This is a genomic window from Leclercia sp. UBA5076, assembly GCF_002416465.1.
Classification (GTDB): domain Bacteria; phylum Pseudomonadota; class Gammaproteobacteria; order Enterobacterales; family Enterobacteriaceae; genus Enterobacter.
Map to the genome: position 1 here is coordinate 1 of NZ_DIAO01000021.1, position 54,553 is coordinate 54,553.

Genomic DNA, 54,553 nt, shown 5'->3' on the forward strand with positions numbered 1-54,553 from the left:
GCATCGCCTTCCAGACCAACATCCTGGCGCTGAACGCCGCGGTGGAAGCCGCCCGTGCCGGTGAGCAAGGGCGCGGGTTTGCGGTGGTCGCCAGCGAAGTCCGCACCCTGGCCAGCCGCAGCGCCAACGCTGCGAAAGAGATTGAAGGGCTAATCAGCGAGTCGGTTTCGCTCATCGATCAGGGCTCCGGGGAAGTGGTTGCCGCAGGTAACACCATGAGCGAAATCGTGGAAGCGGTTAAACGCGTCACCGATATCATGCTGGAGATTGCCGCCGCTTCCGACGAGCAGAGCCGGGGCATTGAGCAGGTCAGCCAGGCGATCTCGGAGATGGATAAAGTGACCCAGCAGAACGCCTCGCTGGTGGAAGAAGCCTCCGCCGCGGCGGCCTCGCTGGAAGATCAGGCTGCCCGTCTGACCGAAGCGGTAGGCGCCTTCCGCTTGCAGGGTATGGGCCAGGCCCGCAGCAGCAGTAAAGCGGCGCCTGTCGCGCCAGCCGCACCGCTGCGTCCGGCGGTTGCCGATGGGGATAACTGGGAAACCTTCTGATCCCCAGCCGCATCCTGCCGGGTGGCGCTGCGCTTACCCGGCCTACAAAACCGTAGGCCCGTGCAAGCGAAGCGCCGCCGGGCAAAAAAGGGTTCATGTTTCGACATGAACCCTTTTTTTATTCCCCGCTATGATGGATGTAAGGGCTAAAGAGGAACAGGACGATGAAACGATTTACGCAGGTGGTTTGCACAGCGTGGTTACTGGCCGGGTGTGCCTCCGGCGGCAGCGTGGGGGTGGGCGGCATCGGGATCGGCGGCGGCGGGGGGAGCAGCGGAGTGGGGGTCGGGTTATCTTTCCCGGTGGGCGGCAGCACATCGACCGTCGATAACGGGCAGGCGGACTGCGACGGCGACGTATACCGGGTGCAGCCGCGCTATCCTGAGCAGGCCGCGGCGCAGAACTACTCCGGCAGGGTGACGGTTTCGTTTAACGTCAAGCTCAATGGCCGCGCGACGGATTACCGGGCCGCAGGGGATAAACCTTTCTTTGATGAGACAAAACGCGCCGTCTTACGCAGCTGCTGGCCAGCAGGCGTCCATCAGAACCTGGTGGTCAGTTACCAGAACGGCAAGACGGCAACCTGGATCGAAAATTCTCTCTCCGCTAAGCCGTAGAAATAAAAAAGCCGGCCACAAAGGTAGCCGGCTCGACGGTTAAAGGCGATTACTGCTTATCAGGCAGCGCATAGGCGATGATGTAATCTCCACGATCCGGAGACTGACGCGCGCCACCCGCATTGATGATGATGTACTGCTTGCCGGTTTTCGGCGACACGTAGGTCATCGGCCCGGACTGGCTGCCCACCGGCAGGCGGTCTTTCCAGATCTCTTTCCCGTTGGCGGTATCGAACGCGCGCAGGTAGAAATCCTGCGTACCGGCGAAGAACAGCAGGCCAGACTGGGTGGAGAGCGACGCGCCCAGCGTCGGCATGCCAATCGGGATTGGCATGTGCATGCGGATGCCCAGCGGACCGGTATCTTCCACAGTACCTACCGGCACCTGCCACACCAGCTTGCCGGACTTCAGATCCACGGCAGACAGGGTGCCGAACGGCGGTTTCTGGCACGGAATACCCAGCGGCGACAGGAAGCGTTCGCGCATCGCACCGAACGGTGTCCCGTCCATCGGCACAATCCCCATCTCAATCCCGCTGGCATTTTTGGCTACGTTGGCGCGCGGCACCATGTAGTTCGCCAGCCCCAGGCGCATGTCGTTCACGAACATCAGGCTGTTGTTCGGGTCAACCGAGACGCTGCCCCAGTTCATGCCGCCGAGCGAGCCCGGGAACTGCAGGGAGCGATCGAGACCCGGCGGGGTAAAGACGCCCTGGTGGCGCATCTCTTTAAACTGGATGCGGCAGAGCAGCAGGTCAACCGGCGTAGCGCCCCACATATCCGATTCGGTCAGGGTCTGGTTGCCAATCATCGGCATGCCGACGGAGTATGGCTGGGTCGGGGAGTAACGCTCGCCTTCAACATTTCCGGCAGGCACCGGACGCTCTTCCACCTTCGCCACCGGCTGGCCGGTTTCGCGGTTGAGCATAAAGATCATGCCCTGCTTGCTGGTCTGCACCAGCACTGGCGTGGAGCCGCCTTTACCATCCGGCAGATCGTACAGCAGCGGCTGCGACGGCAGGTCGAAGTCCCAGAGATCGTGGTGGGTGGTCTGGAAATGCCAGCGTACCTGACCGGTTGTGGCATCCACTGCCACAATGGAGGAGCTGTATTTATCATCCAGTTCGGTACGCTGACCGGCCCAGAAGTCCGGGGTGGCGTTACCGGTCGGAAGGTAGATCAGGTTCAGCTTCGCGTCATAGGACATGGCTGACCAGACGTTCGGCGTCCCGCGGGTATAGGTCTGGCCTTCCGGTGGCAGGCCGGTGATGTTCGGGTTACCCGGATCCCAGGCCCAGGCCAGCTTGCCGCTGTGCACATCATAGGCACGCACCACGCCCGGCGGCTCATCGGTGGAGAAGTTATCCGCCACGCGGCCACCTACCACCACGACGTTGCCCGCCACCAGCGGGGTGGAGGTTTGCTGATAGTAGCCAGGCTTCACTTCACCCATACCGACGCTGAGATCGACCACGCCATGCTCGCCGAAGTCCTCACACAGCTTGCCGGTATCGGCGTTGATGGCGATAAGACGGGCATCGGTGGTCGGCAGGAACAGACGACGCGGACAGGCGGCAGGCTGGGTTTCAGCCTGTGACGTTGTCACATTTGCACTCTCTTCAAAATAGCCCAGACCACGGCAGCGCTGCCAGTTTGGCGCGGTGGCTTTGGAATCATAGCGCCACTTCTCTTTGCCGGAGTCGACATCCAGCGCCAGCACCTTGCTGTAGGGCGTACAGACGTAGAGCGTATCGCCAATCTGCAGCGGAGTGTTCTGATCTTCCGCCCCGGAGCCGTTGCTCTGGGGAATGTCGCCGGTGTGGGCAACCCAGGCTACTTTCAGATCGCTCACGTTCTGCTTGTTAATCTGATCCAGGGCGGCAAAGCGGTCGCCGTGGGTGGTGTTACCCCAGTGCGCCCAGTTTTTCTGCTGCTGCCCCGCGGCCACCGGTTTTACCGGTACGGGTTCGTTAGCGGCAACCAGGGTCTGCGGTTTAAACATCCAGCCAAGGCTCACCAGCATCAACACCGCCAGCACGGCGGCAACGCCGAACGCCGGGGTTTTATTGACCGGACGATCTGCGCCGCGCAGGAACGGCCAGACAAGGGCGGCCAGGAACGCCAGCACCGCAAAAGTGAACAGGCGTGAGAAGAGCGGCCAGAAATCCCAGCCTGCGTCGCTTACGGCCCAGATCAGCGAGGCGATAAACGCCACCGCGTAAAGGAGAATACCGCTGGTGCGCCCGCGTGCGATCAGGAATGCGGCGATCAGCATCACCACGCCCATGATCAGGAAGTACCAGCTTCCCCCTACGGTGGCGAGCTTAAAGCCCAGCCCACCGACGGCCAGCCCGATGATCGCCATCAGACCAACCAGTAGCCACTGCAGGAACCGGGGGAACCCACGTAGCGAATTACCTATAGCCATTTCTGTCTCCTGAAATAATCGCCTCTTCTCTGGCCAGGGTAGATTCAAACCTGAACCAAATGGGTAACAGAAGAGAAGATCCTTAATGAAAATGTCGGGCATGACGCCATTGTGGCGCCTGAGAGATCACCGCTGTGTTATTAAAATGAACCATTTGGTGAAATCGGCGGGTATGATAAATCTGTTAAATTGTTTAGTGCAATTGTTAATGAATGATTTCGCATTATTTGAGTAATGGAAACAAAAAGCCCGTCATCACGACGGGCTGGAGAGGGGTGAGATTAGACTGGCATCGATTTACGTATCGCGCTCAGCAGCGTCTGGGTGGCGGCGGAGAGCGGGGCGTCCACGCGGGTTAATACCCCAATCGGTTCGCCTGGACCGGGCGTTGTCACCGGCAACGCCACCAGCGTGCCCTGACGCAGATCCTCTTTCACTGCCCCGGACGGGACAAACCAGACATAGTCATAATCGACCGTCAGCTGACGCGACAGCGAGGCCGAGAGGGTTTCAATGCAGCCTGGTGGCAGTTTGCATCCCTGGGTTTGCAGCAAGGTTTCGGCATTCTGGCGCGGCACGGTGCCTTTCGGCGACACCACCACCGGCCACTCCATCACCCGGCTGAGGGTCACGGTATCGTTGAGGATGGGATGGCGCGGACGGACCACCAGCTTCAGGGACTCCAGGAAGAGCAGCTCATAGTTCAGGCCGCTCATCAGCTCCGGGTCCGACATTCTGCCGATCCCCAGATCCAGCTCGCCCGACTTCAGGCCCGCCAGCAGCATGGTGTTATTCATGGTGGCGACCTGCAAGGTGATGTTGCGCTGCTGCTTGTGGAACTGGCCGATGACCGCCGGCAAAATGCCCAGCGCCGCGGTGGGCAGGGCACCAATGCGCACGACATCGGGCACCACATCGTTACGCCGCGTCAGCGACTGGCCCGCGGTATTCAGGGCATCCAGGACTTTGACGGCATGAGTCAGGAACTGCTCGCCCATGAGCGTCAGTTGCGCGCCCAGGCGCCCGCGTTCGAACAGCCGCGTGCCGGTGAGCTGCTCCAGCTCGTTCAGCGTTTTTGAAAGCGCAGGCTGGCTCAGATTAAGGGTTTCAGCCGCGCGCCCAAGCGTACCCTGCTGAGCGACGGCCACAAAAGTATGAAGATGGCGCAGACGAATGCGCTGAGAAAACAAGCCATTTTTTTCCATAAGCGATGTTAAAAACAGAGCCTTCAGCGTGACAAGAAAAGTTATTTAATTTTGATAACTTGATAGCAAAATATCATTAACATTTCATCAGTTTTAGTAAAGCATCGAATAAAATCTGTCGCTTACATGCGCTATCAGGGGAGACCTGGTGAGAAGATGTAGGGGGAGAGAGCCATTTTGCATAACAAAATGGCAACATTAAAGGGGTTACGCTTCCCGCATTGCGAAAGCGTGGCGCTGGCAGATATGACAGCGATCCGCCTCAGGGGAGAAGGTGTAGAAGGTGTGATGGCAGCTACGACAGGTTTTTACCGCAAACGGATAGCGTTGTGGCGTTGCGGCCTGTAGCTGGTGCTCAATGCGGATCGCAGCGGAAAAACAGACCGCGGTACAACTGTTACAGCCCGTACAGCGGGCAGGGTCCCACGCCAGCGCCGTCTCAGTTATTTGAAGCGCATTTTCAGGGCAGGCTCTGGCGCAGGCGCCGCAGGCCATACACAGGGACAACGACAAGGAGAACTGATACTCGCTGAAGGACGATAATAACGCTCTGCGGGCGCGGCGACCGGCGCTGACCCGGCCTGACTGGACGTTCTCCTCGGGGATGTGCAGCCAGTGACGACGTAGCGGGTTAACGGCGCGGGGCGTCGGCGGAAAAATCTGCCACTCCGGCTCCCGGAGCTGCCGCAGGGTGAGGTTTAATTCGGCGACGACCCGGACCCACACCGGATGATCGGCGCTCTCCAGCGCCACGCCCCGGATGGCGTACTGGAAATGCCACATCAATAATTCATCGGCGGTTATGCAGGCTGAAAACGGCGCGACTAAGCGATCGGCCTGATAGTTCCTGAGCGTGGGAGTCAGATTTTCCGGGGCGTCGGTGGGACACGGAAAGAGGCAGTTACCGCAGCGCAGACAGCTTGCGTCATCGATCGTCTGCCCGGCGGCGGAAAGGGTAATAGCCGCCACCGGGCACGCGTCTGCGCAGGCGCGGCAGGGGTGGCGAGGGAAGGTGCGGCGCAAACAAGAAGCCCCCACGCCGGGGGGCGCAGGGGGCTTAGCGTTAAGGCGAAAAATAGCCATCAGTGAATGTTAAAGAAAACAAAGCGGAACGCGATCTCCGCCAGCACCAGCAGCACGCCACCGGCCAGAAGCCCGGTTCTGCGGTTGCGCCAGCCGCTTACGGCAAACAGTACCGCTCCGACGACAGAGGCGACCCAGCAGACCAGGCGCAGCCCTTCAAGCCGGGCAAATGCCTCCAGCGGCTGATGAGGCAGGGTCACCACGCTCTTCAGCGGCGCGTTGGCCAGATAATCCATGTATGCCGGCTGCGCCAGCAGGCGGATCGCGACAATGCCCACCACGCACACCACCGCCAGGCGTAACAGGGTATTGCGCGTCTGCATTACCGGCCCGGTGTTGAGGATCGGCAGCCAGGCCATCCCCACCGCGCCGAGGATGCCCACCGCACCATAGAACATCAGCCAGGTGTTGAAGTGCATCCAGGTGATGATAGAGCTGTTGGCGTAAATGGCGCTCATGCACCAGACGTCAATCAGCCCCAGCAGCGCCGCAACGGGCAACAGGACGCTGACCAGTCGCTTTTTCACCAGCAGGATCAGCGTACACAGCCCCAGCACAGCCAGATAGAAGCTGGCAAAGACGATTTCACGGCTTAACCACGAGCTGGCGACGTGGCGCAGCGCGTTAAAGGCGTTCAGCGGATAGCCCAGGTGCAGGGTGGAGGCGATTAACCCCAGGCCACCCATCACGCAGGCTGTCAGCAACACCGGCAGCAGCTGGCGCGTTGCCTGCGGGAGCGGTTTTGCCGCACCCGCGCTGAGCGTGAGGAACAGCGTGATGCCAACGGAACCCTGTACCAGAAGGGTAAATATCAGTAACGGCAACTCATGCATGCGGTTGCTCCTCTTTCTCAGCGCCCTGGTGTGGCTTGATCACCAGGTTAGGATGCGTGATGGATGAATCCGGCAGTCCCTGCACATCACAGACGCTGCCGTAGCGGGCGCGCAGTTCGTCAATCGGGCCGAACTTGATGGCACCCAGCGGACAGGTAGCGACGCAGATCGGCTGTTCTCCTTTGGCCTGCAGATCGACGCAAAAATCGCATTTGGACATCTGGCCCGTCTCTTCATTCATCTGCGGCGCGCCATAAGGACACGACCAGGCGCAGTAGCCGCAGCCCACACATTTGCGGGTATCAACCCGCACGATGCCGTCGCCGGGCCGCTTGTGCATGGCCGTTGTCGGGCAGTTTTTAGTGCAGATCGGATCTGCGCAGTGGTTGCAGGAGATCGACAGGGTATAGGCGAAGACGTTCTGCGCCATGCCGCCCTGTCCGGTTGGGATAAACCCGCCGCCTTTCACCTCGTAAACGCGGCGGAAGCGACGGCCCACCTCGAGATTATGTTTATCCTTGCAGGCCACCTGGCAGGCTTTACAGCCTGAGCAGCGGGACGAGTCGATAAAGAACCCCAGCTGTTTATCGCTGACGGGTGGAAAATCATTAAACTGCTGCGTCATACTTTGCGACCTCCACAAGCATGGTTTGATGAGCATTACCTTTAGCAAGCGGAGTGATACGCGCCGAGCTAAGAACGTTTGGACAACCGCCGAGATCGACGCCGTTAGCGTCCGGTAGCCACCAGGCGCCAGCCTGCATGGCGACGACCCCAGGCATGATCCGGACGGTCACTTCTGCCGGCACCTGGCAGATGCCGCGCTGGTTATGAATACGGACCGTGTCACCCTGGCGAATGCCGCGTTTTTCCGCATCCAGCGGGTTGATCCACAGCTTCTGAACCTGCACCTCCTGCAGCCACGGGTTGGCGTACTGGGTGGAGTTAGCGCGGTTTTTGCCCTTCCAGGTGATGAGCTGCAGCGGGAACTGTTTCGTCAGCTCATCTTCAGGGCCTTCCTGGGCTGGAACGTAGTGCGACAGGGCAGGGATGTCCGGGTTATGCATGTCATAGAGCCGCTTTGAGAAGATCTCAATTTTGCCCGATGGTGTCGGGAACGGGTTATTCTCCGGGTCGCGGATGTTCGCTTCGAAGGCGATAAGCGGTTTGCTTTTGAACAGATGCTGACGCTGTTGCTGTAACTCGCTAAAGGTAGGCAGATGTTCATCTGGCATGGAGAGGCGCGTCTGCTCCCAGATGTGCTCAATCCACTCTTTCTCGCTGCGGCCTTCGCTGAACTGCGCTTCGATACCCAGCTTCGCCGCCACTTCCCGCTGCCAGTCATAGTCAGAGCGACGTTCGAACTCAGGCTCAACGATCTTTTCGGACAGAATCAGATAGCTGCCGGTACCCCAGCTTTCGCCAATGTTCCAGCGCTCCATAAAGCTGGTTTCCGGCAGCAGGAGATCCGCATAGCGGGCGCTGGGCGTCAGGTAGAGATCGCTTGCGACAATAAACTCAATTTTGGATTCATCTTCCAGGACTTTCACCGCCTGATGAATATCCGGGTTCTGGTTGGCGAGATAGTTGCCCGCCAGCGAGAACAGGAGCCGGATATTGCTCTTCAGCTGCGTTGCCCCCGTCAGGCCATCTTCCGGCGTCACCTTGCTGGCATCATCGGCGGCCTGCACCCAGTTCATGATCGAGATTTTTTCTTTCACCGGGTTGTCCGGCATCTCCGGGCCGGTGGCAAACTTACGGTTGCCGATGCCGCCGTAGCCCGCTGCCCAGCCGCCTTTTACGCCGACGTTACCGGTGATGGTCGCCAGCAGCGTGGAGCCACGGGCGGTGCGCTCGCCGCAGATATGGCGCTGCGGCCCCCATCCCTGGATCAGCGCCGCGGGTTTGGTGGTGGCGTAGTCGCGGGCGAGCTGGCGAATGGTCTGGGCCGGGACGTGGGTGATTTTTTCTGCCCATTCCGGCGTTTTCACCACACCATCTTTTTTGCCCATCAGATAGGCTACCAGCGACTCGTTAGCGGGCACCCCTTCCGGCATGTTCTCCTCATCAAAGCCCAGGGTATAGCGATCGATAAAGGCTTTATCGTGCAGGTTTTCGCTGACGATGACGTACATCATCGCATCCATCAACGCGTTATCGGTTGACGGTAAAAGCGGAACCCACTCATCGGCCAGCGACGACACGGTATCGGAGTAGCGCGGGTCGACGACAATAAAGCGGGTGCCGTTCTGCTTCATCTGCTGAAAATAGTGGTTGGTATGGCCGAAAATGGTTTCCGTCGGGTTATGCCCCCAGAGGATCACCAGGCGGGTATCCTGCAACGTATCAAGGGAATTGCCGGTAGCGACCGTACCGTAGGTATAAGGTGTGGCGGCGGCGGTATTGCCCATACTGACGGAGTGGTAATATTCCAGATGCCCGCCGGTCAGGTTCAATAAACGGCGCATCATTTTATCGCCGGAAAAAGTGCCGCCGCTGACTGCGGTATTATTGTGCACGAAGCGGGATTCAGGACCATATTTCTTCGTAATGCGGGTAATATTATCCGCGATCAGGGTTGTCGCCTCATCCCAGGATATGCGTTCAAATTTACCTTCGCCACGCTTACCTACCCGTTTCATGGGATATTTCAGACGATCGGGATGATAAACAAATTTACGATAGCTACGACCGCGCACACAGGCTCGCATCACCGGCATATCGGGATCGAGTGCGGCATCCGGCCGGGTCGTAATTTGGGTCACTACGCCATCGGCAATATGCGCACGAATATCGCATTTACCGCCGCAGTCAAAGGTACTGCAGGTTTGCACCACCCGTGCGGCAGGCGTCGTACCCACCGCAGGGGCCTCTGCGCCAGGGGTAGAGGCGCTTGCACGCCCGGAGGTCAAAAAAGGCAAGGCGATGGCGGCGGAACCCGCCTTCAGGAAACTTCTGCGCGACACCCCGGACGGGAAGGCATCTTCATTGTTTTCAGGTACAGACATATTATTCCCTCATAAAAAATGTCATTATTTTCCCTGATGCTTTAAAAGAGGTGGTTGATATTTATCAAAGAGGGTCATTAACCAGATTTAACGGCGGAAAATTCACACTGTTGCGATAATAATTATCATTTATTCATAGTGCGGAAAATGAGCGAATAATTTTGCTATGGGGTTAATGACAGCGGGAATTTCAATAAATAATCAGAATAATAAAAGTTAAAATATGTACAGTGCTGCCACTATTAATAATGCAGGATATAAATGTTTGTTAGCGGATATTTTCGTTTCACTTCAGATCGGGGCTTTAATCCTTCTTTAACAGCGAAGCATGAAAAACAGGCAGCCAACCACTCAGATCACAATTCGTAAATTCTTCCAAACAGCAGCAACGGCCTTCTCTACACTCCAGGTAATATTCACTGGAGGCATGACATCATGGCGAACACCATCACGGCTGATGATATTCGGGAAAACTTTTCGCAGGCTATGTCGGCGATGTACCAGCAGGAAGTTCCGCAGTACGGCACTTTGCTGGAGCTGGTAGCGGATGTGAATCTGGCGGTACTGGAAAATAACCCGAAGCTGCACGAACAACTGGCCAACGCGGATGAACTCGCCCGTCTCAACCTCGAACGCCACGGGGCGATCCGTGTTGGTACGGCCCTGGAGCTGGCGACCCTGCGACGTATGTTCGCCATTATGGGGATGTTCCCGGTCAGCTATTACGATCTCTCCCAGGCCGGGGTGCCGGTCCACTCGACCGCCTTTCGCCCGGTAGACGATGCCGCGCTGTGCCGTAACCCGTTTCGTATCTTTACCTCGCTGCTGCGCCTGGAACTGATCGACAACGTGGCCCTGCGCGAAAAAGCGGCAGAGATCCTCGCCCGGCGTAACATCTTTACTCCCCGCTGCCTGGCGCTGATTGACCTGCACGAGGCGGAAGGAGCGTTCACCCCGGCGCAGGCCGACGAGTTTGTTCAGGAGGCGCTGGAAACCTTCCGCTGGCATCGTCACGCCACGGTCGATCATGAGACATACCTGGCGCTGCACAACGAACACCGGCTGATTGCCGACGTGGTCTGCTTCCCGGGCTGCCATATCAACCACCTGACGCCGCGCACGCTGGATATCGACCGGGTGCAGGCGTTAATGCCGGAATATGGCATCGAGCCGAAGATGCTCATCGAGGGGCCGCCGCGCAGGGAGACGCCGCTTCTGCTGCGTCAGACCAGCTTTAAGGCGCTGGAGGAGCCGGTACTGTTTGCCGGAGAAGAGCGCGGAACCCATACCGCGCGTTTTGGCGAAATTGAACAGCGCGGCGTGGCGTTAACCCCGAAAGGGCGCGAGCTCTATGACCGCCTGCTGGCGGAGGCCGGGACCGGCAAGGATAATCTGACCCACCAGCTGCATCTGCAGGAGGTTTTCCAGGCCTTTCCCGACAGCGATATCTTCCTGCGTCGCCAGGGACTGGCGTGGTTCCGCTACCGCCTGACCCCGGCAGGAGAGGCGCACCGCCACGCCTTTGGACCCGGTGACGATCCGCAGCCGCTCATCGAGCGCGGCTGGGTGGTCGCCCAGCCCATCACCTATGAAGATTTCCTGCCGGTGAGTGCCGCCGGGATCTTCCAGTCCAACCTTGGTAACGAAACCCAGGCCCGCACCCGCGGCAATGCCAGCCGTGATGCCTTTGAAGAGGCGCTGGGCTGCCCGGTGCTGGACGAGTTCACCCTCTATCAGGAGGCGGAAGAGCGCAGCAAGCGACGTTGCGGTTTGCTTTAAAAACGGTACTCTGCGGGGATGTGATAGCAACTGAAGGTCGATATGGAAAACGTCTCTTCCCCGATAGTGACCACGTGCCAGGGCGATATCTGCGGCATAACCGATGGCGATGTACAGGTCTGGCGCGCCATTCCCTATGCCGCGCCGCCGGTGGGCACATTACGCTGGCGTTCGCCGCAGCCGGTGGCAAGCTGGCAGGGCGTGCGCCAGGCCACCACCTTTTCGCCCTCAAGCTGGCAAAGCAGCGAGTACTGCCAGCAGTTGGGTGGGGGCGATCCGGGCCGTTTCTCGGAGGATTGCCTCTATCTGAACGTCTGGTCGCCGATGGAACGTGCCGCGCCGCTGCCGGTAATGGTCTGGCTGCACGGCGGCGGCTTTACCATTGGCGCAGGCGGGCTGCCACCCTACGATGGTAAAGCGCTGGCCCAGCGCGGGGTCGTGGTGGTGACGCTCAACTACCGGCTCGGCCACCTGGGCTTTTTTGCCCATCCGGCGCTGGCGGGAGAAGAGGAGCGGGTGGTACACAATTTTGCCCTGCTCGATCAGATAGCGGCCCTGGAGTGGGTGCGCGACAACATTGCTGCCTTTGGCGGTGATCCGGCGAACATCACCCTGTTTGGTGAATCTGCCGGGGCGCGGAGCGTGCTGTCATTGCTCGCCTCGCCGCTGGCAAAGGGGCTGTTTCATAAGGCGATAATCCAGAGCGGCTACACCCTGCCGGACACGCCCCGGGAGCAGGCGCTTAAAAAAGGCGAGGCGTTGGCGGCCCATTTTGGGCTGGAAAACGCCACCGCAGAGCAGTTGCGGGCGATCCCACCTGAGGCTTTCTGGCCGCTGACGGCACCGCACAACATAGCCCCCGCGCCGATCCATGGGGATTGTGTGTTGCCGGAGCCGATGCTGGAGGTCTTTTTTGCCGCCCGCCACCATCCGGTGCCGATCATGGTCGGTTCCAACAGCGATGAAGCGAGCGTGATGGCGGTGTTTGGCATCGATCTCGCCGGACAGATCCAGAAGCTGCGCCGGGAGCGGCGGCTGGGACTGGGGCTGATCAAGCTGCTCTATCCCGGCGTCAAAGACGATACCGAACTGGGGCGTCAGGTATGCCGCGATATGGCCTTCACCACCCTGGGGTTTGTCGTGATGCAGGCCCAGCAGCGGGTAGGGGAGCCGTGCTGGCGCTACTGGTTCGATTATGTAGCCGAAGCCGAACATGCCACTTACATCAACGGGGCCTGGCATGGCAACGAGGTGCCGTATGTGTTTGATACGCTTACCCTCGCCGAGCCTGCCCGACAGTATGTTAATGCCAACGACCTGGCCTTTGCCGCCCAGGTTGCCGACTACTGGGTCAACTTTGCCCGCCATGCCAGCCGGGAGTGCGACACGCTGAATGGCCCGACGCGCTGGCCTGCCTGTCACCGCAGGCGGGACGTTTTGCTACGTATCGGAGTGAATAAACATGCGGGATTTAAGCTTGAAAACCGATTTATGCGCGCCCGCATGGTGCTGTTTAAACGGGTGATGAAACACCACGTCAGCCTGGATTAAGCAGACACGCGCGAAAGGCGGCCAGCCCCGCCGCTTTGCCGCGCGACTCCCGCAGCACCAGCCGGTAGCTGGCGCCGGTTCTTACGCTGCTGGCATAGGGCCGCACCAGCCGCCCGGCGCGGATATCCTCCGCCACCAGCGTCTCGTCGGCAATGGCGACGCCCAGCCCCTGAATAGCGGCAGTGATCGCCAGATCCATGGTGTCGAAGTGTTGATTTTTGTGCATGGCAGGCGGCTGTACGGCCTGTTTCTCCAGCCACAGCGACCAGTCGGTTTTATCCCGCGTCGGGTGCAGGTAGGTAAGCGACTCCACCGCTGTGCCCTGGCGCAGGGGACTTAATACCGGTGTTAATGCCTCTTCAAACAGCAGATCGCCCGCGCTCAGATGGGTGCCAAAGACAATGGCGGCATCATAGGATTCGGTTTTGAAGTTGACGCTGTGTTCATTGGTGGTGGTCAGGGCAATCTGCAATTCAGGCTGCTCGCGCTCCACCTGCAACAGCCGCGGTACCAGCCAGCGCATGGCGCAGGTGGGCACCTTCAGGCGCACCACGGTTTGTTGCGCCCGGGCCTGGTCCGCCACCGTGAGAAAGTGTTCATACGACGCGCGCAAATCCGGCAGCAGGGCGCTGCCCTGAGAGGAGAGACGCAGCCCGCGGGCGTGGCGCTCAAACAGCGGAAAACCAAACCAGCTTTCCAGCGCGGCGATCTTACGGCTCACCGCCCCCTGGGTCAGGCAGAGCTCTTTTGCCGCATGGGTCAGATTCAGATGTCGGGCGGTAACAATAAACGCCTCAACGGCAGTGAGCGGGAATGCGCGATGCGACACAGAACCTCCAGGTATGATTTTTTATCATGGCTATTATGACAACAATTCGATTGTCGCCACAATAGCGTTCAGGTTGAATAGTTATGCACTATTCACCAGAGGAAATTCCGATGACGCTGCGTACTCCGATACAACCCCGATCCAAACTGCCGGACGTTGGCACCACGATTTTTACCGTTATCGGTCAGCTCTCCGCTGAACACAATGCCATCAACCTTTCTCAGGGGGCGCCGAATTTCGACTGCGATCCCGCGCTGGTGGCAGGTGTCCACCGCGCCATGCAGGCGGGCCACAACCAGTACGCGTCCATGACCGGGCTGGCGTCGCTGAAGGAACGCATCGCCGATAAGATCGCCTCCCTCTACGGTACGCAGTACGATCCTGCCAGCGAAGTGTTAGTTACCGCCAGCGCCAGCGAAGGGCTCTATTCGGCCATCAGCGGGCTGGTGCATGCTGGTGATGAGGTGATCTACTTTGAGCCGTCGTTCGACAGCTACGCGCCGATTGTCCGTCTGCAGGGCGCCACGCCGGTAGCCATCAAGCTGACGGTGCCGGATTTTGCCGTTAACTGGGATGAAGTGCGCGCCGCTATTACCTCGCGCACCCGGATGATTATTGTCAACACGCCGCATAACCCGAGCGGGCAGGTCTTCTCGGCGGAGGATCTGGCGCAGCTTGCGGCGATCACCCGCAACACCGATATCATTATTCTCTCTGACGAAGTGTACGAGCACGTGGTGTTTGACGACGTGCCGCATCACGGCATGGCTACCCATCCGGGGCTGGCGGAGCGCAGCGTGATCGTCTCGTCGTTTGGCAAAACCTACCACGTCACCGGCTGGCGCGTCGGCTACTGTGTCGCCCCGGCGCCGTTGATGGATGAGATCTGCAAAATCCATCAGTTTTTGATGTTCTCTGCCGATACCCCTATGCAGTATGCGTTTGCTGAACATATGGCCGATCCGCAAACCTGGCTGTCGCTGGCTGCGTTCTACCAGCGCAAACGCGATCTGCTGGTCAACCTGCTGGCCGACTCACCGTTCCGCCTGCTGCCGAGCGCAGGCTCCTTCTTCCTGCTGGCGGATTACCGCCACTTCAGCGATGAACGCGACAGCGAGATGGTGAAACGGCTGATTGTTGATTACGGTGTTGCCACGATCCCGCTCTCGGCGTTCTATACCGACGGGACAGATAACAAATTAATCCGTCTCTCTTTTGCCAAAGATGAGGCGACATTACGGGCAGGTGCGCAGGCCCTGTGTCGGGTAAAACCACGCTAAGGAGTTCAGATATGAAAGTAAAAGCCTTCGTTGTCGGCCTGGGGTTGCTGTGTTCGTTTTCCTCACTTGCCGCAACCGAATTACGTTACGGCGTAGAAGCTGAGTATCCGCCTTTTGAGAGCCGTAACGCCTCGGGTGAACTGGAAGGGTTTGATATTGAGCTGGGGAACGCAATTTGCGCGGCGGCGGCCCTGAAGTGCAGCTGGGTTGAAACCTCGTTTGACGCGCTGATCCCGGGGCTGGTGGCGAAGAAATTCGACGCCATCAACTCGGCGATGAACATCACCGACCAGCGTCGCCAGAGCATCGACTTCACCCAGCCGATCTACCGTATTCCATCTCAGCTGGTGGGCAAGACCGGTAGCGCGGTGGACGCCACCCCGGAAGGGCTGAAGGGCAAGACCGTGGGCGTGTTGCAGGGCTCCATTCAGGAAACCTACGCCAAGGAGCACTGGGAAAAACAGGGTGTCACCGTGGTGTCGTATAAAGATCAGAACATGGCCTGGGGCGATCTGCTGAATGGCCGTATTGACGCCTCGCTGGTGATGTCTGCCGCCGGACAGGCGGGCTTCCTGAGCAAGCCACAGGGGAAAGGCTTTGGCTTTATCGGTAAGCCGGTCGCCGATGACACCATCCTGGGCAGCGGGATCGGCTATGGCCTGCGTAAAGGCGATGAGGCCACCAAAAAGCAGCTTGATGCCGCCATTGATAAAGTCCGTGCTGACGGCACTATCGACAAGCTTGCGCAGAAGTACTTCCCGGGCATCGATGTCAGCGTGAAATAATCATCTTACGCTAAGCCTCCGACGATGATGTCCGTCGGGGGCTTTTTTAAACATAACTTTACCTCCGTTTCAGGCAATTCCCCTCGACAGAAAATTCTTTCGCGCTTTGTTCATATTCTCGCCTGCCAACAATTGGATTCTTAACCGTTTTTGTTTAGGCTGTGCCCTTTTAATGATGTTCTTTCTTGCCGTTGTTTCGCCTTAAGCGAAACCCACCACCCCACGACCATAAGGACGTTTTTCCAGGCATGAATCGCAGACGTTTTTTAAAAGGATCTCTGGCCGTCGCCGCAGTAAGCGGAACTTCCGGTTTCGCCGCACTCTTTTCCCAGGCGGCCAGTGCAGCTGAATCGGATATTGCGGACGGCACCAGCCGCCGTTTCGACTTTTCTGTGCTGCAATCCATGGCTCACGACCTGGCGCAAACACCGTGGGGTGGTGCGCCGCGTCCGCTGCCGGATACGCTGGCAACACTGACACCGCAGGCTTATAACAGCATCCAGTACGATCCAAAGCAGTCGCTGTGGAACAACATCGAAAACCGCCAGCTTGATGTGCAGTTCTTCCACGTCGGGATGGGCTTCCGCCGTCGGGTGCGCATGTTCTCCCTGGATAACCAGACCGCCCAGGCGCGTGAGATCCACTTCCGCCCGGAACTCTTCAACTACCACGACGCGGGGGTCGATACTAAGCAGCTGGAAGGGCAGAGCGACTTAGGCTTCGCCGGTTTCCGCGCCTTTAAATCGCCGGAGCTGGCGCGCCGCGATATCGTCTCTTTCCTCGGCGCGAGCTACTTCCGCGCGGTTGACGACACCTATCAGTATGGGCTCTCCGCCCGCGGCCTGGCGCTGAACACCTACGCCGACAGCACCGAGGAGTTCCCGGACTTCACCGCCTTCTGGTTTGAAACCGTTAAACCCGGGGCGACCACCTTCACGGTCTACACCCTGCTCGACAGCCCGAGCATCACCGGGGCCTATAAGTTTGTGATCCACTGCGAGAAGACCCAGGTGATCATGGATGTCGAAAACCATCTCTACGCCCGTAAAGAGATCCAGCAGTTGGGTATTGCCCCGATGACCAGCATGTTCGCCTGCGGCAACAACGAGCGCCGCGTCTGCGACACCATTCATCCGCAGATCCACGACTCCGATCGTCTGGCGATGTGGCGCGGCAACGGCGAATGGGTTTGCCGCCCGCTGAATAACCCGCAAAAGCTGCAATACAACGCCTATACCGACAAAAACCCGAAAGGTTTTGGTCTGCTCCAGCTTGACCGCGACTTCTCCCACTATCAGGACATCATGGGCTGGTACAACAAGCGCCCAAGCCTGTGGGTTGAGCCGCGTAACCAGTGGGGCAAAGGCACCGTCGGGCTGATGGAGATCCCGACCACCGGCGAAACCCTGGATAACGTGGTCTGCTTCTGGCAGCCGGAAAAACCGGTGAAGGCGGGGGATAAACTGAACTTCCAGTACCGTCTCTACTGGAGCGCCAGGCCGCCGGTCCGTTCCCCGCTGGCAAACGTGCTGGCCACCCGTACCGGCATGGGCGGCTTCCCGGAAGGCTGGGCCCCTGGCGAGCACTATCCGAAGGTGTGGGCGCGCCGTTTTGCGGTCGATTTTGTCGGCGGCGATCTGAAAGCGGCCGCGCCAAAAGGGATCGAGCCGGTAATCACCCTCTCCAGTGGCGAAGCGAAGCAGATTGAGATCCTCTATGTGGAGCCGTTCGATGGCTATCGCATCCTGTTCGACTGGTACCCGACCAGCGATTCGACCGATACGGTGGATATACGGATGTTCCTGCGCTGTCAGGGCGAAGCGATCAGCGAAACCTGGCTGTATCACTATTTCCCGCCCGCGCCGGATAAACGTCAGTATGTAGACGACCGCGTAATGCGTTAAGCCTTTGCCGGGTGGCGGCTGCGCCTTACCCGGCCTACGAACTGCACCAAACCGTAGGCCGGGCAAGCGCATGCGCCGCCCGGCGTTGCAGAGGAAGCACGATGACCACACCAACTGAAGAGATCATTCCCGTCAATGCGCATATCGAACTGCGTGCCGCCGACGAGCGTTACACCTCCGAGCTGCATAATCTGGTGATCAAAAACCGGGCGTGGTTACAGGACTACCTTAACTGGCCGCAATATGTCGGCACCGAAGAGGACACCCGCCAGAACATTCAGAGCAACCAGATGCTGCATCAACGGGGTTACGCCAAGATGTTCCTGATTTTTCACGATAATGCGCTGGTGGGGGTGCTGTCGTTTAACGCCATCGAGCCGCTGAATAAAACCGGCTATATCGGCTACTGGCTGGATGAAGCGCATCAGGGGCAGGGTATTTTGTCCCAGGCACTGGAGGCCTTTATCCGCCACTACGCCGGACGCGGAGAGATCCGCCGTTTCGTCATCAAGTGCCGCGTTGACAACGCCGCCAGCAATCAGGTGGCGCTGCGCAACGGCTTTGTGCTGGAAGGGTGTCTGAAAGAGGCGGAATTCCTCAACGGAGGCTATGACGACCAGAACATCTATGCCCGGATCTGCACCTCATAATGCACCAATCAGCGGCGTGCGGGTGATATGCTGCGCGCCGTTAATCACCTTCTCACCGCGCAGGTGGATCATCTCGCCTTCCGCCGCCTCAATCACCGCGTCATCGGTAATCTCAATATGATGCTCGATCAGCACTTCCCCGCGAATGCGTGCCCGACCCTGAATCACCACTTTGTCATCTATTAAAATCGGTCCGCCGCGTAGCCAGGCTTCGCCGCCAATCAGCACATGGTGTTTAATCACGCAGTTGCCCTCAACCAGGGCATTTTCCGCCACCTGGGAGCTGTAGCGCAGGGTAGGGATGGCATCCTCCTCCAGCCCCGCGAGCAGGCGCGCGTTGCCGTACACTTTGGCGCAGTCGCATACCCAGACGTTGTTCACTTCGTTGCCTTCGATCAGCGCGTTGTCAAAAATTTCAGCGCGATGCTCAACAAAGGCGTAGCTGACATTGGCGTTGCCGTAGATCTGCGCCTGATGTACCACCCGCGACTGGCTGACCGTGGCCTCGCCAAAAATACGCAGGATCTGCTCATTGTCCGGGGTTAACCCTTTAGCGGCGATCACCATGCTGTTGTGCAGGATGCGGGCATTACCAAACAGATGGCATTCACCACGCACCACCGAAGACTGAACGGTGACGTTGTCACTTAAGCGCGCGCCGTGGCCGATCTCGGCTCCGTCAACCCATGCGTTATCGCCGACAGACGCCTGATGACTAATTACGCATGGCCGGGTAAGGCGCGCGTTACCGCTCACCTGTGCCCCGGCAAAGACCACGCTGTTCTCGTCGTAGATCCAGCAGTCATCCTCCTGCGAGAGCGCCGATTGGTCATCGATCCAGCCCCCCCGGGTGCCGCTTTTCACATCGCTGAAATCACGCGCGGCGATAATCTGGCGTACTTTTACCGCTGTTTTGGTCTCGCCATCCTGCCAGTGGTGCAGACGGCTCTCTTCGCTGAGTTGATATTTATTCATCACTGTGTCCGCAGTTGTCCTCTTTACTAACCGTAGCAAACTTTGGCTTGATCGAAAGAGTGGCATCGGCAAATGAAACTCCTTAAACTAGCATTTCAAATATAATTTATAGCTTAAAAAAAATGTACAAGACTCAACCCGCTGAACGCGTTCTTAATTTGCCCGCTGGCTACTACGGTATGGTGCTGGGTACGATTGGTATGGGCTTCGCCTGGCGCTATGCCAGCACCATCTGGCCGGTGCCGCACTGGCCGGGGGAGATGCTGGTGTTGCTGGCGATGACGATCTGGCTGCTGTTAACCGTGGCGTTTATCACCCGCGCGGTGCGGTTTCCCGGCAGCGTCCTGGCGGAGATGCGTCATCCGGTAATGAGCAGCTTTGTGAGTCTGTTCCCGGCCACCACCATGCTGGTGGCGATTGGCTTTGTGCCCTGGTATCGCCCGCTGGCGCTGGCCTTGTTCAGCGTGGGCGTGGTGGTGCAGTTGAGCTATGCGGCGTGGCAGTCCGCCGGGCTGTGGCGCGGCAAACATCCGGAGGAGGCGACCACCCCGGGGCTCTACCTGCCGACGGTGGCTAACAACTTTATCAGCGCCATGGCCTGCGGCGCACTCGGGTTTCACGATGCCGGGCTGGTGTTTCTCGGCGCGGGGGTCTTCTCCTGGCTGAGCCTGGAACCAGTGATACTGCAACGGCTGCGCAGCGCGGGTGAACTGCCTGCGCCAATGCGCTCATCTCTCGGTATTCAGCTGGCCCCTGCGCTGGTGGCCTGTAGCGCGTGGCTCAGCGTCAACGGCGGCGAGGCGGATACCTTTGCCAAAATGCTGTTCGGCTATGGCCTGTTGCAATTACTCTTTACCCTGCGGCTGATGCCCTGGTATCTGTCGCAGCCCTTTAATGCTTCATTCTGGAGCTTTTCGTTCGGCGTCTCGGCGCTGGCCACCACCGGCTTGCATCTGGGGCAGAGTAGCCCGTCCGGTTTCTTTCACGCCATCGCCATTCCGCTCTTTATTTTTACCAATGCCATCATTGCGCTATTACTGGTGCGTACGTTTATCCTGTTGATGCAGGGGAAACTGTTGGTTCGTGCAGACAAAGCAACGCTTATGCAAGCTGAGGAAAAAGAATGACTGTGTTTGATGAGAACTACTTTACCGAAAAATATGGCCTGACCCGTACCCACTCCGAAGTGCTCTACAGCGCCGGGATTGTTAAGCCGGGCAAGACGCTGGATCTCGGCTGCGGCAACGGGCGAAACAGCCTCTACCTTGCGGCGAACGGCTTTGACGTCACCGCGTGGGATAAAAGTCCGATGGGCATCGAGAATATCGAGAGCATCAAGGCGAAAGAGGGGATCACTAACCTGCAGACGGCGGTCCAGGATATCAACATCCTGCGCTTTGACGGCGAATACGATTTTATTCTCTCTACCGTGGTGATGATGTTCCTGCAGGCGGAAACCATCCCCAATCTTATCGACAACATGCAGCGCTGCACGAAACCCGGCGGCTATAACCTGATTGTGGCCGCAATGGATACCGACGATTATCCGTGCAACGTCGGCTTCCCGTTCGCGTTTAAAACCGGCGAGTTAAGCGACTACTATGCGGGCTGGGAACTGCTGAAATATAACGAGGAGGTGGGCGAGCTGCACCGCACCGACGCCCAGGGGAACCGCATTAAGCTGCGTTTTGCCACGATGCTGGCGCGTAAGCCGACGTAACCGTTCTTGCCCGGCGGCGCAGGGCTTGCACGGGCCTGTAATACCGTAGGCCGGGTAAGGCGCAGCCGCCACCCGGCCTATCCGCGAATACAATAGTAAATAGGTTCGTTATCAGACCCCGGTCAGGTTTTTCCGGTCTTTTTTATTTGCATCAAGGAAACATCAGATCGTTTTATGTACCGTCGCACAAAAGTTGACGGATGATTTTTTAAGCTATAGCGTGGACTGGCATGTAAGTGCATAACATTACAGGATTTTCTTAAATGGAGTTTAACTCAAATGGCAATTCCGGCGTATTTATGGCTTAAAGACGACGGTGGTGCAGATATTAAAGGTTCTGTCGACGTCTACGGGCGTGAAGGCAGCATAGAAGTCATCGGCCTCAATCATGGCGTAATGCAACCCACCGACAAGCACAACGGCAAGGCAACCAGCCTGCGTGTACATTCTCCCTACTCATTCGATAAAGAGATCGACGCCTCCAGTCCCTATCTCTACAAGGCCGTTAGCACGGGCCAGAAGCTTAAATCCGCTGAGTTGAAGTTTTACCGCATTAATGACGCAGGACAAGAGGTGGAATACTTTTCAACTCTTATGGAGGGCGTAAAGGTTGTCAGCGTCTGCCCAATGATGCTGGATGTCAAAGATCCAGATTATGAGAAACATAATCACATTGAGCTGGTGGAGCTGTTGTATGAAAAAATAACGTGGCGCTATGCCGATGGTAACATTATGCATGCAGACAGCTGGAACGACCGTAAGACGGCATAAGGAGAAGGTAATGGGATGGAAGTATGAGCAGTCGACTGGCAAGATGTATAAAGATGGCAAGCTAATCGAGACCGGCTACTCCGGCGCACTCACCAATAAAAACAATCCTGACCGTCAGCATGTCAGGGGATTGGGACCTATACCAAGAGGGACCTATAAAATCTCAGGGCATTCAAATTCAAAAGGACCGGTAACTATCATTCTTGAGCAAGTCACCGGCGAGAGCTTTGGTCGCTCAGCGTTTCGTATACATGGCGAACGAATCGAAGGACCTGCAGGGTTCGCATCTGCAGGCTGTATTATTCTTTCGTTGTCGACACGTCGGCAGATAATCCGCGACAGCACCGATCTGGAGGTGGTGCGATGAAGTGGCTGGCCGTTTTACTGCTAGCGATTATCTCACTTCCGGCAATGGCTGAAGAAACAGATTGGCCTTCCGCTCTGCACGGCGTGGCTGCTGGCGAGGCGGAGTGGATTGAACAGATCCCGGTGCTGGCTGCAATGGCTGACGTTAAGCAGGCTCAACAACTTGAAGACGCGATGGCCTTAGCCTTGTCAACGAACACCACCGTTACGCTCCGGGTGCTGCAAACCATTGATGCTGGAAAATGGCCGCACATGATTGGTAGCGACATCATCTGTACCCCTCCGACCGAGAAATCAGCGGTAGAGATCGAGGCGTTCTACCAGCGTACGCGGCAGGCGTTACTGAAAACGAGCGATGGCGCTAAATGTCTCTGGATACTCGAAGCATCCTGGGAAGAGCTTAAAGCAGATAATAACCGTCAGGTTAAATAAAAAATTAACCCGGTCATGTCATGACCGGGTTCTCCAGTTTGCGCACGCTAAGTGAAAACCGAATAAAACGCCAACCCGCTTAACGTGCCGCCAGCAGACAGAGCCGCAGCGCCGTGTTGTACGACGCCTCGAATGATTTCAACGGTAAAAACTCAAATTTTGAGTGGAAGTTATGGGCGCCGGTGAAGAAGTTCGGGGTTAACAGCCCCTTCGCCGAGAGCGCTGCACCGTCGGTGCCGCCGCGCATTGGGGTCGGTTTTGGCGTGATGCCTAAACTTTCCATCGCCTCGAACATCAGGTCGATTGCCCGGCGATCGTCACCTACCGCATTGCTAATGTTGCTGTAGGTATCTTCGATATGCCAGCTTACCTGCGCGGTGGGGTGTTGAGCGGCAATCTTCTCCGCCACTTCGCCAATTTGCGCCTTACGGGCGGCAAAACTCTCACGGTCGAAATCACGAATGCTCGCCTTCAGCAGCGCCTCGTTCTGTCCGGCCTGAATGCCGTTAAACCAGATATAACCTTCCCGGCCCTCGGTATGCTCCGGGGTTTGCAGGCGATCGAAATGGTTGATGTAGTCGGTTGCCATCAGCAGCGGGTTCACCAGCACGCCCTTCGCCGACATGGGGTGCGCCGTCACGCCGGTAAAGCGAATCTCCGCTGCCGCCGCGTTGAAGTTCTCGTAAACAATCTCCCCCAGCTCGCAGCAGTCGATGGTCCAGGCGAAATCGACATCAAAACGGGCCAGATCCAGCGCTTTCGCCCCGCACAGGCCAATCTCTTCGTCCGGCACAAAGGCCACCACGATATCGCCATGCTTATGCTCAGCGGTAAGGTTCTCCAGCAGCGTCATCACCACCGTCACCGCCGATTTGTTGTCGGCGCCCAGTACGCTGGTGCCGTCGCTGAAAATGATCTCTTCATTGGGGTAAGCGAGGATTTCAGGATGTTCGCTGACCCGCAGCCAGATATCTTTTTCTGCATTCAGGCAGAGATCATCTCCGGTAAAGGTGAGGATCTGTGGATGAATATCCGGTGACAAACCGACGTCAACGGTATCGATATGGGTGATAAAACCGATTCGCGGCGCGCCGGGAACATTGCCCTTTTTTACCGCGGTGACGGTGGCAAATTCGTCGATCACGATCTCCGACAAACCCAGCGTTTGCAGCTCTGCGGCCAGCATCCGTGCCATCTCATGCTGGCCGGGTGTGGAGGGCAGGGTTTTCACCTTTGGGTCGCTCTGGCTGGTGACAGCCAGGTAGCGAAAGAAGCGTTGGGTTAATTGTCTGGCGAGCGCAGAAGCCATGGTGGATCCTTCTTTATTTGAGTTATCAGGTGTTTGCGAAATCACTTTAATGATATTTATGGTTTGGCACGACAAAAAATTCATTAGCCGTCAAATTAAAAGACAGGAAAACGCGATGAAAAGCAACCTCACAAAACTGGCGCTAACCGTCGCCGCGCTGACGGTCAGTTCCACCGTTGCCGCTAAAACGCTGGTCTATTGTTCCGAAGGATCGCCTGAGAACTTTAACCCGCAACTCTATACCTCCGGCACCAGCGTGGATGCCAGCGCGGTGCCGGTCTATAACCGGCTGGTGGATTTTACGCCGGGCACTACCGATCTGGTGCCAAGCCTGGCCGAAAGCTGGGAAGTGAGCGAAGACGGCAAGGTCTACACCTTCCATCTGCGCAAGGGGGTGAAGTTCCAGAGCAACAAGCTGTTCACTCCAACGCGAGACTTTAACGCCGATGATGTGATCTTCTCGTTTATGCGACAGAAAGATCCGAAGCATCCTTATCACAACGTCTCTAACGGTAACTATTCGAATTTCGAAAGCCTGGAGTTTGGCAAGCTGATTACCGCCATTGATAAAGTGGACGATCACACGGTGCGCTTCACCCTGGCGCATCCGGAAGCGCCGTTTGTCGCGGACTTAGCGTGGTACTTCGCCTCGATCCTCTCCGCTGAGTATGCGGATGCGATGATGAAAGCCGGCACGCCAGAGAAGGTGGATATGGAGCCGATTGGCACCGGGCCGTTTAAGCTGGCGAAATACCAGAAAGACTCGCGCATTCTGTTCACCGCCTTCCCGGAGTACTGGCAGGGTAAAGCAAAACTGGATCGTCTGGTGTTCACTATCGTCCCGGACGCTTCAGTGCGCTTCGCCAAGCTGGAGAAAAACGAATGTCAGGTGATGCCGTTCCCGAACCCCGCCGACCTGCCGCGGATGAAGGCCAACAAAGATCTTAACCTGATGAGTAAGGCCGGGCTGAATACCGGCTTCCTGTCGTTTAACACCCAGAAACCGCCGCTGGATAATGTCAAAGTGCGCCAGGCGCTGGCGATGGCGATTAACAAACCGGCTATTATCGAGGCCGTATTCCAGGGGACCGGAACGGCGGCTAAAAATCTGCTGCCGCCGGGCGTGTGGAGCGCGGACAGCGAGTTGAAGGACTACGATTACGATCCTGAAAAGGCCAAAGCCCTGCTGAAAGAGGCCGGCTTTGCCAACGGGATGACCATCGACCTGTGGGCGATGCCGGTGCAGCGTCCGTACAACCCCAATGCCAAACGGATGGCCGAGATGATTCAGGCCGACTGGGCAAAAGTTGGCGTGCAGACCAAAGTCGTCACCTACGAGTGGGGGGAATACCTTAAGCGGGTGAAGGGGGGCGAGCATCAGGCGGCCCTGATGGGCTGGACCACGGCCACGGGCGACCCGGATAACTTCTTTGGTCCGCTCTTTACCTGTACCTCGGCCAACGGCGGTTCTAATTCCGCGAAATGGTGCTATCCACCATTTGATAAAATTATTGCTGAAGCTAAATCTATTACCGATCACGATAAACGGGTGGCGTTATATAAACAGGCGCAACAAATGATGCACGATCAAATGCCTGCGGTAATGATTGCGCACTCCACTATTTTCGAACCCGTCCGTAAAGAGGTGACTGGCTATGAAATAGACCCGTTCGGTAAACATTTATTCTGGCAAGTGGATATAAAATAATCATTTAATGCTGCCCGTTATCGTTACGGGCACTCTTTTTTCAATTTGTGCTGTTTTCCTCATTTTTTGTCACTTTTTTTCCGGCCAACTTTTGCTATAACTTCACTTGCATATTTGCACTTCACAGGGATACACCCATTATGCGTACTACTACTTTATTTAAAGTTGCCGCGCTCTCCGGCCTGTTGCTTCTCGCTGGCTGTGCGTCAAAAGTGGCGGAGCCTGATCAATATTCAGGTTTTTTAAAAGACTACTCAGGGCTTAAAGAAACGACTTCCGCATCGGGCAAACCAACGCTGCGCTGGGTCGATCCGTCTTATGACGAATCGAAATATGACAGCATTATCTGGAACAATATTACCTACTATCCGGAGCCAAGACCGACCACCCAAATCGGTAAGCGCACTCTGGATGAATTGTTAGCTTATACCAACACCAAAATGAAGACCGCTATCGGCCAGCGCAAACCTGTTGTTGCGTCGCCTGGTAAGCACAGCCTGATTTTCCGCGGTGCCATCACGGGCGTCAGCTCGCAGAAAGAAGGTCTGCAGTTCTATGAAGTGGTTCCTGTTGCGCTGGTCGTGGCGGGTACGCAGATGGCAACCGGCCACCGAACCATGGATACCCATCTCTACTTTGAAGGCGAGCTGATTGACGCCCAGACCAACAAGCCGGTGATTAAAGTGGTGCGTAAAGGGGAAGGTAAAGAGCTGAGCAACGAAAGTACGCCAATGACCTTCGCAACCCTGAAGCAGGTTGTGGATGACATGGCGACCGATGCCACCATGTTTGATGTGCATAAAACCCAATAATATCAGGCCGGCCTGCCGCGTGCAGGCCGGTTTTGTTACGCCGTTCGTAGCCGTCGGAACCAGCTCTCCGGGCGGGCAAACATCACCAGATTCCCCGTTAAGATCAGCAGCAGCCCCGCAATCCCGTTGCTATGCCAGACATAGCCTTCATACACCGTAGAAAATGAGAGCGCCACCAGCGGAAACAGCAGGGTGCTGTAAGCCGCCTTGCCTGCGCCAATTCTTCCTGCCAGCGTGAAGTAGGCGCCAAAGGCAATCACCGAGCCAAAGAGCGCCAGATAGAGCAGCGCACCCATGTAGCTTACCGACCAGACCGGCGTAAAGTCATCCCCGCGGATCAGCGCAATCGCCCCCATCACCAGCGTACCGTACAGCATCGCCCAGGCGTTGGTGGTCATGGTCTCCAGACCGTTGCGCTGGTGGCGCAGGCTGATCATATTGCCCAGCGAAAAACCGTAGGTGCCCAGCGCCGAGAGGGCAATGCCAAACAGCAGACCGGCACTCCAGCCGCTGGCCAGCAGGTCGTTCCAGAAGAGTGTTATGATGCCGAGCAGCCCCAGCGCCGCCGCCAGATAAAAACGCGCGGGCGGACGCTGACCAAAAAAGAGAAAACTGTTCAGGGCGTTATAGAGCACCGCCATGGAGAAAATCACCGACTCCAGCCCGGTATTGATATACGCCGCCGCGGTGTAAAAACACCAGAAATTAAAGCAAAAGACGCAGCATCCTTGCAGGCCGCAAAACAGATGGTCGCGCAAGGCCAGCGGACGCAGGCGGCGCAGAATCAGCAGCACCGCCATGATGGTGGCGGTGGCGACGGCAAAGCGCCAGAAAATAGAGACCGGCGCGGGGACCGGCCCTTGTTGTAGATAGATGGCAATCCAGGTGGTTCCCCAGATAATGACGACCAGAGCGTACAAAAATGCGTTCATCCTATTTCTCTTTTCAGCAAAGTCTGGGGGTCAGTATGGCGGCAGGGAAACGGGTCTTCTTTCACAGACTTGCGGTGGACTTGCATAATCTTGCGCTTTTTTCCTGACCTGCGCGGAAGAGGACTGGCACTGAGGCGAAGAACTTTTTAGACTTGTTAACTCTTATTAACAACCGGGTGAGTGGTTATGGCTGAGACCTACGGTGCCTTTGAAAATCTGCGCAAACATAAAGCGGTATTGCACAATGCCGTGGCGCTGAATTCAGGGATCCAGCTGGCGGCCTGGTCGAATAAGCGCGACACCATCACCCAGTATTGCGATCACCATACGCTCAGTCTCTATATCGCCGACGGCTACGAGAGCTATCACAAAACCACCGCCGGCTGGAAAAATGGCGGCGGTCCGGACCGTTTCTGCCTGATGCCCAAAGAGAGCGAGTCCACCTGGGATATTCGCGACGATCTGTCGTTTGTGCATCTCTACTGTACCGATGACCACCTGCGTAGCGTCGGGGAGCAGGTGTGGGACAAAAGCCCCTACAGCTTTACCCTTGACGAAAATCTGTTTGGTGACGATGCCAGCATCACCGCCCTGTATCGCCATTTTATCCTTGGCTGCGACTGGCAGCAGTCTGCTAACCAGCTCACGCTGAGTACCGCCTCCACGCTGCTCCTGACCCATCTGGTGCAGCATTACAGTAACGTGCAGTGGGCGTTGCCAACGGTCACGGGCGGCCTGTCGCCGTTCGTCCTGCGTAATGTGCTGGCCTTTATCGAAGAGAATCTGGCCCAGCCGCTGACCCTGGCGGAACTGGCCGCCCAGGCAAGCTTAAGCGAGTTTCATTTTGCCCGCATGTTCCGTCAGTCGATGCAGATGGCGCCGCACCAGTATGTGATGCAGCGGCGGATGGAGAAGGCCAAAACCCTGGTGCGGACCACCCGCCAGCCGCTCACCGACATTGCCCTGGCCTGCGGATTCAGCTCCGCCAGCCATTTCAGCAACCGCTTTCGCGCCGCCACCGGGCTTACGCCGTCCCAGCTACGAGCGGCGAGTACGTAGCAGCAGGGCGTAGCAGACGCCGCCCGCCACCAGCCCCCAGAACGCCGAGCCTATCCCCGCAAGGGTTGCGCCGCTGGCGGTCAGCAGAAAGGTCACGATGGCGGCATCGCGCTCGGCCTCATTATGCAGCGCCTGATGCAGACTGCCGCTGATGGTGCCCAGCAGCGCCAGACCTGCCAGCGTCTGGATCCAGCTTAGCGGCAGAGCCGCCATCAGTCCGCTAATTGAGCCGCCAAAAATGCCGGCCAGCAGGTAAAAGACTCCCGCCGCAGCCGCAGCCAGCCAGCGTTTACCGGCATCCGGGTGCGCATCCGGGCTCTGACAGATGGCGGCGGTGATCGCCGCAATGCAAATGGAGTAGACGCCAAACGGCGACAGCAGCAGCGCCAGCCCGCCGGTGACAATGATGAGCGGCGAGACGGCCACCGGATAGCCGGAGGCTTTCATCGTGGCGAACCCCGGCGCATTCTGTGACGCCATGGTGACTAAAAAGAAGGGCAGGCCGATGCTGATAAGCGTGGTGAGATTGAAGGTGGGGGCGATAAATTGCGGCATCACCAGTGCGAAAGTGAGTCTGTCCGTGACAACGTCACCTTTCAGCGCCGCGACTAATCCACCCACCAGCAGGGTGGCGACGATGGCATAGCGTGGGGCAAAGGCTTTGGTCAGCAGCCAGGCCAGCAGCATACTGCCACATAACAGCAGATGCCCCTCCAGATTGCTGAAGGCCTGTAACCCGAAGCGCAGCAGCACCCCGGCAAGCATCGCCGCCGCCAGTGAATGGGGGATGATCTTCATCAGTCGGGCAAACAGGCCGCTGACGCCACAGATAACGATCAGGGCATTGGCAAAAATAAAGATGCCGATGGTTTCTGAAAGCGTGACTCCTTGCAGGCTGGTCGCCAGCAGGGCGGCACCCGGTGTCGACCAGGCGGTGAGCACAGGAGCTTTATACCACCACGACAGCCCCAGCGTGCTGATCCCCATCCCCAGACCCAGGGCGGTCATCCAGCCTGCAATCTGCGGGGCCGTTGCGCCTGCCGCTGCCGCAGCTTGCCAGATAATAGCGGCAGAGCTGGCGTAGCCCACCAGTACGGCAACGAAACCGGATAAGAGGGTGGGAAAGGTGAGCGAGGATGCGCGCATGAGAACTCCGTTGTGCGTTATAACAGCCGTGAATGTAGCACTGTGCGTTATAGCATACAAGTGGTACACTCGCGGCAAGAGGAGGGGCTATGGACATTACGCAACATCTTGCAATTACGCTGAAAACGCTGCGCCAGGCGCGCGGCTGGAGCCTGTCGAAGCTGGCTGAAGAGACCGGGGTGTCAAAAGCAATGCTCGGCCAGGTCGAGCGGAACGAATCCAGCCCGACGGTCTCGACGCTGTGGAAAATCGCTACCGGACTCAACGTGCCGTTCTCCACCTTTATCACCCCCGAAGCGGAAAACCCGCCGGTATTCGATCCCCAGCAGCAGGCGATGGTGGTGAAACCGCTCTTTCCCTGGGATGAGGCGCTGAAATACGATCATTTCTCGATTACCCTCGCGCCGGGCGCCCTCAGTGAATCCACCCCGCACGAGGCCGGGGTAATTGAGCATGTGGTAGTAATAAGCGGTGAGCTGGAGATGCAGATCGACGGCGTCTGGCAGACGCTTTTACCTGATACCGGCCTGCGTTTTGCCGGAGATAAACCGCACGCCTACCGCAACAGCAGCGGCCAGACGGTGCACTTTCACTCACTCATCCATTATCCCCGATAAAGACACGCAAAACTGTTTCACTGGCCCATACTTCTGACTACAATAGCCGCCATTTTGACCATAACGGATAACGACGAAGTATGCGCCTGCCATCCCATCATCTTGAACTTTTAAGCCCGGCTCGTGACGCCGCCATTGCCCGTGAAGCGATCCTTCACGGTGCCGATGCGGTCTATATCGGCGGCCCTGGTTTTGGCGCCCGCCATAATGCCAGCAACAGCCTGCGCGATATCGCCGACCTGGTGCCGTTCGCCCACCGTTTTGGGGCGAAAGTGTTCGTGACCCTGAACACCATTCTTCATGATGATGAACTGGAACCGGCGCAGCGTCTGATTACCGATCTGTATCAGACCGGCGTTGATGCGCTGATCGTCCAGGATATGGGTGTCCTTGAGATGGATATCCCGCCGATCGAGCTGCACGCCAGTACCCAGTGCGATATCCGCACCGTGGAAAAGGCGAAGTTCCTCTCGGATGCCGGTTTCACCCAGATCGTGCTGGCCCGTGAACTGAACCTCAACCAGATCCGCGATATCCACCAGGCGACCGACGCCACCATCGAGTTCTTTATCCACGGCGCGCTGTGCGTGGCCTACTCCGGGCAGTGCAACATCTCCCACGCCCAGACCGGGCGCAGCGCCAACCGCGGCGACTGCTCCCAGGCGTGTCGTCTCCCCTATACCCTGAAAGACGATCAGGGCCGGGTGGTGGCTTTTGAAAAACACCTTCTGTCGATGAAAGACAACGACCAGACCGCTAACCTGGGCGCGCTGATCGACGCGGGCGTGCGCTCCTTCAAGATTGAAGGGCGTTACAAGGACATGAGCTATGTGAAGAACATCACCGCCCATTACCGCCAGATGCTCGATGCCATTATTGAAGATCGCGGCGATCTGGCCCGCAGCTCCGCCGGACGTACCGAGCACTTCTTTATTCCGTCTACCGACAAGACCTTCCATCGCGGCAGTACCGACTACTTTGTGAATGCGCGCAAAGGAGATATCGGCGCGTTCGACTCGCCGAAGTTTATCGGCCTGCCGGTGGGTGAAGTGCTTAAAGTCTCCAAAGAGCATCTGGATGTGGAAGTGACCGAACCGCTGGCGAATGGCGATGGCCTGAACGTGATGATCAAACGTGAAGTGGTCGGCTTCCGCGCCAACACGGTGGAGAAAACCGGTGAAAATCGCTACCGCGTCTGGCCAAACGAAATGCCTGCCGACCTGCATAAAGTGCGTCCGCATACCCCCCTGAACCGTAACCTGGACCATAACTGGCAGCAGGCGCTGCTGAAAACCTCCAGCGAGCGCCGCGTTGCGGTGGACATCGAGCTGGGCGGCTGGGAAGAGCAGCTGATCCTGACCATGACCAGCGAAGACGGTACCAGCGTCACCCATACCCTGGACGGGCAGTTTGAGGTGGCGAACAACGCCGAAAAAGCGCTGAACAACCTGAAGGATGGCGTCGCTAAGCTGGGTCAGACTATCTATTACGCCCGGGATATTCAGGTCAACCTGCCTGGCGCGCTCTTTGTGCCGAACAGCCTGTTGAACCCGTTCCGTCGTGAAACGGCCGAGATGCTGGACGCCGCGCGCCTGGCCAACTACCCGCGTGGCAGCCGCAAAGCGGTCTCTGTACCGCCGCCGGTCTACCCGGAAACGCATCTCTCATTCCTGGCGAACGTCTACAACCACAAGGCGCGGGCATTCTATCAGCGCTATGGCGTGGAACTCATTGATGCTGCGTATGAAGCCCACGAAGAGAAGGGCGACGTACCGGTGATGATCACCAAGCACTGCCTGCGCTTCGCCTTCAACCTCTGTCCAAAACAGGCCAAAGGCAATATCAAGAGCTGGAAGGCGACGCCGATGCAGCTGGTGAATGGTGATGAGGTGTTAACCCTGAAATTTGACTGCCGTCCATGCGAGATGCACGTCATCGGCAAGATGAAAAATCACATCCTTAAAATGCCTCAGCCGGGCAGCGTGGTGGCTTCCGTCAGCCCTGACGATCTGCTCAAAACGCTGCCGAAGCGTAAAGGCGCGTAATTAACGAAAATGTGTATCCGGTTTGCGCGACTTCTGCCAGTGGTGATGTTCGCGCAAGCCGTCTGCCGACTCTTCTGCCACCACCCGTAACTCATCGCTATCCGCCTCGTGGCGCAGCTGCTGCTCGACGTTCTTCACCCAAAAAAATTCATGTCCTTTATGGTTGGCCATCAGTTGGCCGGAGAAAAGGGCGCAGGTGAGCATTATTGTTGATAACGTTTTTTTAAACATCTTGCCACCGGTTGATTACGTTTACGCAGTATGATGCCGATAGTTTCGTGAGGTTATTATTCGGGTTTTTAAAGGCGGGAAAGGATTTGTTGGGATTTGTAGGGATGGGGAAGGTGGGATATGCGGCGGTTGAGGGAGTTCCGTTCACCTTGCGTTCCTTGCTTCTCTGCAAACCACGTCACCCGTGAACGTGTTAAGGGGGCTATTGCCGCCCCCTTAACAATCCCGGCTCCCGGCAAGAAAATCGCCGCTTCGCGGTGCCCTCAGCTTATTCCCTCCGGCTATCGGGTCGGGGGCGATCCTACATCCCTGTAGGTCGCCCCCTCTCGGCGCATCCATGCGCCTCGCCCCGGCCTGCGGTCAACGCTTCGGCGATTTTCAGCCGGACCAGGGAGCCGCTGTAAATTGAGTGTTATGTAGCGGCCAAATTATCGCTTTAAGTTGGCTAGTGTGACTTAAACCCCGCCGCCGTCATCAGCATACGGAAGAAAAACCCCACCAGCGCCAGCGCCAGCACGCTGCCGCCCCAGATAATCACCATCCACATCAGACGTTTCCAGACAGGTTGATTCATCAATGATAGCCCTCCCCAGGCTGGACTTTTCCGCGAAATACGTAGTAACTCCAGAAAGTGTAGACAAGGATGATCGGGATAATAAACAACGCCCCCACCAGCATAAAGCCCTGGCTCTGGGCAGGCGCAGCGGCCTGCCAGAGGGTGACAGAGGGCGGAATGATATGCGGCCAGATGCTGATCCCAAGTCCGCTAAAACCGAGAAAGATTAACCCAAGAGTCAGCACGAACGGCAGATGGTGGCTATGCGGGTTATCCAGGCAGCGCCACTGCCACAGGCCCAGCAGCGCCACCAGCAGCGGAACCGGCAGCAGGAAGAACAGGTTCGGCAGGCTAAACCAGCGATCGGCAATGGCCGGGTGCGCCAGCGGTGTCCAGAGGCTGATCGCCGCAATGATGACCAACAACGCCAGCAGCAGGCGCTTCGATATCTTACGCATCCGACCCTGAAGCGGGTTTTCACTTTTCATCACCAGCCAGGTGGCGCCCAGCAGGGCGTAGGCCACTACCAACCCCAGGCCGCAAAAGAGGCTGAACGGGGTAAACCAGTCGAACGGCCCCCCGGCAAAAGCGCGGCCGCTGACCGGAAAGCCGTTGATTACCGCGCCCACGACCATCCCCTGGGTAAAGGTGGCGAGCAGTGAACCGCCAATAAACGCCTTATCCCAGAAAGGACGATGTGCGGGCGTCGCCTTAAAGCGGAACTCGAACGCCACCCCGCGGAAAATCAGCCCGATCAGCATTAAGGTGAGCGGAATGGTCAGGGCATCGATGATCACCGCATAAGCCAGCGGAAAGGCGCCAAACAGCGCGGCTCCGCCTAATACCAGCCAGGTTTCGTTCCCGTCCCACACCGGGGCGACGCTGTTGACCATCACGTCCCGGTCGTCCGCGTCCTGGATGGCGGGAAACAGAATACCGATACCGAGATCGAAGCCGTCCATCACGATGTACATCAGGGTGGCAAAGACAATAATCACAAACCAGATCAGGGAGAGGTCGATGCCCATTATGGTGTCTCCTTGTGAGTGAATTCAGCGCTCGCAGCCGAGAGCGGGCGCGCCGGGCGGCCATCGTTTTCGGTCGGGAAGCTCTCTACTTCCTGCGGCCCTTTTTTAATCAGGCGCACCATGTAGCTGTAGCCGACGCCAAAGACCGAGGTGTAGACCACGATAAAGGCCAGCAGGCTGACGCTCATGTGCAGATCGCCGTGGGCCGATACCGCATCTCTGGTGCGCTGGAGTCCGTAGACCACCCAGGGCTGACGGCCCACTTCGGTGGTCACCCACCCGGCGAGAATCGCAATTAAGCCCGACGGTCCCATCAGCAGGGCAAACCACAGGAAAGGCCGGGAGTAATAGAGCCGCTGCCTGTAGCGCAGCCACAATGCGATCGCGCCCAGGAGCAGCATTAGCAGGCCCAGCCCGACCATAATGCGGAACGACCAGAAGACGATGGTTGAGTTGGGCCGATCCGCTTTCGGGAACTCTTTCAACGCCGGAACCTGCTTATCCAGGCTGTGGGTGAGGATCAGGCTGCCGAGCGCCGGGATCTCAAGGCCATAGCGGGTGCGCTCCTGCTCCATATCCGGCCAGCCAAACAGCAGCAGCGGCGTCGGCTCGCCGGGCGGGTTCTCCCAGTGACCCTCAATAGCGGCAATTTTGGCCGGCTGATGCTTCAGGGTATTGAGGCCATGCATATCCCCGACCAGCGCCTGTAGGGGGGCGACGATCAGCGTCATCCAGAGCGCCATTGAGAACATGCGGCGAATGGCGGGGGTATTGTTCCCGCGCAGCAGATGCCAGGCCGCCGAGGCCGCGACAAACAGCGCGCTGCTGAGAAACGCGGCAATCGACATATGCAGCAGGCGATAGGGGAAAGAGGGGTTAAACACCACCGCCAACCAGTCCACCGGCACCACCTGGCCGTTGACGATCTCATAGCCCTGCGGAGTCTGCATCCAGCTGTTGGAGGCGAGGATCCAGAAGGTGGAGATAATCGTGCCCAGCGCCACCATGCAGGTGGCAAAGAAGTGCAGCCCCGGCCCGACTTTGTTCCAGCCGAAGAGCATCACCCCCAGGAAACCCGCTTCGAGGAAGAAGGCGGTGAGCACTTCATAGGTCAGCAGCGGACCGGTAATGCTGCCCGCAAACTGGGAAAAACCGCTCCAGTTGGTGCCAAACTGGTAGGCCATCACCAGCCCGGAGACGACGCCCATGCCAAAGTTAACGGCGAAAATCTTCGACCAGAAATGGTACAGCGAGCGCCAGACGGGGTTTTTGCTTTTCAGCCACAGCCCCTCCAGCACCGCCAGATAGCTGGCGAGGCCAATGGTGATCGCCGGGAAAATAATGTGGAAGGAGACAGTAAAAGCAAACTGGATCCTCGCAAGAACAAACGCATCTAAACCAAACATGCACAACCTCAAGGTCAATCGGTGTGACTGTTATGGTAAATCAGCGCGAAAATCAGTATCAGAGACAGAAAAGGGGAATTTTTGTATAACAGTTTCAGGAAAACAGGGCGTTATCCGGAAGTGTTAAAGTTAGTTGCCACCACGCCCGGCGGCGCTTCGCTTGCGCGGGCCTACGGGCAGGGACTTTGTAGGCCGGGTAAGGCGTTAGCCGCCACCCGGCACAACGTTTGTTTATTCGTCCCGCCACCCCATCGCCGGTGCTACATGCTTCAGAATCGACTCGATCACATGCACGTTATACTCCACGCCCAGCTGGTTCGGCACCGTCAGTAACAGCGTATCCGCCTCGGCAATTGCTTCGTCCTGCTTCAACTGGGCAATCAGCTTGTCCGGCTCGGCGGCATAGCTGCGCCCGAAGATGGCGCGGGTTTTCTCATCCAGATAGCCCACGCTGTCGCTTTCATTACGGCTGGAGCCGAAGTACATCCGGTCGCGATCGTCCATCAGGGCGAAAATGCTGCGGCTGACCGAGACGCGCGGGGTGCGGGTATGTCCCGCTTCGGCCCAGGCGGCACGGTAGGCGCGGATCTGTTTTGCCTGCTGAATATGGAACGGCTCGCCGGTTTCGTCATCTTTCAGGGTAGAGCTTTGCAGGTTCATCCCGAGCTTCGCGGCCCACACGGCGGTGGCGTTAGAGCCTGCGCCCCACCAGATCCGTTCCCGCAGACCTTCGGCGTGCGGCTCCAGGCGCAGCAGGCCCGGCGGGTTAGGGAACATCGGCTGTGGGTTGGGTTTAGCAAACCCTTCGCCGCGCAGCACATCCAGCAGCACTTCGGTGTGACGGCGCGCCATATCCGACTCGTTTTCGCCCTCCGCGGGCACATAGCCAAAGTAGCGCCAGCCATCGATCACCTGTTCCGGCGAGCCGCGGCTGATCCCCAGCTGTAAGCGTCCGCCAGAGATCAAATCGGCTGAGCCCGCATCTTCCGCCATATAGAGCGGGTTTTCATAACGCATATCGATTACGCCGGTGCCGATCTCAATCCGGCTGGTTTTTGCGCCAATGGCGGCCAGCAGCGGGAAAGGGGAGGCGAGCTGGCGGGCAAAATGGTGCACCCGGAAATAAGCGCCATCCGCGCCCAGCTCTTCGGCGGCGACCGCCAGATCAATAGACTGCAGCAGCGCGTCAGCGGCGCTGCGAGTGCCGGACTGCGGTGACGGCGTCCAGTGACCAAATGATAAAAAACCGATCTTTTTCATTCCGGGTTTTCCTGATTTCTGAGAAACAACATAACCCTTACTTTACGGATTACCCGATGAGAAGAAATGGCGTTTATTTAACAGATGAGGTCAAAAAATTTGAATGAATTCAGCGGCTCTGCTTGTTTTATGGAAGGATAGTGTAAATACCGCTTGCATCCTTCCATCATTAATGCGTTAATGCTCTTTCGGTTTGAAATCCAAAAATATCTGAAGCAGTTCCTAAAGCAATCTCATCACGTTGTGCCTCTCCACAGTCGCTCCTGGGTTTTATCTTTACGCTCTGATTAGTTTTGTCTCAGACCCTTATTGCCTTTAAGGCCCATTAGTTTTTACGTGTATACGTACAGGAGATTTACATGAGTTCTACTATCCATTTTCGTTGCCCATGCTGTCATGGTTCGCAGTTCCGTACTTCCATTTTCGACGTGTCTGAAAAAAATCCACACGGTGCGAAGTGCATTTTCTGCAAATCCTCCATGATCACCCTCGACCATTTAGCGGCCTCCCGTCATGCCCGCCAGGTCCCGTTTGAGCTGCGCAAGTAATTCAGTCAGGCGCCGTCACGCCTGCTGACATTCCTCTCTCACCTATAACAGTTTATTAATTCTGCCTTTTTTCTCCTGCTGATATACTATGTAACGCAGCAAGGAGAACCCGATGAAAAAATACCAGCGCCTGGCGCAGCAAATCATTTCGCAGATCGACCTGGGCGTCTGGCAGCCCGGCGATAAGCTGCCCTCCCTGCGTGAGCAGGTGACCAGCAGCGGGCTGAGCTTTATGACTGTCGGCCATGCGTACCAGATGCTGGAGAGCCAGGGGCATATTGTGGCGCGCCCGCAGTCGGGTTATTACGTCGCCGCCCGTCCCAGCGGAGAGCAGCCGATGCCGCCCGCGCAGGTGATGCGCGACGAGTCGGTGGATATCAATACCTATATCTTCGATGTGCTGCAGGCCAGCCGCGATCCCGCGGTGGTACCCTTTGCCTCGGCCTTTCCCGACCCGCGTCTCTTTCCCTTACAGCAGCTGAACCGTTCCCTGGCGAACGTCAGCAAAACCGCCACCGCCATGAGCGTGATCGAGAACCTGCCGCCGGGCAACGTCGATCTGCGCCACGCCATCGCCCGCCGCTATGCCCAACAGGGGATGAACATCTCCCCGGATGAAATTGTGATTACCGCGGGCGCGCTGGAAGCCCTGAACCTCAGCCTGCAGGCGGTCACCGAGCCGGGCGACTGGGTGATTGTGGAGAATCCCTGCTTCTATGGCGCGCTGCAGGCGCTGGAGAGGCTGAAGCTGAAGGCGCTGTCGGTGGCGACCGACGTGCGCGACGGTATCGATCTCAACGCCCTGGCGCAGGCGCTGAACGACTACCCGGTTAAAGCCTGCTGGCTGATGACCAACGCGCAGAACCCGCTGGGCTTTACCCTCAGCGCCGACAAAAAAGCGCAGCTTGTCGCATTACTCGCCCGGCACAACGTCACCCTGATTGAAGATGATGTTTACAGCGAGCTCTATTATGGCCGCGAAAAGCCGCTCCCGGCGAAAGCCTGGGATCGCAGCGACATGACCCTGCACTGCTCCTCCTTTTCCAAATGTCTGGTGGCCGGGTTCCGCATTGGCTGGGTCGCCGCCGGGAAACATGCCCGCCGCATCCAGCAGCTTCAACTGATGAGCACCTTGTCCACCAGTTCGCCCATGCAGCTGGCGCTGGTGGATTATCTCGCCACCAAACGTTACGACGCTCATCTCAGGCGCCTGCGCCGCACCCTGGCTGAGCGCAAGCAGCAGGCGTGGCAGGCGCTGCTGCGCCATCTGCCCAATGAGGTGAAAATTCACCACAGCGACAGCGGCTATTTTTTATGGCTGGAGCTGCCCGTGCCGCTGGACGCCGGTGAGCTCAGCGCCCGGGCGCTGAAGCACCACATCAGCATTGCGCCGGGCAAAATGTTCTCCACCTCCGATACCTGGACGTCATTTTTCCGCTTCAATACCTCGTGGGCCTGGGGAGAGCGGGAGGAGCAGGCGGTGATCCAGTTAGGGCAAATAATTAGCGGGATGTTAAAAACGCAAAAATAAGTTTTTCTCGCTATTGATCGTAGCCGCTAAATAATCATTTCTTATCCCCTTAATCACGCCGCAATTAATTTGCGGCGTTTTTTATTATCGCTCATAGGAAATATGCATAACCTCTTCGCCTGCTAACCCCTTGTCTATAATCCAGTTACCGGGGAATGCGCCCCCGGTCACAACCTGGCGAAATTTCTCAGGCCTGCCGGGTGCGCTGCAATGGCGCGGTCTACGTTTAATTAAGGAGATATTCTACCGGCACGGCTGCCTTCTGATTTGATTACGACAGGAGTAATACGTATGAGCAAAACATTTGCCCGTAGCAGCCTGTGCGCGCTCGGCATGACTATTTTGACTGCGCAAGCGGCAGAGCCGCCAAAAGAGATCGGCAATGGCGAAGGTCGTCTGGATATCATTGCCTGGCCGGGCTATATCGAACGGGGCGAGACCGATAAAAACTACGACTGGGTCACCCAGTTTGAAAAAGAGACCGGCTGTAAAGTTAACGTCAAAACCGCCGCGACATCCGATGAGATGGTGAGCCTGATGGCGAAGGGCGGATACGATCTGGTGACCGCCTCCGGCGACGCCTCTCTGCGCCTGATCATGGGCAAACGCGTTCAGCCCATCAACCCGGACCTGATCCCCAACTGGAAAACCCTCGACCCCAGGATCGTCAAAGGGGAGTGGTTCAACGTTAACGGCAAGGCCTACGGCACGCCCTATCAGTGGGGGCCAAACCTGCTGATGTACAACACCAAAACCTTCCCGACACCGCCTGACACCTGGGGCGTGGTGTTTAAAGAACAGACCCTGCCGGACGGCAAATCCAACAAAGGGCGCGTGCAGGCCTACGATGGGCCGATCTACATTGCCGATGCGGCGCTCTATGTCAAAGCCACCCAGCCAGATCTGGGCATCACCGATCCCTACCAGTTGACGGAAGCGCAGTACACGGCGGTGTTAAACGTGCTGAAAGATCAGCATGCACTCGTGCACCGCTACTGGCACGACACGACGGTGCAGATGAGTGACTTCAAAAACGAAGGGGTGGTGGCTTCCAGCGCCTGGCCCTATCAGGCCAACGCCCTCAAAGGCGAGAATCAGCCGATAGGCACCGTCTTCCCGAAAGAGGGGGTGACAGGGTGGGCGGATACCACCATGCTGCACGCCGATGCCAAACACCCGATGTGCGCCTATAAGTGGATGAACTGGTCCCTGACGCCAAAAGTGCAGGGCGATCTGGCGGGATGGTTCGGTTCCCTGCCAGTGGTGGCAGAAGGCTGTAAAGCCAGCACTCTGCTCGGCGATAAAGGCTGTGAAACCAACGGCTACACCTATTTCGACAAGATCCTGTTCTGGAAAACCCCTGTCGCCAACGGCGGCAAATTTGTCCCTTACAGCCGCTGGGTTCAGGACTATATCGCCATCATGGGCGGTCGTTAAGCGCAGGGAGCGGAATATGACCTACGCAGTAGAGTTTAACGATGTCTCCCGCCTGTATGGCGATGTGCGTGCGGTGGATGGAGTAACGATCCGGATCCGTGACGGGGAGTTTTTCTCCATGCTGGGGCCTTCGGGCTCCGGCAAAACCACCTGCCTGCGCCTGATTGCCGGTTTCGAGCAGCTGAGCGGCGGCGCTATATCTATCTTTGGCAAAGACGCCAGCGAACTCCCTCCGTGGGAGCGCGACGTCAATACCGTCTTTCAGGACTATGCCCTGTTTCCCCATATGTCGATCCTCGAGAACGTGGCCTACGGGCTGATGGTGAAGGGGATCAACAAGTCTACCCGCCAGGCCCAGGCCCGCGAGGCGCTGGAGAAGGTCGGGCTCAGTTTTGCCGAAGCACGCAAGCCTTCCCAGCTCTCCGGCGGCCAGCGTCAGCGGGTGGCGATTGCCCGGGCGCTGGTCAATCAACCCCGTGTTCTGCTGCTGGACGAACCCCTCGGCGCGCTGGATCTCAAGCTGCGGGAGCAGATGCAGTTTGAGCTGAAAAAACTGCAGCAGGAGCTGGGCATCACCTTTATTTTCGTCACTCACGATCAGGGGGAAGCGCTTTCGATGTCTGACCGGGTGGCGGTCTTTAACAACGGGCGAATCGAGCAGGTGGATACCCCGCGGGAGCTCTATCTGCGTCCGCGCACCCCGTTCGTCGCCAGCTTCGTTGGCACCTCGAACGTCTTTACCGACGCCACCGCCCGGCGTGTCTGCGGCATGACCGGTAGCTACTCCCTGCGTCCGGAGCATATTCGTCTGGACGGGCAGGGTGAAATTCAGGTGCTGGGCCAGGTGCAGGCGGTGCAGTTTCAGGGGGCGGCGACCCGTTACGAGCTGCGGCTTGTCGAGGGGGAGAAACTGCTGGTGAGCCAGGCCAACCTGACCGGCTCCGCGCTGGCCCCGGGGGTTGAGGCCGGGCAGCAGGTGACCGCGTCGTGGGCGCGCGACGCTATGGTGCCGCTGCATGAGGAGAGGTGAAATGGAGATGAGCGTTTCGCCGCCACCGGCTTCGCACGGCCTGCCGGGACGACTGTCGGCGCTGTTCTGGCGCAGGTCGTCGTTGGGGCTGTTTTTACTCCTGCTCGGGCCGCTGATGTGGTTTGGCATTGTCTATCTCGGGTCGCTGTTCACCCTGCTGTGGCAGGGATTCTACACCTTCGATGACTTCACCATGGCGGTCACGCCGGATTTGACCTTCGCCAACATCCGCGCGCTGTTTAATCCCGCCAACTACGACATCATCCTGCGTACCCTGACGATGGCGATTGCCGTCACCATCGGCAGCGCGATTCTGGCCTTCCCGATGGCCTGGTATATGGCGCGCTACACCCACGGAAAGTGGAAAGCCTTCTTCTATATCGCGGTGATGCTGCCGATGTGGGCCAGCTATATCGTCAAGGCCTACGCCTGGACGCTGCTGCTGGCCAAGGATGGCGTGGCGCAGTGGTTTCTCAGGCATATGGGGCTGGAGCCGCTGCTCACCTCGCTATTGACGGTGCCGGGCGTGGGAGGCAGCACGCTCTCCACCTCCGGGTTGGGGCGCTTTCTGGTATTCGTCTATATCTGGCTGCCGTTTATGATCCTGCCGGTGCAGGCGGCGCTGGAGCGTCTGCCGCCGTCGCTGCTGCAAGCCTCAGCCGATCTCGGCGCCCGGCCGCGGCAGACCTTCCGCTATGTCGTGCTGCCCCTGGCGATCCCGGGCATCGCGGCCGGGTCGATCTTCACCTTCTCCCTGACGCTGGGCGACTTCATCGTGCCGCAGCTGGTGGGGCCGCCGGGCTACTTTATCGGCCAGATGGTCTACTCCCAGCAGGGGGCGATTGGCAATATGCCCATGGCGGCGGCCTTCACCCTGGTGCCGATTGTTCTCATTACCCTCTATCTGGCGTTCGTGAAACGTCTGGGAGCGTTTGATGCACTCTGAACGCGCACCGCTGTTTCTGAAAATCGCCACCTGGGGCGGGGTGATCTTCCTCCACTTTCCGCTGCTGATTATTGCCATCTATGCTTTTAATACCGAGGACGCGGCGTTCAGTTTTCCGCCACAGGGGCTGACGCTGAAGTGGTTCAGTGCCGCGGCGACGCGCAGCGACATTATTGAAGCAGTGACGTTGTCACTGAAAATCGCGGCTTTGTCGACGGCTATTGCGCTGGTGCTGGGCACTCTGGCGGCCGCGGCGCTATGGCGGCGGGAGTTCTTTGGCAAGAACGCGGTATCGCTAATGCTGATCCTGCCCATCGCCCTGCCGGGGATCATCACCGGTCTGGCGCTGCTGACGGCGTTCAAGACCATTAATCTGGAGCCCGGTTTCTTCACCATCATCCTCGGTCACGCCACGTTTTGCGTGGTGGTGGTGTTCAATAATGTGATTGCCCGTTTCCGGCGCACCTCCTGGAGCCTGGTTGAAGCCTCGATGGATTTAGGCGCTAATGGCTGGCAAACCTTCCGCTACGTGGTGCTGCCCAATCTGGGGTCGGCGCTGCTGGCGGGGGGTATGCTGGCGTTCGCCCTGTCGTTCGATGAGATTATCGTGACGACCTTTACCGCCGGACATGAGCGCACGTTACCGCTGTGGCTGTTAAACCAGCTTGGGCGTCCGCGCGATGTACCGGTAACAAACGTGGTGGCACTGCTGGTTATGCTGGTGACCGCCATTCCCATTCTGGGGGCCTGGTGGCTGACCCGCGACGGCGAAAACGTAGCCGGAAGCGGGAAATAACCTTGACTGAAACAGGACAAAGCTATGCAAACTCAACTGCTGATTAATGGTGAACTGGTCAACGGCGAAGGGGAAAAGCAGCCGGTCTATAACCCTGCCACCGGCGAGGTGCTGCTGGAGATCGCCGAGGCCTCTCCCGCCCAGGTGGACGCAGCCGTGCAGGCCGCGGACCGCGCGTTTGCCAGCTGGGGGCGGACCACGCCAAAAAGTCGCGCCGAGTGTCTGCTGAAGCTGGCGGATACCATCGACGCTCAGGCCGACACCTTAGCCCGGCTGGAGTCGCAGAACTGCGGCAAACCGCTGCACTGCGTGATGGGGGATGAGATTCCGGCGATTGCCGACGTGTTCCGCTTCTTTGCCGGGGCGGCGCGTACTCTGCATGGTTCGGCGGCAGGAGAATATCTGGAAGGGCACACCTCCATGATCCGCCGCGACCCGGTTGGCGTTGTCGCGTCCATTGCACCGTGGAACTATCCCCTGATGATGGCGGCGTGGAAGCTGGCGCCCGCGCTGGCGGCCGGTAACTGCGTGGTGCTGAAACCGTCTGAAATCACGCCGCTCACCGCCCTGAAGCTGGCGGAGCTGGCAAAAGATATCTTCCCGGCCGGGGTCATTAACGTGCTGTTTGGCCGGGGTAAAACCGTGGGCGACCCGCTGACCGGGCACGAAAAGGTGCGCATGGTGTCGCTCACCGGCTCTATCGCCACCGGCGAACATATCATCGGTCATACCGCCTCGACGATTAAGCGCACCCATATGGAGCTGGGCGGCAAAGCGCCGGTGATTATCTTTGACGATGCCGATCTTGACGCGGTGGTGGAGGGGGTACGTACCTTCGGCTTCTACAACGCCGGGCAGGACTGTACCGCCGCCTGTCGTATCTACGCCCAAAAAGGGATATACGCCGCGCTGGTGGAAAAACTGGGGGCCGCGGTCGCCAGCCTGAAGATCGGCGATCCGAATGACGAGAGCACCGAACTGGGTCCGTTAAGCTCCCAGGCGCATCTCGACCGGGTGTGCAAAGCGGTGGATGAGGCGAAAGCCCTGGGACATGTACAGGTGATCACCGGCGGCAGCAAGCACGACGGTAAAGGTTACTGGTTTCAGCCCACCGTGCTGGCAGGGGCGAAGCAGGAAGATGCTATTGTTCAGCGGGAGGTGTTTGGCCCGGTGGTGAGCGTGACGCTATTCGACGACGAAGAGGAGGTGCTGAACTGGGCCAACGATTCGCAGTATGGGCTGGCCTCTTCCGTGTGGACCCAGGATGTGGGCCGCGCGCACCGCGTCAGCGCCCGCCTCCAGTACGGCTGCACCTGGGTGAATACCCACTTTATGCTGGTGAGCGAAATGCCCCACGGCGGGATGAAAATGTCGGGCTACGGCAAGGACATGTCGGTGTATGGTCTGGAAGATTACACCGTGGTTCGTCATATCATGTTTAAGCACTGAGTGTAATGTAAGTGGCTGAAATACAGGTCTATTGTATTCCGGCCACTTTCATGTGGGGCATCTGTGGGGCAGAGAAGTCAAAATTATCGTTAAGCAAAGCGATCTGATCGCCATTTTTATCCGACATCCACTTCCCGTATACAGTGAAGACCATTTGCGCATTTGTATGTCCCATCTGGTTAGCGATAAAGCTCGGGTTTGCCCCCGCGCTTAATGCCCAGCATGCAAAAGTGTGTCGAGACTCATATGCTTTTCTGTGTCTGATGCCAGCGCGTTTCAGAAGATGATTCCATGACGCCGCTATAGAGCCGGGGATATAGCAAATGCTCTTTGTTGGATACCGGCCAGAAACTGACGGGTTGAAAACGAAAGTGCATGAGTCCTTTCTGGTCTTTCCATACTCGCGCAGGTTAACGACAACTTCCTGCTGAGACTGCATACGAGTAAATTGCATCTGGCTCTTCAATGCCTCAATAGCTGGCTTGGTCAGATTGATTGTCCTGATGCCGCTTTCGGTTTTTGGTGGAGTGAAGTGATCTGAAATTGCCAGATTTCGGGTTACCCTCACTGTCCAGTTGACCGTGTCTACATCCTCCCATGCTAAAGCACAAATTTCTCCATGCCTCATCCCGGTGCTTACCGCCAGAATCCACAGATTCCTTATTTGCTCATGGCTAGCCGCCTCCAGCATGCGGACAAACTCTTCCTTTGTTAAAGGATCAGGTTCTGACTTTGTTTTTCTTAGCGGCTTGATGTCTGATATTATCGGCCCACTTGTGTATCCATTCCTCTCGGCAAACTTCAGCATTTCCTGCATTACAGCCATATAACCGTTTACCGTTCTTACCGTCCGTCCTTTCTTATGAGATCGCTCAAGCGTTTTACCTATTAACTGCCATCCCGTCAGTAACTCATGGCGCAGACGCATCATATCCTCATGAGTCAGAGAAGACACGGGCATGGTGTCGTCAATAATGCGAAGACACATTTTGATGTATGACGAGTATCTCATGTGTGTGTTCTTAGCTAATTCGGTCTCCTTCAAGGCCAGCCATTTCTGAGCCATTTCCGCGACTGTCGTCCTCAACTTGTGGTCGTGAGTAATGGTTGCTCTTGATGAGTTCGGGAATTGAGACGAGTAGTCGAACGTGCCAGTTCGGATCGCATAGCAGATGGATGTTCTTAGCTCTCCTGCAATCTTTCTGTTTTTAGGTGTATCAGGAACGCCGAGATTCTCGCGGACCCTCTCACCCTGGTACATAAACCACAGGCGCAAATTGCCCCCGTGGTTCTCTACCCCGGTTGGATATTTAGACATACCTTTTCCTCTTTGTTAAAGGTATCGATATTTAAGCAGATTTTTGACGTGGGATCGCTGGTCGCTGTCTCTCCACCCAGTTGTCGACCTCATGTCGGTTGTAGAGGATAGGGGAGTTATCCTTTGGCTGGCAGTCGCCGGAGTAATGCCGGTACTCACGGCCTTCAAGCCAGGATTTCTCACGCGCAGATTTTATCGCGTGCTTTGTAAGGCCAGTCAGAGCTATCAGCAGATCTTCAGAAACCCATTTATTCGGAACCAGATGAATAATGTCGCTCATGGTTTTCTCCAGGCAAAAAGAAACCGCCTCGGTGGGCGGCCATAGGTGGTTAGTGCTTTCATCGAGATGATTCAAAGGCGGTTGAGATTTCAAACACTTTGAGCTTTTTTTGCTTTTTACCAGTAATGATTTTTGCGGTCATACAATCAATACAGGCGACGATTCTTGTTCCGTCTGACATCGCTATGCGGCGGCACTCCAGCCTTGTTTTCTTGCATCGCTCGCATTGACTAAGCCCTTTGATTATTCTCCGACTGACAGCAACCGGTTTATGCGGCTTATCATGTCTTTCTGCCATGGGGTCCTCCTTTGCAGAAAGTATATCGCGGGTTAAATCTCAGGTTAGAACATAACTGGCTGTCGCTGCGCTGTCTGTCATATATACTGAGTCGTGTTGAAAAAGGAGAGGTACATGGCTACTTATAAGCAGATCCAGGAATACGTGAAGGCCAACAATGGTGTAAGCGTTAAGACATGCCACATCGCTCATGTTAAGCACATGCACGGGTTCAGGATGAAGCAAGCGCCGAACCGTATCTCTCCTGACTCAAGGGTGTATGAATGCCCCAATAATTACGTTCCGCTAATCGAACAAGCGATGAAGCATTTCGGGATGATCGATTAACCTCCTCATGCCGCACGCATAGCGCGCAGGTGCTTAATGTGCTCGCTCGTCTCCAGCTCGGCGCGGATCTGCTCCGCCTCTCGATGGTCGAGCGGTTCGAAATCGTTAATAAATCTGTCGATTGACGCGGTGTTAATCCGGCCCTGTCGCCAGTAGCGGACAACTTCTGATGTGGTGGAATGAATAATTACTGGCCAGTTATGCTGATCAGCAAATATCTGGCCGCGCTGGATTAGCTTGAACATTGGCTGGCTCCATCCGCAACACTTTGCGGATTTTGTTTTCGTCCACACTCAGCTCATTGGCGAAACTTTTTACCAGTTCATCACCGTTAAATTCCCGGCATGAGTAGCCCATGAACCATTCGCGTAGCCCGGTAAACGCCGGGCCCTCTTCTGGATCATCAACTGATGCGGCGGCAGCACTTGATACCTCTGCGCAATCGAGGCATTGCTTGAAGCTCTGACCGCTTCCATCCCACACTCCGTGGGAATAGATGTAGGCCTCACCAGGTTTAATGATGACGGCGCACTCACAGCACTTATGCTCTTTGCGGGCTTTACGCTGCTCTTGTCCAAATACTGCTGGCATATCACACATCACATCCCCCTCTGCTTGTTCCGCAATTCCTGCTCACCCTGGCAATCAACGCACATTGTGCATCCCGGATACGCTTTCCGGCGAGCCTCCGGCAGCGGTTCATCGCAATCACTACAGTGCGTTGCCGATACTGCATCACGGTCAATCCGGTGAGCACTTAACGCAGCATTACGCTGCAACTCTTCGACGGCTGATGCGTCGTCTGCAAAATCTGCCATGTTATGCGTCCCAACTTATGCCAGCGGACACAAGCTGCCGGCAGTGCCTGATGATTTGAGCGCGGGTTACGTTACCGATCCGCCATGGTGAGCAGAAAGGAGTGATATCTATTTCCGCGTCCCAGCCAACCTTATTCCGAGCGTCCATCTCGCCTTCAAAGTCGTGAGTCTGAGTAATCAAGTTGTCATGGAGAACGAAAAAGGCATCGTAGCTATCGCGTTCACCAGTCCAGTAATCCGGCGAGTCCCATAAATGCCATTCGTCGTGGTAGACGGTGCCGTGACGCCCTTTAAAGTCATCATATTCCAGGCTGAAATCGCCCCGGTTGATGCTTCGTGGTCTTAGCTTAATAAGCAGGTCCATTGCCGATTTGCTGAACTTCTTTTCAATGCGAGCTTTGCGATTAGTAAATTTGTAGCGAGCCATGTTCAGTGCTCCCTGAACTGTTCATTGATGCGGCTGACGGCAAACGCCAGCAATAAAAATGGCCGCATTAGCGACCCGGTGATTTGTGCTGTCATGCGGCTCGATCCTCTTCCTGGTAGATGACCTGCAACTCCAGTTTCTCAGCTAGTGCCTTTTCCGCTCTGGCTCCGGGCGAAGATTCCCATCCCTTAAGCAGGTAGATAACATCAGCGCAACGCAGCATTGCCAGGCAGATGTCCATGTATTCGGCCTGTGAAAGCCCGTCAGGCAGGATTGCTGGGTTAAGTGCCACATGCCCACGGCCGGTAAGCTTTGCCGCGGTGAACAAGAAGGCCGGGCGGTTAAATTCGACCAGGCCGCTCATTGGACCGGCGATGTAAATTTTCATGACTCCACTCCATATCGACCCTGCATGCGGCCAATTTTGCTGATGAATCCAAGCTTATCGATGCCGATGGCGGCTATCTTCTGATAGTGCTTGTCGAGGATGGCTGGAACCACGGCGTTCCATTTTGGTTTTGGTCTGACCTTCATTGCCTGGCGGATTTCAGCCACGCATTTTTTGCACTGTGACCGGATAGCGTTTTCATCTTCTGGCTTCATGCCGCCTCCGTTTTCATCACGTCGATCGCGCAGCCTGGCAGCAACTGAACAGCCGATGTTGGGCATTGATTGCCCCAATGATCCCACCCCGGCGCACCGCAGCGACTGAACAACTCAATGCGCGGCACGTCTCCGTAGAGCAACTCCAACCGGTGGCGAACTTCCCATGGCTTTTCGCTGTGCGCACCGAGTGGGCTGTAGACCACCTGCTTGATACCGGCACTCATCCTCTCAAGTCCTGCACCGCGGGTGGCGATCAGCAGATCCTCAGTGTTCGCCCGAGTGTGGTTTCCGCCGTTCATGCGCGTTTCTGCGTTCAGCAGATCGAGGAAGTCGTAGAAGTCGGTAACTTCACCCTCAGCCAGCGCCTTATTGATGCGGACCTCTGCCAGCTGGTTCAGCTTGACCCACGTAAAGCCCTTCATGGTTCGAACCGTAAAGCCCCACGCCTCAGCCAGTTCAATGGCCTCCTGGTTGTGGGTGCCGGTGTACCACATCGCCAGCACGGCGTTTTCAGCGGCCAAATCCCACACCGCCAGCCGCTTAATGTCGATCAGCTTCATGGTGCCGTAGTGGTTTTCCGCAGCACCGTTGCTGATGGTGTTGCCGTAGGACCAGGGTGGATCGGCGTAGATAAGCGAGTATTTCCCGGTCATGCCGCCTCCTGCCTGTTGATGTACTCCTCAGCGAGTCGCTGCGCCTTGAGTGGGTTGCGGATAACATCACCCCATGGCATCAGCCAGCCGTTAGGCCCGACAATGAATTCTAGGCGAAGTCCGTGAACTACTATGTCGTCGTGAGCGTGTTTCATTGCGTCACCCTCATTTCAGGTTTAAGTCTGTATTCCATCCCCCCCAGGCACTTCCCGCCGAACTCCTGACCCCACGGCGTCGCATCACACACCTCCTTCACCATCTCCAGCTCAGCAGCAGTGATGTACTCGCTTTTCTCTTCCAGCGAGCCGCCCCAGCCTGCGTAGAACGCTTCGTGCGTGACCAGGTTAATCCCGGCGTTGAAACATCCGTCGCCCGGGTTAACGCCGCTCCAGTAGGTGGCAATGAAGTTGCGCTCATCAACGCTGAGCAGCCGGACGAGCGTCTCTTTCGAGTAGTGGCGTCTGCCAGATATGTGGTGCATAGCGAATTGCGGGTGTGGATAACCCGCCTCCGTGAGGTGAAATAAGTGGAAATTCAGGGGTAATCAGGTGTTAAAAGGGGATATCGTCGTCGAAATCCATAGGTGGCTCATCTGATTGAGCAGGAGCGGAGCGTTGTTGCTGACGCGATTGTGCGCCGCCGGAAGAGTTGCCTGATTGCTGCTGACTACTGCCCGCCGATGCGCCTGCCTGCCGCCCACCGAGCATTTGCATTACGCCGCCAACGTTGACCAGCACCTCGGTGGTATACTTCTCCGTTCCTGATTGATCCGTCCATTTACGGGTGCGCAACTGGCCTTCGATATAAACCTGAGAGCCCTTGCGGAGATATTCGCCAGCCACCTCTGCCAGCTTGCCGAACAGCACTACCCGGTGCCATTCGGTCTGCTCTTTCTGCTCGCCTGTCGCCTTGTCGCGCCACGATTCAGAAGTTGCCAGGGTGATGTTTGCTACTGCGCCACCACTCGGGAGATAGCGAACCTCAGGATCCTGCCCGAGGTTGCCAACGAGGATTACTTTGTTAACGCCTTTACTTGCCATTTATGCCGCCTGTGTAAGTTTTGAACGTCTGATGCCAGTGACGTCTTTGCATTTTTCCTGGTGCTCTACATAGCCACTAAGATCCGCCCAAGTCTTTCTGTATTGCTCAGTTAACTTCTTGATGTCCGTTTCGTTATTGGCGTAGGAAGAGAACGCGGCGAGTATCTTGTCCGCATCCACGCTTTGAGGTGGCTCTGGCTCGTTTGTTTGCTCTGCTGGCTGTGGCTCGCTCTGCTCATGCACCGACCCGGCAGGTAATGCCCAAGCTGGCAGGACAGGGGGTTTCCAGTAAAACACGCCAACTTCTTTTGATTTGGCATAGTGGAATCCATTTGCCCGCTCCGCTGAGACAATGGCGAATCCTTCTTCAAGGTTGTAGAGATAACGCCCGATTCCCCATTGCACAGCAGCGCGCTTCATCGCACCAGATCGCCCACCTTTAACTGCTTCCACCTGCGTGTTTTCTGCTGCATCCCATTTGGTGATCCACTCTCCATCCACCTTGATGGAAATTCCGCACTCAACCCCGCCGTTATTCGGAATGTCGCGATATTCGTTACGCCAGCCAGCCTTGCCGCACACTTCATCGAGGCGCTTCATGATTGCCCGGTTGGTGACGTAGGCCAGCACCTTGGCCCAAATCTTGTTACCGCTCTTACCGGCTTGCTGAATGCGCCACTCGATATCAACAGTGGCGAATGGCTCGTCTAAAAGATTCAGGTTCATGTGAAATCTCCTGCAAATTCTGCCCAGCTGATCACCGGGTTCTGGCGTTCTGCAGCCAGGTTAACCGGCTCGTTATCGTCATCTGGCGTATCTGGTATCACGTCACGCATCAGCCTTACGAAAGCATCGTCATCCCAGCACTCCATAGCACTCATGCTGCACGCTCCTCAATCTGGATGCAGACGCGCGTAAGTGAGGCGCTACGCAGTGCGTATGCAGCTTCACGCTTCCATCCCAGCAAGCGGGATTCTCTCGCCTGTACAATCAACGCGTGATGATTTGCCAGCATTGCGGGGCGAGTTCTCGGTACCCGCGGATGTTGATAGGCTTGTTTCATGGGTTACTCCTGAATTCAGTTCGTGCATCACTCGGCATCGATTGGCTGCCAGATGTGAAATGGGGTGGGGGTTAGCGGCTAAGCCACTCGTTACAGTGAGTCATCGCCATTTGGCACTGCTCGGCACTGAACCAGCCGAAATGGCATTCTTCCGTAGGGATGCCCATCTTATCGGCCAGCCATTTGTACGCTTCGGTGCGAGACATTCCGCCAGAACGCCAAATCCGCTCAAACGGCAGCTTGCAACTCTTCCGGGCATCGCGAGTTCGTTTATCCGCAAGCGTGCCGAGGGGGATGGCGGTAAATGGATGTAGGCCAACATACGCGCCGCAGCCTTCACAGAGGTAGACATAAGGCCAGTCGCTATAATCGCGCCCGTAAACCTCTTCATGGGTTCCGATCCGCACTAACCCGCTACAGCGATGACATTGGGTAGGCGCTGGCAGGGGATTTTTAACTCGGGCCGTCGCCTTTCTGCTTGGGTTTTCAGGAGTCTTGATATCCATGCTCACCTCCTCGCTGAGTCGAATTACCGCGATACCACGGCATGCCAGCGGCTTTCTTCATCTCTTCGTTGGCTTCCATCCACTTGGTGCCGTTGCGCTGCTCACGGGCGTCACGGGCTTTCTGCTGGGCCATACGGAGTAACTGGTGATTGATGGTCATGATTGTTTCTCCACCTGCTCAAGAAGTCCGGCAACATGCATCTGCCAGCGGTTAAGCGTTACCTGTTCGCGTGGATTCGTTACCGAAGTTAACCGCCACTGGTTATCGTTTAGAGCGCATCGCTTTACTGTGTACTGCTTGCCGTTGTGGGTGACTGTCATGACGGCTCACCTTGTTTCAGGCTTTCCAGATATTCACGAGGGTCGTCGTAATACTCGCTGTACCAGTCAACCCAGCGGTCGGCGAGCTCCATATCAGCCATTTCTTCATCTGTCAGGCTTTCATCCCAAATCTGCAAGCCATTTGCGTTGCAGTAATCAGGCTTGATGTTGTTTTCGTACTGAAAAATGTCGTAATCAGCCAGGGCATCCATCAGGCGGACGCCTTCTTCCACGCTCTGTACTTCAACGGTGAATGCCTTCATTGGTACTTGTGGGATGTGCCAAACTCGTAATTTGCTCATAATCATCTCCGCGCTTAAGCCGCGCCGCTGAACGTGAAAAACCCTGCGCATTTGCGCCAGAAAAAAGTGTGGCGGTGGATGGCCGCCGTCTCATAACTTAGAAACCTCTGTGAAGTTTCTGAGGTATGAAAAAAGCCGCTGGTTAGGCGGCTTCAGTTACTTCCAAATTTTGCAATGATGCTCCAGCTACCCATGCCCAATAAAACCAGTGGTCACGGGCATCTCCTTCATCCTCAGCCTCTATCACCCGGTCAAATGGTTCGTCATTCCACTTTCCCGTGCAGCGAAACTTATTGCCGCCCTCCATACCCTCACCCCTTTGTTTATTCACCGCAGGCCACTCGATCCGCTCGATTCGCTCTGTGCGTAATGCTTGCGCCGTGCATCGCGTATCTTCTCCAGCTCGCAGTTCTTCGCTGACTGGTGATACTTGCTGATGTGGCAGAAAGGTGTGCGTGGGTCGAAGTCACGACCGCATACCGGGCACTTGATGCTGTTCTTCATGGGCCACCTCAGCGAGCCGTGACTTGCTTGGAATTGCGGTACCCAGCTGCGAATATGGCGACTTCTGGTAAGCAGCTGGCCCCGCCGGTGTTAGTTTCGCGCAGACTGCCGAGCGAAGTGGCCCGCAGTACGCGATTACTGCAACCCTCTGACAGGCGTGAAAATGCACGCTCAATCTTCTGGCAATACTCTTTACGCTCGCGGTGCTCAGCTGCGCGTTTAGCCTTGTAACGCTGTCTTGAGTTCATATCTGTGTCCTCAGTAAGTGCTTGGGTGGTGTGCTGGGCTATTGCTTTTCTGCGCTCAAAGCAGCTTGGCGAGTCTTGCTTGCATCCGTCTTGGTTAAGCGCACTAACAGCGCTACTCAGGTGGTTTAGCTTGCATCTCGTATGGCTCACCCAGCCACACCCCGAAGCACTTTCTTCGGCCTCCCCGCAACAGGGAGGAATCATGTTTTTAAATAAGCAGCCAGACTTCCCGTCCGGCGCGGCTCAACTTCCTGTGCCGCATCGATGTTTCGTTTCGATGGGGTAAATTTAGCGTGATGCTAAATTTAAGGCAATAGCAAAATGCTAAATTTATCCTGCATTTTGTTTAGCGTTTTGATTAATAAAGGAATTAATTTTTAGCAAGGAGTGTTTTGTTGAATCGCAGACAAAGAAAAGCCCGCACGGTGGCGGGCTCAGGAAATTTGAGAGGGAAGTTACGGTATGTTGAGAATCTTGGCGTCTACTACTACGCCGATAATTCGGCAGTTTCCGTTAACTTCTTGCATCGGGTATTGAGGGTTAAGGGGTTTAAGAAAGCGTCGGCCAGCATCTATAACTAACTTCTTAAATGTGGCCTCGTTATCCCCATCCAGCTTGGCGACAACCAGCTTCCCATTTCGTGGTTCAACCTCCGGATCCACAAGAATTGCAGCACCTTCCGGTATGCTCAGGCCCACAGGGGATGTCATAGAATCCCCCTTAACATCCAGCCAGAATGAATCCTCTGAGCACACCACAGTGGTGTCGTACCAGCGATCTATCGATCTGCGATGATAAGGTTCTACAGCTTCCATCCATTGCCCCGCGCTTACCCAGCTGATTACAGGATAACTTCCTTTAGTCTCGTTCAGTCCTCGAAATGAAACATTAGGCCTATCGTCTTCGGTGTGCAACACATCGAGCCAGCCGAATGACAGACCTAAGGCAGCTTCAATTTTTCGAGCCAGTTTATCCCCAATGTTTCGATTAGGATTTGGTCCCAGCAGCTGACTTAAAGCCGCAGGACTAGTGTCAATGAGTTCAGCGAACTGCGCCTTAGTCATTCCACTCTCTTTCTGCCGCTTCTCATACAGCGCTTCCAGGTTGGCTTTTCTGATTTCTTTATTTTCCATCCCCGGATTCTCACATTCTTTAGCAATGTGATAAATGTGCAAATTGCTAAATGATGCTTGCTTAGTATTTAGCATAACGCTAAACTCCATTTGAAACGT

Annotated in this window: 62 protein-coding genes; 26 read left to right on the forward strand and 36 right to left on the reverse strand. The window is 56.9% G+C overall.

Annotated elements, in window-relative coordinates; genetic code table 11:
- Positions 1-548 (forward strand): methyl-accepting chemotaxis protein (locus B3X29_RS21085; protein WP_290567388.1); only part of this gene is annotated, 548 nt, incomplete at its 5' end.
- Positions 549-712: 164 nt separating this feature from the next.
- Positions 713-1,165: an energy transducer TonB gene (locus tag B3X29_RS21090; protein WP_159339373.1), complete on the forward strand. Its 453-nt coding sequence runs from the start codon at positions 713-715 to the stop codon at positions 1,163-1,165.
- Between the two features lie 49 nt (positions 1,166-1,214).
- On the opposite strand, the gene B3X29_RS21095 is transcribed toward B3X29_RS21090, so the two are convergent.
- The 6 genes from B3X29_RS21095 to B3X29_RS21120 form a co-directional block, all read right to left on the reverse strand.
- Complete coding sequence (locus B3X29_RS21095) at positions 1,215-3,593, reverse strand: glucose/quinate/shikimate family membrane-bound PQQ-dependent dehydrogenase (RefSeq protein ID WP_159339372.1); 2,379 nt, start codon at positions 3,591-3,593, stop codon at positions 1,215-1,217.
- A gap of 281 nt (positions 3,594-3,874) precedes the next feature.
- A complete protein-coding gene (locus B3X29_RS21100; protein WP_103179742.1) occupies positions 3,875-4,798 on the reverse strand; it encodes a LysR substrate-binding domain-containing protein in 924 nt (307 codons plus the stop codon).
- A 207-nt stretch (positions 4,799-5,005) separates the two neighbouring features.
- Positions 5,006-5,881 (reverse strand): 4Fe-4S binding protein, encoded by an 876-nt coding sequence (locus tag B3X29_RS21105; protein ID WP_328797669.1) that lies wholly within the window; start codon positions 5,879-5,881, stop codon positions 5,006-5,008.
- The gene (locus tag B3X29_RS21110) at positions 5,881-6,714 is read right to left on the reverse strand and encodes a dimethyl sulfoxide reductase anchor subunit family protein (RefSeq protein ID WP_103179740.1); all 834 of its coding nucleotides are present in this window, start codon (positions 6,712-6,714) and stop codon (positions 5,881-5,883) included. Before B3X29_RS21110 ends, B3X29_RS21105 begins: the two co-directional genes overlap by 1 nt.
- Positions 6,707-7,339 carry a DMSO/selenate family reductase complex B subunit gene (locus B3X29_RS21115; RefSeq protein ID WP_103179739.1) on the reverse strand — a complete coding sequence of 211 codons (633 nt, stop codon included), beginning with the start codon at positions 7,337-7,339 and terminating at the stop codon, positions 6,707-6,709. The genes B3X29_RS21110 and B3X29_RS21115 overlap by 8 nt, the downstream gene beginning before the upstream one ends.
- The gene (locus tag B3X29_RS21120; protein WP_159339370.1) at positions 7,323-9,722 is read right to left on the reverse strand and encodes a DMSO/selenate family reductase complex A subunit; all 2,400 of its coding nucleotides are present in this window, start codon (positions 9,720-9,722) and stop codon (positions 7,323-7,325) included. Before B3X29_RS21120 ends, B3X29_RS21115 begins: the two co-directional genes overlap by 17 nt.
- A gap of 435 nt (positions 9,723-10,157) precedes the next feature.
- On the opposite strand from B3X29_RS21120, the gene hglS reads away from it, so the two are divergent.
- Together hglS and B3X29_RS21130 are read left to right on the forward strand one after the other, a co-directional pair.
- Positions 10,158-11,501, forward strand: coding sequence for a 2-oxoadipate dioxygenase/decarboxylase HglS (gene hglS, locus B3X29_RS21125; protein ID WP_159339369.1), 1,344 nt, complete (start codon positions 10,158-10,160; stop codon positions 11,499-11,501).
- Positions 11,502-11,543: 42 nt separating this feature from the next.
- Entirely contained in the window at positions 11,544-13,052 is a 1,509-nt protein-coding gene (locus B3X29_RS21130) for a carboxylesterase/lipase family protein (protein ID WP_103179736.1), read from the forward strand.
- Here B3X29_RS21130 and B3X29_RS21135 read toward each other — a convergent pair.
- Positions 13,039-13,881, reverse strand: coding sequence for a LysR family transcriptional regulator (locus B3X29_RS21135; protein ID WP_156654574.1), 843 nt, complete (start codon positions 13,879-13,881; stop codon positions 13,039-13,041). The two genes, B3X29_RS21130 and B3X29_RS21135, sit on opposite strands and share 14 nt — an antisense overlap.
- A gap of 110 nt (positions 13,882-13,991) precedes the next feature.
- Between B3X29_RS21135 and B3X29_RS21140 the strand changes: the two genes are divergently transcribed.
- The 4 genes from B3X29_RS21140 to rimL all read left to right on the forward strand — a co-directional run bounded on the left by B3X29_RS21140 (position 13,992) and on the right by rimL (position 18,500).
- A complete protein-coding gene (locus B3X29_RS21140) occupies positions 13,992-15,161 on the forward strand; it encodes a pyridoxal phosphate-dependent aminotransferase (protein WP_156654573.1) in 1,170 nt (389 codons plus the stop codon).
- Between the two features lie 11 nt (positions 15,162-15,172).
- A complete protein-coding gene (locus B3X29_RS21145; protein ID WP_103179733.1) occupies positions 15,173-15,946 on the forward strand; it encodes an ABC transporter substrate-binding protein in 774 nt (257 codons plus the stop codon).
- A 248-nt stretch (positions 15,947-16,194) separates the two neighbouring features.
- Positions 16,195-17,850, forward strand: coding sequence for a glucan biosynthesis protein D (locus B3X29_RS21150; protein WP_103179732.1), 1,656 nt, complete (start codon positions 16,195-16,197; stop codon positions 17,848-17,850).
- Positions 17,851-17,951: 101 nt separating this feature from the next.
- Positions 17,952-18,500: a 50S ribosomal protein L7/L12-serine acetyltransferase gene (gene rimL / locus B3X29_RS21155; protein ID WP_103179731.1), complete on the forward strand. Its 549-nt coding sequence runs from the start codon at positions 17,952-17,954 to the stop codon at positions 18,498-18,500.
- Here the strand turns inward: rimL and ydcK are convergent.
- Positions 18,495-19,475: a YdcK family protein gene (ydcK, locus tag B3X29_RS21160; protein ID WP_159339367.1), complete on the reverse strand. Its 981-nt coding sequence runs from the start codon at positions 19,473-19,475 to the stop codon at positions 18,495-18,497. The genes rimL and ydcK overlap by 6 nt on opposite strands.
- 122 nt (positions 19,476-19,597) lie before the next feature.
- Between ydcK and tehA the strand changes: the two genes are divergently transcribed.
- From tehA to B3X29_RS21185, 5 genes are all read left to right on the forward strand, one after another.
- Entirely contained in the window at positions 19,598-20,602 is a 1,005-nt protein-coding gene (tehA, locus tag B3X29_RS21165) for a dicarboxylate transporter/tellurite-resistance protein TehA (protein ID WP_103179729.1), read from the forward strand.
- Positions 20,599-21,195 (forward strand): tellurite resistance methyltransferase TehB, encoded by a 597-nt coding sequence (tehB, locus tag B3X29_RS21170; protein ID WP_159339366.1) that lies wholly within the window; start codon positions 20,599-20,601, stop codon positions 21,193-21,195. The genes tehA and tehB overlap by 4 nt, the downstream gene beginning before the upstream one ends.
- Before the next feature lie 279 nt (positions 21,196-21,474).
- Positions 21,475-21,966, forward strand: a complete 492-nt coding sequence (locus B3X29_RS21175) for an Hcp family type VI secretion system effector (RefSeq protein ID WP_103179727.1) — start codon at positions 21,475-21,477, stop codon at positions 21,964-21,966.
- Between the two features lie 10 nt (positions 21,967-21,976).
- Positions 21,977-22,333 (forward strand): tlde1 domain-containing protein, encoded by a 357-nt coding sequence (locus tag B3X29_RS21180; protein ID WP_103179726.1) that lies wholly within the window; start codon positions 21,977-21,979, stop codon positions 22,331-22,333.
- Positions 22,330-22,764, forward strand: coding sequence for a hypothetical protein (locus B3X29_RS21185; RefSeq protein WP_159339365.1), 435 nt, complete (start codon positions 22,330-22,332; stop codon positions 22,762-22,764). Before B3X29_RS21180 ends, B3X29_RS21185 begins: the two co-directional genes overlap by 4 nt.
- 79 nt (positions 22,765-22,843) lie before the next feature.
- Here the strand turns inward: B3X29_RS21185 and pepT are convergent, their stop codons facing one another.
- Complete coding sequence (pepT, locus tag B3X29_RS21190) at positions 22,844-24,073, reverse strand: peptidase T (protein WP_159339364.1); 1,230 nt, start codon at positions 24,071-24,073, stop codon at positions 22,844-22,846.
- 115 nt (positions 24,074-24,188) lie between these two features.
- Between pepT and B3X29_RS21195 the strand changes: the two genes are divergently transcribed.
- Together B3X29_RS21195 and B3X29_RS21200 are read left to right on the forward strand one after the other, a co-directional pair.
- Positions 24,189-25,781: an ABC transporter substrate-binding protein gene (locus B3X29_RS21195; RefSeq protein WP_156654568.1), complete on the forward strand. Its 1,593-nt coding sequence runs from the start codon at positions 24,189-24,191 to the stop codon at positions 25,779-25,781.
- Between the two features lie 140 nt (positions 25,782-25,921).
- Positions 25,922-26,593 carry a DUF3313 domain-containing protein gene (locus B3X29_RS21200; RefSeq protein ID WP_103179722.1) on the forward strand — a complete coding sequence of 224 codons (672 nt, stop codon included), beginning with the start codon at positions 25,922-25,924 and terminating at the stop codon, positions 26,591-26,593.
- Between the two features lie 35 nt (positions 26,594-26,628).
- Here the strand turns inward: B3X29_RS21200 and B3X29_RS21205 are convergent, their stop codons facing one another.
- Complete coding sequence (locus B3X29_RS21205) at positions 26,629-27,525, reverse strand: DMT family transporter (protein ID WP_156654567.1); 897 nt, start codon at positions 27,523-27,525, stop codon at positions 26,629-26,631.
- Between the two features lie 186 nt (positions 27,526-27,711).
- Here B3X29_RS21205 and B3X29_RS21210 point away from each other — a divergent pair, with 186 nt between their 5' ends.
- Positions 27,712-28,584, forward strand: a complete 873-nt coding sequence (locus tag B3X29_RS21210) for an AraC family transcriptional regulator (protein ID WP_156654566.1) — start codon at positions 27,712-27,714, stop codon at positions 28,582-28,584.
- Here B3X29_RS21210 and B3X29_RS21215 read toward each other — a convergent pair.
- Positions 28,564-29,751: a benzoate/H(+) symporter BenE family transporter gene (locus tag B3X29_RS21215; protein WP_255410822.1), complete on the reverse strand. Its 1,188-nt coding sequence runs from the start codon at positions 29,749-29,751 to the stop codon at positions 28,564-28,566. The genes B3X29_RS21210 and B3X29_RS21215 overlap by 21 nt on opposite strands.
- A gap of 68 nt (positions 29,752-29,819) precedes the next feature.
- On the opposite strand from B3X29_RS21215, the gene B3X29_RS21220 reads away from it, so the two are divergent.
- Complete coding sequence (locus B3X29_RS21220) at positions 29,820-30,347, forward strand: helix-turn-helix domain-containing protein (RefSeq protein ID WP_103179718.1); 528 nt, start codon at positions 29,820-29,822, stop codon at positions 30,345-30,347.
- 80 nt (positions 30,348-30,427) lie between these two features.
- Positions 30,428-32,392: a peptidase U32 family protein gene (locus B3X29_RS21225; RefSeq protein ID WP_159339363.1), complete on the forward strand. Its 1,965-nt coding sequence runs from the start codon at positions 30,428-30,430 to the stop codon at positions 32,390-32,392.
- On the opposite strand, the gene B3X29_RS21230 is transcribed toward B3X29_RS21225, so the two are convergent.
- The 5 genes from B3X29_RS21230 to B3X29_RS21250 all read right to left on the reverse strand — a co-directional run bounded on the left by B3X29_RS21230 (position 32,393) and on the right by B3X29_RS21250 (position 36,873).
- Positions 32,393-32,623, reverse strand: coding sequence for a DUF2554 family protein (locus B3X29_RS21230; RefSeq protein WP_103179716.1), 231 nt, complete (start codon positions 32,621-32,623; stop codon positions 32,393-32,395). It lies immediately after the preceding gene.
- 445 nt (positions 32,624-33,068) lie between these two features.
- A complete protein-coding gene (locus B3X29_RS21235; protein ID WP_103179715.1) occupies positions 33,069-33,197 on the reverse strand; it encodes a DUF2474 domain-containing protein in 129 nt (42 codons plus the stop codon).
- Entirely contained in the window at positions 33,197-34,207 is a 1,011-nt protein-coding gene (gene cydB, locus B3X29_RS21240; protein ID WP_159339362.1) for a cytochrome d ubiquinol oxidase subunit II, read from the reverse strand. Before cydB ends, B3X29_RS21235 begins: the two co-directional genes overlap by 1 nt.
- On the reverse strand, positions 34,207-35,613 hold the full coding sequence (locus tag B3X29_RS21245) for a cytochrome ubiquinol oxidase subunit I (RefSeq protein WP_103179713.1): 1,407 nt from the start codon (positions 35,611-35,613) through the stop codon (positions 34,207-34,209). The genes cydB and B3X29_RS21245 overlap by 1 nt, the downstream gene beginning before the upstream one ends.
- Positions 35,614-35,844: 231 nt before the next feature.
- Positions 35,845-36,873 (reverse strand): LLM class flavin-dependent oxidoreductase, encoded by a 1,029-nt coding sequence (locus B3X29_RS21250; RefSeq protein WP_159339361.1) that lies wholly within the window; start codon positions 36,871-36,873, stop codon positions 35,845-35,847.
- 359 nt (positions 36,874-37,232) lie between these two features.
- On the opposite strand from B3X29_RS21250, the gene B3X29_RS21255 reads away from it, so the two are divergent.
- From B3X29_RS21255 to patD, 7 genes are all read left to right on the forward strand, one after another.
- Positions 37,233-37,421 carry a hypothetical protein gene (locus tag B3X29_RS21255; protein ID WP_039028652.1) on the forward strand — a complete coding sequence of 63 codons (189 nt, stop codon included), beginning with the start codon at positions 37,233-37,235 and terminating at the stop codon, positions 37,419-37,421.
- Positions 37,422-37,533: 112 nt separating this feature from the next.
- Entirely contained in the window at positions 37,534-38,952 is a 1,419-nt protein-coding gene (locus tag B3X29_RS21260; RefSeq protein WP_290567410.1) for a PLP-dependent aminotransferase family protein, read from the forward strand.
- Positions 38,953-39,243: 291 nt separating this feature from the next.
- Complete coding sequence (gene ydcS / locus B3X29_RS21265; RefSeq protein ID WP_103179710.1) at positions 39,244-40,389, forward strand: putative ABC transporter substrate-binding protein YdcS; 1,146 nt, start codon at positions 39,244-39,246, stop codon at positions 40,387-40,389.
- A 16-nt stretch (positions 40,390-40,405) separates the two neighbouring features.
- Positions 40,406-41,419, forward strand: a complete 1,014-nt coding sequence (locus B3X29_RS21270; RefSeq protein ID WP_159339359.1) for an ABC transporter ATP-binding protein — start codon at positions 40,406-40,408, stop codon at positions 41,417-41,419.
- A 1-nt stretch (position 41,420) separates the two neighbouring features.
- A complete protein-coding gene (locus B3X29_RS21275; protein WP_159339358.1) occupies positions 41,421-42,365 on the forward strand; it encodes an ABC transporter permease in 945 nt (314 codons plus the stop codon).
- On the forward strand, positions 42,355-43,161 hold the full coding sequence (locus B3X29_RS21280) for an ABC transporter permease (protein WP_103822054.1): 807 nt from the start codon (positions 42,355-42,357) through the stop codon (positions 43,159-43,161). Before B3X29_RS21275 ends, B3X29_RS21280 begins: the two co-directional genes overlap by 11 nt.
- Positions 43,162-43,185: 24 nt before the next feature.
- Complete coding sequence (patD, locus tag B3X29_RS21285; protein ID WP_159339357.1) at positions 43,186-44,610, forward strand: aminobutyraldehyde dehydrogenase; 1,425 nt, start codon at positions 43,186-43,188, stop codon at positions 44,608-44,610.
- Positions 44,611-44,638: 28 nt separating this feature from the next.
- Here the strand turns inward: patD and B3X29_RS21290 are convergent, their stop codons facing one another.
- From B3X29_RS21290 to B3X29_RS21300, 3 genes are read right to left on the reverse strand one after another with little or no spacing between them, the layout of a single operon-like run.
- Positions 44,639-45,928 (reverse strand): site-specific integrase, encoded by a 1,290-nt coding sequence (locus tag B3X29_RS21290; RefSeq protein WP_290567413.1) that lies wholly within the window; start codon positions 45,926-45,928, stop codon positions 44,639-44,641.
- A gap of 31 nt (positions 45,929-45,959) precedes the next feature.
- The gene (locus B3X29_RS21295) at positions 45,960-46,208 is read right to left on the reverse strand and encodes an excisionase family protein (RefSeq protein WP_290567414.1); all 249 of its coding nucleotides are present in this window, start codon (positions 46,206-46,208) and stop codon (positions 45,960-45,962) included.
- A gap of 58 nt (positions 46,209-46,266) precedes the next feature.
- Positions 46,267-46,506, reverse strand: coding sequence for a hypothetical protein (locus B3X29_RS21300; protein WP_290567416.1), 240 nt, complete (start codon positions 46,504-46,506; stop codon positions 46,267-46,269).
- A gap of 114 nt (positions 46,507-46,620) precedes the next feature.
- Between B3X29_RS21300 and B3X29_RS21305 the strand changes: the two genes are divergently transcribed.
- Entirely contained in the window at positions 46,621-46,833 is a 213-nt protein-coding gene (locus tag B3X29_RS21305; protein ID WP_290567417.1) for a hypothetical protein, read from the forward strand.
- Positions 46,834-46,838: 5 nt separating this feature from the next.
- Here B3X29_RS21305 and B3X29_RS21310 read toward each other — a convergent pair whose 3' ends face one another.
- The 17 genes from B3X29_RS21310 to B3X29_RS21390 all read right to left on the reverse strand — a co-directional run bounded on the left by B3X29_RS21310 (position 46,839) and on the right by B3X29_RS21390 (position 54,529).
- The gene (locus B3X29_RS21310) at positions 46,839-47,078 is read right to left on the reverse strand and encodes a DUF4222 domain-containing protein (protein ID WP_290567419.1); all 240 of its coding nucleotides are present in this window, start codon (positions 47,076-47,078) and stop codon (positions 46,839-46,841) included.
- Positions 47,041-47,433 carry a hypothetical protein gene (locus tag B3X29_RS21315; protein ID WP_290567420.1) on the reverse strand — a complete coding sequence of 131 codons (393 nt, stop codon included), beginning with the start codon at positions 47,431-47,433 and terminating at the stop codon, positions 47,041-47,043. Before B3X29_RS21315 ends, B3X29_RS21310 begins: the two co-directional genes overlap by 38 nt.
- Positions 47,433-47,651 carry a TraR/DksA family transcriptional regulator gene (locus tag B3X29_RS21320; protein ID WP_290567422.1) on the reverse strand — a complete coding sequence of 73 codons (219 nt, stop codon included), beginning with the start codon at positions 47,649-47,651 and terminating at the stop codon, positions 47,433-47,435. Before B3X29_RS21320 ends, B3X29_RS21315 begins: the two co-directional genes overlap by 1 nt.
- Position 47,652: 1 nt before the next feature.
- Complete coding sequence (locus tag B3X29_RS21325) at positions 47,653-48,078, reverse strand: hypothetical protein (protein ID WP_290567424.1); 426 nt, start codon at positions 48,076-48,078, stop codon at positions 47,653-47,655.
- A gap of 91 nt (positions 48,079-48,169) precedes the next feature.
- Positions 48,170-48,466 carry a DUF4406 domain-containing protein gene (locus tag B3X29_RS21330; RefSeq protein WP_139564895.1) on the reverse strand — a complete coding sequence of 99 codons (297 nt, stop codon included), beginning with the start codon at positions 48,464-48,466 and terminating at the stop codon, positions 48,170-48,172.
- Positions 48,463-48,681, reverse strand: coding sequence for a hypothetical protein (locus B3X29_RS21335; RefSeq protein ID WP_290567427.1), 219 nt, complete (start codon positions 48,679-48,681; stop codon positions 48,463-48,465). Before B3X29_RS21335 ends, B3X29_RS21330 begins: the two co-directional genes overlap by 4 nt.
- On the reverse strand, positions 48,678-49,337 hold the full coding sequence (locus B3X29_RS21340; protein WP_290567428.1) for an MT-A70 family methyltransferase: 660 nt from the start codon (positions 49,335-49,337) through the stop codon (positions 48,678-48,680). The genes B3X29_RS21335 and B3X29_RS21340 overlap by 4 nt, the downstream gene beginning before the upstream one ends.
- Complete coding sequence (locus tag B3X29_RS21345; RefSeq protein ID WP_290567429.1) at positions 49,334-49,492, reverse strand: DUF1317 family protein; 159 nt, start codon at positions 49,490-49,492, stop codon at positions 49,334-49,336. Before B3X29_RS21345 ends, B3X29_RS21340 begins: the two co-directional genes overlap by 4 nt.
- Positions 49,489-49,818 (reverse strand): hypothetical protein, encoded by a 330-nt coding sequence (locus tag B3X29_RS21350; RefSeq protein ID WP_290567430.1) that lies wholly within the window; start codon positions 49,816-49,818, stop codon positions 49,489-49,491. Before B3X29_RS21350 ends, B3X29_RS21345 begins: the two co-directional genes overlap by 4 nt.
- Before the next feature lie 70 nt (positions 49,819-49,888).
- Entirely contained in the window at positions 49,889-50,377 is a 489-nt protein-coding gene (locus B3X29_RS21355) for a single-stranded DNA-binding protein (RefSeq protein ID WP_290567432.1), read from the reverse strand.
- Positions 50,378-51,103: a Rad52/Rad22 family DNA repair protein gene (locus B3X29_RS21360; RefSeq protein ID WP_290567434.1), complete on the reverse strand. Its 726-nt coding sequence runs from the start codon at positions 51,101-51,103 to the stop codon at positions 50,378-50,380.
- Complete coding sequence (locus B3X29_RS21365; protein ID WP_290567435.1) at positions 51,100-51,258, reverse strand: hypothetical protein; 159 nt, start codon at positions 51,256-51,258, stop codon at positions 51,100-51,102. The genes B3X29_RS21360 and B3X29_RS21365 overlap by 4 nt, the downstream gene beginning before the upstream one ends.
- 253 nt (positions 51,259-51,511) lie before the next feature.
- On the reverse strand, positions 51,512-51,946 hold the full coding sequence (locus B3X29_RS21370) for a zinc-finger-containing protein (protein WP_290567437.1): 435 nt from the start codon (positions 51,944-51,946) through the stop codon (positions 51,512-51,514).
- Positions 51,927-52,106 carry a host cell division inhibitory peptide Kil gene (locus B3X29_RS21375; protein WP_312208317.1) on the reverse strand — a complete coding sequence of 60 codons (180 nt, stop codon included), beginning with the start codon at positions 52,104-52,106 and terminating at the stop codon, positions 51,927-51,929. Before B3X29_RS21375 ends, B3X29_RS21370 begins: the two co-directional genes overlap by 20 nt.
- A gap of 157 nt (positions 52,107-52,263) precedes the next feature.
- Positions 52,264-52,569: a superinfection exclusion protein gene (locus tag B3X29_RS21380; RefSeq protein WP_290567439.1), complete on the reverse strand. Its 306-nt coding sequence runs from the start codon at positions 52,567-52,569 to the stop codon at positions 52,264-52,266.
- 142 nt (positions 52,570-52,711) lie between these two features.
- Positions 52,712-52,876 carry a hypothetical protein gene (locus tag B3X29_RS21385; RefSeq protein ID WP_263950494.1) on the reverse strand — a complete coding sequence of 55 codons (165 nt, stop codon included), beginning with the start codon at positions 52,874-52,876 and terminating at the stop codon, positions 52,712-52,714.
- A gap of 900 nt (positions 52,877-53,776) precedes the next feature.
- On the reverse strand, positions 53,777-54,529 hold the full coding sequence (locus tag B3X29_RS21390) for a LexA family protein (protein ID WP_290567443.1): 753 nt from the start codon (positions 54,527-54,529) through the stop codon (positions 53,777-53,779).
- Positions 54,530-54,553: the final 24 nt, after the last annotated feature.

What these genes read in the sequence shown, in the direction of transcription:
- B3X29_RS21090 (WP_159339373.1), top strand. Translation starts at nt 713, where the DNA reads ATGAAACGATTTACGCAGGTGGTTTGCACAGCGTGGTTACTGGCCGGG.
- B3X29_RS21095 (WP_159339372.1), bottom strand. Translation starts at nt 3,593, where the DNA reads ATGGCTATAGGTAATTCGCTACGTGGGTTCCCCCGGTTCCTGCAGTGG.
- B3X29_RS21100 (WP_103179742.1), bottom strand. Translation starts at nt 4,798, where the DNA reads ATGGAAAAAAATGGCTTGTTTTCTCAGCGCATTCGTCTGCGCCATCTT.
- B3X29_RS21105 (WP_328797669.1), bottom strand. Translation starts at nt 5,881, where the DNA reads ATGGCTATTTTTCGCCTTAACGCTAAGCCCCCTGCGCCCCCCGGCGTG.
- B3X29_RS21110 (WP_103179740.1), bottom strand. Translation starts at nt 6,714, where the DNA reads ATGCATGAGTTGCCGTTACTGATATTTACCCTTCTGGTACAGGGTTCC.
- B3X29_RS21115 (WP_103179739.1), bottom strand. Translation starts at nt 7,339, where the DNA reads ATGACGCAGCAGTTTAATGATTTTCCACCCGTCAGCGATAAACAGCTG.
- B3X29_RS21120 (WP_159339370.1), bottom strand. Translation starts at nt 9,722, where the DNA reads ATGTCTGTACCTGAAAACAATGAAGATGCCTTCCCGTCCGGGGTGTCG.
- hglS (WP_159339369.1), top strand. Translation starts at nt 10,158, where the DNA reads ATGGCGAACACCATCACGGCTGATGATATTCGGGAAAACTTTTCGCAG.
- B3X29_RS21130 (WP_103179736.1), top strand. Translation starts at nt 11,544, where the DNA reads ATGGAAAACGTCTCTTCCCCGATAGTGACCACGTGCCAGGGCGATATC.
- B3X29_RS21140 (WP_156654573.1), top strand. Translation starts at nt 13,992, where the DNA reads ATGACGCTGCGTACTCCGATACAACCCCGATCCAAACTGCCGGACGTT.
- B3X29_RS21145 (WP_103179733.1), top strand. Translation starts at nt 15,173, where the DNA reads ATGAAAGTAAAAGCCTTCGTTGTCGGCCTGGGGTTGCTGTGTTCGTTT.
- B3X29_RS21150 (WP_103179732.1), top strand. Translation starts at nt 16,195, where the DNA reads ATGAATCGCAGACGTTTTTTAAAAGGATCTCTGGCCGTCGCCGCAGTA.
- rimL (WP_103179731.1), top strand. Translation starts at nt 17,952, where the DNA reads ATGACCACACCAACTGAAGAGATCATTCCCGTCAATGCGCATATCGAA.
- ydcK (WP_159339367.1), bottom strand. Translation starts at nt 19,475, where the DNA reads ATGAATAAATATCAACTCAGCGAAGAGAGCCGTCTGCACCACTGGCAG.
- tehA (WP_103179729.1), top strand. Translation starts at nt 19,598, where the DNA reads ATGTACAAGACTCAACCCGCTGAACGCGTTCTTAATTTGCCCGCTGGC.
- tehB (WP_159339366.1), top strand. Translation starts at nt 20,599, where the DNA reads ATGACTGTGTTTGATGAGAACTACTTTACCGAAAAATATGGCCTGACC.
- B3X29_RS21175 (WP_103179727.1), top strand. Translation starts at nt 21,475, where the DNA reads ATGGCAATTCCGGCGTATTTATGGCTTAAAGACGACGGTGGTGCAGAT.
- B3X29_RS21180 (WP_103179726.1), top strand. Translation starts at nt 21,977, where the DNA reads ATGGGATGGAAGTATGAGCAGTCGACTGGCAAGATGTATAAAGATGGC.
- B3X29_RS21185 (WP_159339365.1), top strand. Translation starts at nt 22,330, where the DNA reads ATGAAGTGGCTGGCCGTTTTACTGCTAGCGATTATCTCACTTCCGGCA.
- pepT (WP_159339364.1), bottom strand. Translation starts at nt 24,073, where the DNA reads ATGGCTTCTGCGCTCGCCAGACAATTAACCCAACGCTTCTTTCGCTAC.
- B3X29_RS21195 (WP_156654568.1), top strand. Translation starts at nt 24,189, where the DNA reads ATGAAAAGCAACCTCACAAAACTGGCGCTAACCGTCGCCGCGCTGACG.
- B3X29_RS21200 (WP_103179722.1), top strand. Translation starts at nt 25,922, where the DNA reads ATGCGTACTACTACTTTATTTAAAGTTGCCGCGCTCTCCGGCCTGTTG.
- B3X29_RS21205 (WP_156654567.1), bottom strand. Translation starts at nt 27,525, where the DNA reads ATGAACGCATTTTTGTACGCTCTGGTCGTCATTATCTGGGGAACCACC.
- B3X29_RS21210 (WP_156654566.1), top strand. Translation starts at nt 27,712, where the DNA reads ATGGCTGAGACCTACGGTGCCTTTGAAAATCTGCGCAAACATAAAGCG.
- B3X29_RS21220 (WP_103179718.1), top strand. Translation starts at nt 29,820, where the DNA reads ATGGACATTACGCAACATCTTGCAATTACGCTGAAAACGCTGCGCCAG.
- B3X29_RS21225 (WP_159339363.1), top strand. Translation starts at nt 30,428, where the DNA reads ATGCGCCTGCCATCCCATCATCTTGAACTTTTAAGCCCGGCTCGTGAC.
- B3X29_RS21230 (WP_103179716.1), bottom strand. Translation starts at nt 32,623, where the DNA reads ATGTTTAAAAAAACGTTATCAACAATAATGCTCACCTGCGCCCTTTTC.
- B3X29_RS21235 (WP_103179715.1), bottom strand. Translation starts at nt 33,197, where the DNA reads ATGAATCAACCTGTCTGGAAACGTCTGATGTGGATGGTGATTATCTGG.
- cydB (WP_159339362.1), bottom strand. Translation starts at nt 34,207, where the DNA reads ATGGGCATCGACCTCTCCCTGATCTGGTTTGTGATTATTGTCTTTGCC.
- B3X29_RS21245 (WP_103179713.1), bottom strand. Translation starts at nt 35,613, where the DNA reads ATGTTTGGTTTAGATGCGTTTGTTCTTGCGAGGATCCAGTTTGCTTTT.
- B3X29_RS21250 (WP_159339361.1), bottom strand. Translation starts at nt 36,873, where the DNA reads ATGAAAAAGATCGGTTTTTTATCATTTGGTCACTGGACGCCGTCACCG.
- B3X29_RS21255 (WP_039028652.1), top strand. Translation starts at nt 37,233, where the DNA reads ATGAGTTCTACTATCCATTTTCGTTGCCCATGCTGTCATGGTTCGCAG.
- B3X29_RS21260 (WP_290567410.1), top strand. Translation starts at nt 37,534, where the DNA reads ATGAAAAAATACCAGCGCCTGGCGCAGCAAATCATTTCGCAGATCGAC.
- ydcS (WP_103179710.1), top strand. Translation starts at nt 39,244, where the DNA reads ATGAGCAAAACATTTGCCCGTAGCAGCCTGTGCGCGCTCGGCATGACT.
- B3X29_RS21270 (WP_159339359.1), top strand. Translation starts at nt 40,406, where the DNA reads ATGACCTACGCAGTAGAGTTTAACGATGTCTCCCGCCTGTATGGCGAT.
- B3X29_RS21275 (WP_159339358.1), top strand. Translation starts at nt 41,421, where the DNA reads ATGGAGATGAGCGTTTCGCCGCCACCGGCTTCGCACGGCCTGCCGGGA.
- B3X29_RS21280 (WP_103822054.1), top strand. Translation starts at nt 42,355, where the DNA reads ATGCACTCTGAACGCGCACCGCTGTTTCTGAAAATCGCCACCTGGGGC.
- patD (WP_159339357.1), top strand. Translation starts at nt 43,186, where the DNA reads ATGCAAACTCAACTGCTGATTAATGGTGAACTGGTCAACGGCGAAGGG.
- B3X29_RS21290 (WP_290567413.1), bottom strand. Translation starts at nt 45,928, where the DNA reads ATGTCTAAATATCCAACCGGGGTAGAGAACCACGGGGGCAATTTGCGC.
- B3X29_RS21295 (WP_290567414.1), bottom strand. Translation starts at nt 46,208, where the DNA reads ATGAGCGACATTATTCATCTGGTTCCGAATAAATGGGTTTCTGAAGAT.
- B3X29_RS21300 (WP_290567416.1), bottom strand. Translation starts at nt 46,506, where the DNA reads ATGGCAGAAAGACATGATAAGCCGCATAAACCGGTTGCTGTCAGTCGG.
- B3X29_RS21305 (WP_290567417.1), top strand. Translation starts at nt 46,621, where the DNA reads ATGGCTACTTATAAGCAGATCCAGGAATACGTGAAGGCCAACAATGGT.
- B3X29_RS21310 (WP_290567419.1), bottom strand. Translation starts at nt 47,078, where the DNA reads ATGTTCAAGCTAATCCAGCGCGGCCAGATATTTGCTGATCAGCATAAC.
- B3X29_RS21315 (WP_290567420.1), bottom strand. Translation starts at nt 47,433, where the DNA reads ATGTGTGATATGCCAGCAGTATTTGGACAAGAGCAGCGTAAAGCCCGC.
- B3X29_RS21320 (WP_290567422.1), bottom strand. Translation starts at nt 47,651, where the DNA reads ATGGCAGATTTTGCAGACGACGCATCAGCCGTCGAAGAGTTGCAGCGT.
- B3X29_RS21325 (WP_290567424.1), bottom strand. Translation starts at nt 48,078, where the DNA reads ATGGCTCGCTACAAATTTACTAATCGCAAAGCTCGCATTGAAAAGAAG.
- B3X29_RS21330 (WP_139564895.1), bottom strand. Translation starts at nt 48,466, where the DNA reads ATGAAAATTTACATCGCCGGTCCAATGAGCGGCCTGGTCGAATTTAAC.
- B3X29_RS21335 (WP_290567427.1), bottom strand. Translation starts at nt 48,681, where the DNA reads ATGAAGCCAGAAGATGAAAACGCTATCCGGTCACAGTGCAAAAAATGC.
- B3X29_RS21340 (WP_290567428.1), bottom strand. Translation starts at nt 49,337, where the DNA reads ATGACCGGGAAATACTCGCTTATCTACGCCGATCCACCCTGGTCCTAC.
- B3X29_RS21345 (WP_290567429.1), bottom strand. Translation starts at nt 49,492, where the DNA reads ATGAAACACGCTCACGACGACATAGTAGTTCACGGACTTCGCCTAGAA.
- B3X29_RS21350 (WP_290567430.1), bottom strand. Translation starts at nt 49,818, where the DNA reads ATGCACCACATATCTGGCAGACGCCACTACTCGAAAGAGACGCTCGTC.
- B3X29_RS21355 (WP_290567432.1), bottom strand. Translation starts at nt 50,377, where the DNA reads ATGGCAAGTAAAGGCGTTAACAAAGTAATCCTCGTTGGCAACCTCGGG.
- B3X29_RS21360 (WP_290567434.1), bottom strand. Translation starts at nt 51,103, where the DNA reads ATGAACCTGAATCTTTTAGACGAGCCATTCGCCACTGTTGATATCGAG.
- B3X29_RS21365 (WP_290567435.1), bottom strand. Translation starts at nt 51,258, where the DNA reads ATGAGTGCTATGGAGTGCTGGGATGACGATGCTTTCGTAAGGCTGATG.
- B3X29_RS21370 (WP_290567437.1), bottom strand. Translation starts at nt 51,946, where the DNA reads ATGGATATCAAGACTCCTGAAAACCCAAGCAGAAAGGCGACGGCCCGA.
- B3X29_RS21375 (WP_312208317.1), bottom strand. Translation starts at nt 52,106, where the DNA reads ATGACCATCAATCACCAGTTACTCCGTATGGCCCAGCAGAAAGCCCGT.
- B3X29_RS21380 (WP_290567439.1), bottom strand. Translation starts at nt 52,569, where the DNA reads ATGAGCAAATTACGAGTTTGGCACATCCCACAAGTACCAATGAAGGCA.
- B3X29_RS21385 (WP_263950494.1), bottom strand. Translation starts at nt 52,876, where the DNA reads ATGGAGGGCGGCAATAAGTTTCGCTGCACGGGAAAGTGGAATGACGAA.
- B3X29_RS21390 (WP_290567443.1), bottom strand. Translation starts at nt 54,529, where the DNA reads ATGCTAAATACTAAGCAAGCATCATTTAGCAATTTGCACATTTATCAC.